The organism is Polynucleobacter sp. (assembly GCF_040400325.1).
Lineage (GTDB): Bacteria > Pseudomonadota > Gammaproteobacteria > Burkholderiales > Burkholderiaceae > Polynucleobacter.
Genome location: NZ_JBBAQK010000006.1, coordinates 54,998 through 112,668 on the forward strand (window position 1 = coordinate 54,998; position 57,671 = coordinate 112,668).

At 43.3% G+C, this 57,671-nt stretch carries 47 protein-coding genes and 2 tRNA genes (1 of these 49 cut by a window edge); 12 read left to right on the forward strand and 37 right to left on the reverse strand.

Annotated features, from left to right (window positions below; translation table 11 throughout):
- Positions 1-6 precede the first annotated feature (6 nt).
- The 4 genes from ftsB to pyrG are packed head-to-tail and all read right to left on the reverse strand — an operon-like array spanning position 7 to position 4,226.
- Positions 7-336 carry a cell division protein FtsB gene (gene ftsB / locus ABWP14_RS06320; protein ID WP_353202123.1) on the reverse strand — a complete coding sequence of 110 codons (330 nt, stop codon included), beginning with the start codon at positions 334-336 and terminating at the stop codon, positions 7-9.
- Positions 337-359: 23 nt separating this feature from the next.
- Positions 360-1,646 (reverse strand): phosphopyruvate hydratase, encoded by a 1,287-nt coding sequence (gene eno, locus ABWP14_RS06325; protein ID WP_353202124.1) that lies wholly within the window; start codon positions 1,644-1,646, stop codon positions 360-362.
- Positions 1,647-1,691: 45 nt separating this feature from the next.
- A complete protein-coding gene (kdsA, locus tag ABWP14_RS06330; protein WP_353202125.1) occupies positions 1,692-2,555 on the reverse strand; it encodes a 3-deoxy-8-phosphooctulonate synthase in 864 nt (287 codons plus the stop codon).
- Between the two features lie 9 nt (positions 2,556-2,564).
- Positions 2,565-4,226, reverse strand: coding sequence for a CTP synthase (gene pyrG, locus ABWP14_RS06335; RefSeq protein WP_353202126.1), 1,662 nt, complete (start codon positions 4,224-4,226; stop codon positions 2,565-2,567).
- Positions 4,227-4,338: 112 nt separating this feature from the next.
- On the opposite strand from pyrG, the gene ABWP14_RS06340 reads away from it, so the two are divergent.
- Positions 4,339-4,527, forward strand: a complete 189-nt coding sequence (locus tag ABWP14_RS06340) for a superinfection immunity protein (protein WP_353202127.1) — start codon at positions 4,339-4,341, stop codon at positions 4,525-4,527.
- Positions 4,528-4,702: 175 nt separating this feature from the next.
- The gene (locus ABWP14_RS06345; protein WP_353202128.1) at positions 4,703-7,288 is read left to right on the forward strand and encodes a bifunctional aconitate hydratase 2/2-methylisocitrate dehydratase; all 2,586 of its coding nucleotides are present in this window, start codon (positions 4,703-4,705) and stop codon (positions 7,286-7,288) included.
- A 74-nt stretch (positions 7,289-7,362) separates the two neighbouring features.
- On the opposite strand, the gene ABWP14_RS06350 is transcribed toward ABWP14_RS06345, so the two are convergent.
- The 3 genes from ABWP14_RS06350 to ABWP14_RS06360 are packed head-to-tail and all read right to left on the reverse strand — an operon-like array spanning position 7,363 to position 12,857.
- On the reverse strand, positions 7,363-8,118 hold the full coding sequence (locus ABWP14_RS06350; RefSeq protein ID WP_353202129.1) for a spermine/spermidine synthase domain-containing protein: 756 nt from the start codon (positions 8,116-8,118) through the stop codon (positions 7,363-7,365).
- 11 nt (positions 8,119-8,129) lie between these two features.
- Positions 8,130-12,161: a phosphoribosylformylglycinamidine synthase gene (gene purL / locus ABWP14_RS06355; protein ID WP_353202130.1), complete on the reverse strand. Its 4,032-nt coding sequence runs from the start codon at positions 12,159-12,161 to the stop codon at positions 8,130-8,132.
- A 21-nt stretch (positions 12,162-12,182) separates the two neighbouring features.
- Positions 12,183-12,857, reverse strand: coding sequence for an ABC transporter ATP-binding protein (locus tag ABWP14_RS06360; protein ID WP_353202131.1), 675 nt, complete (start codon positions 12,855-12,857; stop codon positions 12,183-12,185).
- Between the two features lie 29 nt (positions 12,858-12,886).
- Between ABWP14_RS06360 and ABWP14_RS06365 the strand changes: the two genes are divergently transcribed.
- Complete coding sequence (locus ABWP14_RS06365) at positions 12,887-13,546, forward strand: arylesterase (RefSeq protein WP_353202132.1); 660 nt, start codon at positions 12,887-12,889, stop codon at positions 13,544-13,546.
- Between the two features lie 11 nt (positions 13,547-13,557).
- Here the strand turns inward: ABWP14_RS06365 and ABWP14_RS06370 are convergent, their stop codons facing one another.
- The 9 genes from ABWP14_RS06370 to ispD form a co-directional block, all read right to left on the reverse strand.
- Positions 13,558-14,988: a peptidylprolyl isomerase gene (locus tag ABWP14_RS06370; protein ID WP_502930151.1), complete on the reverse strand. Its 1,431-nt coding sequence runs from the start codon at positions 14,986-14,988 to the stop codon at positions 13,558-13,560.
- A 133-nt stretch (positions 14,989-15,121) separates the two neighbouring features.
- Positions 15,122-15,197, reverse strand: a tRNA-Val gene (locus ABWP14_RS06375).
- Between the two features lie 105 nt (positions 15,198-15,302).
- Complete coding sequence (lon, locus tag ABWP14_RS06380; RefSeq protein ID WP_353202134.1) at positions 15,303-17,735, reverse strand: endopeptidase La; 2,433 nt, start codon at positions 17,733-17,735, stop codon at positions 15,303-15,305.
- A gap of 190 nt (positions 17,736-17,925) precedes the next feature.
- The gene (gene clpX / locus ABWP14_RS06385; protein WP_353202180.1) at positions 17,926-19,278 is read right to left on the reverse strand and encodes an ATP-dependent Clp protease ATP-binding subunit ClpX; all 1,353 of its coding nucleotides are present in this window, start codon (positions 19,276-19,278) and stop codon (positions 17,926-17,928) included.
- Between the two features lie 36 nt (positions 19,279-19,314).
- Complete coding sequence (clpP, locus tag ABWP14_RS06390; RefSeq protein ID WP_353202135.1) at positions 19,315-19,938, reverse strand: ATP-dependent Clp endopeptidase proteolytic subunit ClpP; 624 nt, start codon at positions 19,936-19,938, stop codon at positions 19,315-19,317.
- Positions 19,939-19,980: 42 nt separating this feature from the next.
- On the reverse strand, positions 19,981-21,318 hold the full coding sequence (tig, locus tag ABWP14_RS06395; RefSeq protein ID WP_353202136.1) for a trigger factor: 1,338 nt from the start codon (positions 21,316-21,318) through the stop codon (positions 19,981-19,983).
- A 57-nt stretch (positions 21,319-21,375) separates the two neighbouring features.
- Positions 21,376-21,462: transfer RNA gene (locus tag ABWP14_RS06400), tRNA-Leu, on the reverse strand.
- A gap of 132 nt (positions 21,463-21,594) precedes the next feature.
- The gene (gene ispF, locus ABWP14_RS06405) at positions 21,595-22,098 is read right to left on the reverse strand and encodes a 2-C-methyl-D-erythritol 2,4-cyclodiphosphate synthase (RefSeq protein ID WP_353202137.1); all 504 of its coding nucleotides are present in this window, start codon (positions 22,096-22,098) and stop codon (positions 21,595-21,597) included.
- A 16-nt stretch (positions 22,099-22,114) separates the two neighbouring features.
- Complete coding sequence (gene ispD, locus ABWP14_RS06410; RefSeq protein ID WP_353202138.1) at positions 22,115-22,861, reverse strand: 2-C-methyl-D-erythritol 4-phosphate cytidylyltransferase; 747 nt, start codon at positions 22,859-22,861, stop codon at positions 22,115-22,117.
- A gap of 23 nt (positions 22,862-22,884) precedes the next feature.
- On the opposite strand from ispD, the gene mfd reads away from it, so the two are divergent.
- On the forward strand, positions 22,885-26,427 hold the full coding sequence (gene mfd / locus ABWP14_RS06415; protein WP_353202139.1) for a transcription-repair coupling factor: 3,543 nt from the start codon (positions 22,885-22,887) through the stop codon (positions 26,425-26,427).
- 24 nt (positions 26,428-26,451) lie between these two features.
- Positions 26,452-27,339: a phosphoserine phosphatase SerB gene (serB, locus tag ABWP14_RS06420; RefSeq protein ID WP_353202140.1), complete on the forward strand. Its 888-nt coding sequence runs from the start codon at positions 26,452-26,454 to the stop codon at positions 27,337-27,339.
- Between the two features lie 32 nt (positions 27,340-27,371).
- Here the strand turns inward: serB and ABWP14_RS06425 are convergent, their stop codons facing one another.
- From ABWP14_RS06425 to ABWP14_RS06455, 7 genes are all read right to left on the reverse strand, one after another.
- The gene (locus ABWP14_RS06425) at positions 27,372-28,556 is read right to left on the reverse strand and encodes an acetyl-CoA C-acyltransferase family protein (RefSeq protein ID WP_353202141.1); all 1,185 of its coding nucleotides are present in this window, start codon (positions 28,554-28,556) and stop codon (positions 27,372-27,374) included.
- 79 nt (positions 28,557-28,635) lie between these two features.
- On the reverse strand, positions 28,636-29,994 hold the full coding sequence (gene rimO / locus ABWP14_RS06430) for a 30S ribosomal protein S12 methylthiotransferase RimO (RefSeq protein ID WP_353202142.1): 1,359 nt from the start codon (positions 29,992-29,994) through the stop codon (positions 28,636-28,638).
- A 2-nt stretch (positions 29,995-29,996) separates the two neighbouring features.
- Positions 29,997-30,557 carry a polyhydroxyalkanoate synthesis repressor PhaR gene (gene phaR, locus ABWP14_RS06435; RefSeq protein WP_353202143.1) on the reverse strand — a complete coding sequence of 187 codons (561 nt, stop codon included), beginning with the start codon at positions 30,555-30,557 and terminating at the stop codon, positions 29,997-29,999.
- Between the two features lie 108 nt (positions 30,558-30,665).
- Complete coding sequence (locus tag ABWP14_RS06440) at positions 30,666-31,406, reverse strand: 3-ketoacyl-ACP reductase (RefSeq protein WP_353202144.1); 741 nt, start codon at positions 31,404-31,406, stop codon at positions 30,666-30,668.
- A gap of 32 nt (positions 31,407-31,438) precedes the next feature.
- A complete protein-coding gene (gene phaC, locus ABWP14_RS06445; RefSeq protein ID WP_353202145.1) occupies positions 31,439-33,079 on the reverse strand; it encodes a class I poly(R)-hydroxyalkanoic acid synthase in 1,641 nt (546 codons plus the stop codon).
- A 117-nt stretch (positions 33,080-33,196) separates the two neighbouring features.
- The gene (gene pgeF, locus ABWP14_RS06450) at positions 33,197-33,958 is read right to left on the reverse strand and encodes a peptidoglycan editing factor PgeF (RefSeq protein ID WP_353202146.1); all 762 of its coding nucleotides are present in this window, start codon (positions 33,956-33,958) and stop codon (positions 33,197-33,199) included.
- Entirely contained in the window at positions 33,958-34,995 is a 1,038-nt protein-coding gene (locus ABWP14_RS06455; RefSeq protein ID WP_353202147.1) for an RluA family pseudouridine synthase, read from the reverse strand. The genes pgeF and ABWP14_RS06455 overlap by 1 nt, the downstream gene beginning before the upstream one ends.
- Between ABWP14_RS06455 and ABWP14_RS06460 the strand changes: the two genes are divergently transcribed.
- Entirely contained in the window at positions 34,989-35,903 is a 915-nt protein-coding gene (locus tag ABWP14_RS06460) for an outer membrane protein assembly factor BamD (RefSeq protein WP_502930152.1), read from the forward strand. The two genes, ABWP14_RS06455 and ABWP14_RS06460, sit on opposite strands and share 7 nt — an antisense overlap.
- Here ABWP14_RS06460 and alr read toward each other — a convergent pair whose 3' ends face one another.
- On the reverse strand, positions 35,904-37,028 hold the full coding sequence (alr, locus tag ABWP14_RS06465) for an alanine racemase (RefSeq protein WP_502930153.1): 1,125 nt from the start codon (positions 37,026-37,028) through the stop codon (positions 35,904-35,906). It lies immediately after the preceding gene.
- 50 nt (positions 37,029-37,078) lie between these two features.
- Between alr and lplT the strand changes: the two genes are divergently transcribed.
- A complete protein-coding gene (gene lplT / locus ABWP14_RS06470) occupies positions 37,079-38,398 on the forward strand; it encodes a lysophospholipid transporter LplT (protein WP_353202148.1) in 1,320 nt (439 codons plus the stop codon).
- A gap of 18 nt (positions 38,399-38,416) precedes the next feature.
- On the opposite strand, the gene ABWP14_RS06475 is transcribed toward lplT, so the two are convergent.
- From ABWP14_RS06475 to scpA, 8 genes are read right to left on the reverse strand one after another with little or no spacing between them, the layout of a single operon-like run.
- The gene (locus ABWP14_RS06475; RefSeq protein ID WP_353202149.1) at positions 38,417-38,947 is read right to left on the reverse strand and encodes a uracil-DNA glycosylase family protein; all 531 of its coding nucleotides are present in this window, start codon (positions 38,945-38,947) and stop codon (positions 38,417-38,419) included.
- Positions 38,944-39,480 carry a GNAT family N-acetyltransferase gene (locus ABWP14_RS06480; RefSeq protein WP_353202183.1) on the reverse strand — a complete coding sequence of 179 codons (537 nt, stop codon included), beginning with the start codon at positions 39,478-39,480 and terminating at the stop codon, positions 38,944-38,946. The genes ABWP14_RS06475 and ABWP14_RS06480 overlap by 4 nt, the downstream gene beginning before the upstream one ends.
- Positions 39,480-40,217, reverse strand: coding sequence for a tRNA (adenosine(37)-N6)-threonylcarbamoyltransferase complex dimerization subunit type 1 TsaB (gene tsaB, locus ABWP14_RS06485; protein WP_353202150.1), 738 nt, complete (start codon positions 40,215-40,217; stop codon positions 39,480-39,482). The genes ABWP14_RS06480 and tsaB overlap by 1 nt, the downstream gene beginning before the upstream one ends.
- A gap of 9 nt (positions 40,218-40,226) precedes the next feature.
- Complete coding sequence (locus ABWP14_RS06490) at positions 40,227-40,727, reverse strand: VOC family protein (RefSeq protein ID WP_353202151.1); 501 nt, start codon at positions 40,725-40,727, stop codon at positions 40,227-40,229.
- An 11-nt stretch (positions 40,728-40,738) separates the two neighbouring features.
- Positions 40,739-42,775: an acetyl-CoA carboxylase biotin carboxylase subunit gene (accC, locus tag ABWP14_RS06495; protein WP_353202152.1), complete on the reverse strand. Its 2,037-nt coding sequence runs from the start codon at positions 42,773-42,775 to the stop codon at positions 40,739-40,741.
- Positions 42,776-42,790: 15 nt separating this feature from the next.
- Positions 42,791-44,323: an acyl-CoA carboxylase subunit beta gene (locus tag ABWP14_RS06500; protein ID WP_353202153.1), complete on the reverse strand. Its 1,533-nt coding sequence runs from the start codon at positions 44,321-44,323 to the stop codon at positions 42,791-42,793.
- A gap of 9 nt (positions 44,324-44,332) precedes the next feature.
- Positions 44,333-45,358 carry a methylmalonyl Co-A mutase-associated GTPase MeaB gene (gene meaB / locus ABWP14_RS06505; protein WP_353202154.1) on the reverse strand — a complete coding sequence of 342 codons (1,026 nt, stop codon included), beginning with the start codon at positions 45,356-45,358 and terminating at the stop codon, positions 44,333-44,335.
- Positions 45,359-45,372: 14 nt separating this feature from the next.
- Positions 45,373-47,559, reverse strand: coding sequence for a methylmalonyl-CoA mutase (scpA, locus tag ABWP14_RS06510; RefSeq protein ID WP_353202155.1), 2,187 nt, complete (start codon positions 47,557-47,559; stop codon positions 45,373-45,375).
- A gap of 92 nt (positions 47,560-47,651) precedes the next feature.
- Between scpA and ABWP14_RS06515 the strand changes: the two genes are divergently transcribed.
- Positions 47,652-48,290, forward strand: a complete 639-nt coding sequence (locus ABWP14_RS06515; RefSeq protein WP_353202156.1) for a GntR family transcriptional regulator — start codon at positions 47,652-47,654, stop codon at positions 48,288-48,290.
- Positions 48,291-48,358: 68 nt separating this feature from the next.
- On the opposite strand, the gene ABWP14_RS06520 is transcribed toward ABWP14_RS06515, so the two are convergent.
- Entirely contained in the window at positions 48,359-48,712 is a 354-nt protein-coding gene (locus ABWP14_RS06520) for a c-type cytochrome (RefSeq protein ID WP_353202157.1), read from the reverse strand.
- A gap of 12 nt (positions 48,713-48,724) precedes the next feature.
- The gene (locus tag ABWP14_RS06525; protein WP_353202158.1) at positions 48,725-49,087 is read right to left on the reverse strand and encodes a c-type cytochrome; all 363 of its coding nucleotides are present in this window, start codon (positions 49,085-49,087) and stop codon (positions 48,725-48,727) included.
- 181 nt (positions 49,088-49,268) lie between these two features.
- On the opposite strand from ABWP14_RS06525, the gene ABWP14_RS06530 reads away from it, so the two are divergent.
- From ABWP14_RS06530 to ABWP14_RS06540, 3 genes are read left to right on the forward strand one after another with little or no spacing between them, the layout of a single operon-like run.
- On the forward strand, positions 49,269-50,150 hold the full coding sequence (locus tag ABWP14_RS06530; protein WP_353202159.1) for an AAA family ATPase: 882 nt from the start codon (positions 49,269-49,271) through the stop codon (positions 50,148-50,150).
- Positions 50,151-50,172: 22 nt separating this feature from the next.
- Entirely contained in the window at positions 50,173-51,348 is a 1,176-nt protein-coding gene (locus tag ABWP14_RS06535) for a vWA domain-containing protein (protein WP_353202160.1), read from the forward strand.
- 51 nt (positions 51,349-51,399) lie between these two features.
- Positions 51,400-51,852 carry a RidA family protein gene (locus ABWP14_RS06540; RefSeq protein ID WP_353202161.1) on the forward strand — a complete coding sequence of 151 codons (453 nt, stop codon included), beginning with the start codon at positions 51,400-51,402 and terminating at the stop codon, positions 51,850-51,852.
- A gap of 15 nt (positions 51,853-51,867) precedes the next feature.
- Here the strand turns inward: ABWP14_RS06540 and ABWP14_RS06545 are convergent, their stop codons facing one another.
- A complete protein-coding gene (locus ABWP14_RS06545; protein WP_353202162.1) occupies positions 51,868-52,545 on the reverse strand; it encodes a nucleotidyltransferase family protein in 678 nt (225 codons plus the stop codon).
- A 19-nt stretch (positions 52,546-52,564) separates the two neighbouring features.
- On the opposite strand from ABWP14_RS06545, the gene ABWP14_RS06550 reads away from it, so the two are divergent.
- On the forward strand, positions 52,565-53,524 hold the full coding sequence (locus ABWP14_RS06550; RefSeq protein WP_353202163.1) for an XdhC family protein: 960 nt from the start codon (positions 52,565-52,567) through the stop codon (positions 53,522-53,524).
- 24 nt (positions 53,525-53,548) lie between these two features.
- On the opposite strand, the gene parC is transcribed toward ABWP14_RS06550, so the two are convergent.
- Positions 53,549-56,008, reverse strand: coding sequence for a DNA topoisomerase IV subunit A (parC, locus tag ABWP14_RS06555; RefSeq protein WP_353202164.1), 2,460 nt, complete (start codon positions 56,006-56,008; stop codon positions 53,549-53,551).
- Positions 56,008-57,671, reverse strand: partial view of a DNA topoisomerase IV subunit B gene (locus ABWP14_RS06560; RefSeq protein WP_353202165.1) — the 3' portion only. It continues 325 nt past the right edge of the window; 1,664 of the gene's 1,989 nt are visible here — the last part of the coding sequence; the start codon falls outside the window, past its right edge; the stop codon is at positions 56,008-56,010. The genes parC and ABWP14_RS06560 overlap by 1 nt, the downstream gene beginning before the upstream one ends.

Sequence of the window (57,671 nt, forward strand, 5' to 3'; positions counted from 1 at the left end):
AGCAACTTATTGCTTGGCAGTGGTCTGCTTAGGGCTATCATCGGAATTACTTGATGAAGGCTTGTCTCCGGGCAAAATTTGCACAAAAAATTCCCCCTCCTTGATTAGCCCATGCTCAACTCGAGAACGCTCTTCAATTGCACGAGTACCATCTTTTAAGTCTTTGACGTCACCAGCCAATTTTGCATTACGCAAAGCCAAGAGGCTGTTTTTTGCCTCTTGTAACTCAACCTGCTTCTCCATCTCGAAGACCTTAATCCAGCCGCCCTTACCTAACCAAAGTGGGTATTGGATTGCGATCAACAATAACAGCATGGAGTAAATGATTATTCGCATAATCTAATAGATCGGCTTATGGATTAACGTTTGAGATTATAGAAAACGGATTTACCAGGATAGCTTACAACATCACCCAAATCTTCTTCGATACGAAGTAGTTGGTTATATTTAGCAATACGATCTGATCGTGACAATGAACCTGTTTTAATTTGTCCAGCATTGGTTCCAACCGCAATATCTGCAATTGTATTGTCTTCGGTTTCCCCAGAGCGATGCGAAATGATGGCTGTGTAATTTGCGCGTTTAGCCATTTCAATTGCAGCAAAGGTTTCAGTCAAGGTTCCAATTTGATTAATCTTAATGAGAATCGAATTTGCAACACCCTTCTCAATGCCTTCTTTCAGAATGCGAGTATTTGTAACAAATAAATCATCACCAACTAATTGGATTTTCTTGCCTAACTTTTGAGTAATATCCACCCATCCATCCCAATCAGCCTCATGCATACCATCCTCAATGGACACGATGGGGAATTGATCTGCTAGTTGGCCTAAGTAATCTGAGAACTCACTTGATGATAATTGCAGTCCCTCACCTGATAAGTGGTACTTCCCATCTTTATAAAATTCACTTGCCGCACAATCTAATGCCAATAAGACATCTTCTCCAGCTTGGTAACCAGCACCTTCAATCGCTTTTAAGATAGTTTGTAAACATTCAGTATTGCTTTTAAAGTTCGGGGCAAAACCGCCCTCGTCACCTACCGAAGTAGGCATCCCCCGAGACTCTAAGATCTTTTTTAATTCATGAAAAATTTCAGCACCACAACGCAATGCTTCGCGGAAGCTTTGTGCACCTACTGGCATCACCATAAATTCCTGAATATCCAAACTATTATTTGCGTGGGCACCACCATTCACAATGTTCATCATGGGAACGGGTAATTGCATACCGCCAGAACCACCAAAGTAACGATACAAAGGCAATCCAGCTTCCTCGGCTGCTGCTCTAGCTACTGCCATTGAGACTGCAAGAGTAGCATTGGCGCCTAGGCGAGCTTTGTTATGAGTACCATCCAATTCGTTCAAGGTATGATCTAAAAAGGCTTGTTCACTTGCATCAAGGCCTAAGATGGATTCTGCAATTTCAATATTAATATTTTGAACGGCATTTAGAACCCCCTTGCCTAGATAACGTGACTTATCTCCATCGCGCAATTCTATCGCTTCACGTGAACCTGTTGATGCACCTGATGGAACAGCTGCGCGGCCCATTACTCCTGATTCAAGTAGTACATCACATTCAACCGTTGGATTTCCACGTGAATCTAAAATTTCTCTACCGATAATATCAACAATGGCGCTCATGCACCTTCTCCTTAAAGCAATATAAAATGGGACTATTAAATTCTTTTATTTAAAGCTATCTTCTAAATAAGAATCGCTATCCTTGATGACTGAATCAATGGCTAATAGTGACTCAAGCAATTCTTTCATGCGACCCAACGGAACTGCATTAGGGCCGTCTGATAATGCTTTGGCTGGATTTGGATGTGTCTCCATGAACAGGCCACTAATACCTACAGCAACTGCTGCCCTAGCTAAAACAGGAACAAACTCACATTGACCACCACTCGAGTGTCCTTGTCCACCAGGTAGCTGAACTGAATGGGTGGCATCAAAAACAACGGGCGCTTTAGAGGCACGCATAATTGCAAGGCTGCGCATATCAGAAACTAAATTGTTATATCCAAATGAAGCGCCACGTTCACAAACCATAAATTGATCTGGCAGGTTTTCTTCTGCGGCAGCAGCTCTCGCTTTATCAATCACATTAAGCATGTCATGGGGGGACAGGAATTGCCCTTTTTTGAAATTAACGGGTTTGCCGCTTTGTGCGCAAGCGCGAATGAAGTTAGTTTGTCTACATAAAAAAGCAGGGGTTTGAAGAACATCAACAACTTTTGATACCGCATCAATCTCGCTAATATCATGAACATCAGTTAAAACAGGAACTCCCACTTGCTTCTTAACTTTTGCCAAAATTTCTAAACCCTTTTCCATTCCTAAGCCACGAAAAGAATCGCCTGAAGAGCGATTAGCTTTATCAAAAGAGGATTTATAGATAAATGGAATCTTTAGGGCACTAGTGATTTCTTTTAAGTGTCCCGCAACATCAATAGCTGATTGTTCAGATTCAATCACGCAAGTGCCAGCTATTAAAAAAAAGCGCTGGTCTAGGCCAATATCGAAACCGCATAGTTTGAATGTACTCATAGACTCCTCTTAGGCAACTTGCTTTAAAGCAGCATTTTGATGCACTAGAGCTGCGTTAATGAATGCAAAGAATAAGGGATGACCATCACGGGGTGTCGAGGTAAATTCTGGGTGAAATTGAACACCAAAAAACCATGGATGAATGGATTCTGGAAGCTCCATCATTTCAGGTAAAGATTCATTAGGTGTTCTAGCAGAGATAATTAAACCAGATTCTTCAAGTTGCGGAACATAAATATTATTGACCTCATAGCGATGGCGATGCCGCTCATTTACTTCTGAGCCATAAATAGAACTTGCTAAGGTACCTGATTTCACTGGACAACGTTGTGAGCCAAGGCGCATTGTGCCTCCAAGATCAGATGAATTATTACGCTTCTCAACCTGCCCTTCTCTGTCCATCCACTCCGTAATCAAAGCAATTACTGGATTTTTGGTCTGGGGATCAAACTCAGTACTATTGGCCCTGGCAATGTTGGCAACATGACGAGCAAATTCAATCACCGCTAACTGCATACCCAAACAGATGCCTAAATATGGAACGCGGTTCTCTCGCGCATAGCGTATAGCCGAAATCTTACCTTCCGTACCCCGTTTACCAAATCCACCAGGCACCAAGATCGCATCTAATTTCTTCAGGCAATCAATACCATCTTTTTCTATGGTTTCAGAGTCAATATAATTAATGTTTACTTTTGTATGAGTGTGAATGCCGGCATGACGCAGAGCTTCTATGAGTGATTTATAAGATTCTGTCAGTTCTACGTATTTACCAACCATTCCAATCGTCACATCATATTGTGGATTGGCCATTTGATAAACTAAGTTTGCCCAAACAGAAAGATCAGCGGGTTTAGCATCTAACTCTAATTCTCGACAAATTAAATCGTCCATCTTTTGAGCGTAAAGCATCTCAGGAATTTTATAAATCGTATCTACGTCCCAAACAGAAATAACAGCTTCTTCACGAACATTAGAGAACAAAGAAATTTTTGCGCGCTCATCCGCCGGAATAGGTCTATCAGCACGGCAAAGTAAAACAGTTGGCATGATGCCAATTTCGCGTAATTTCTGCACGGAATGCTGTGTAGGCTTAGTTTTTAACTCGCCCGCGCTACTGATAAATGGGACTAAAGTTAGGTGAACAAAGGCGCAGCAGTGAGGTGGAAGACGCAAGCTCATCTGCCTTGCAGCTTCTAAAAAAGGTAATGATTCAATATCGCCGACAGTACCGCCAATTTCGCAAATAGCAATATCAGCATTCCCATCATGACTTGCTTTAGCCCCACGCTCTACAAAAGCCTGAATCTCGTTAGTAATATGTGGAATCACTTGTACAGTTTTTCCTAAATATTCACCTCGCCGTTCTTTACTAATCACTGACTCATAGATCTGTCCAGTAGTGAAATTATTGCTCTTGCGCATCTTCGCAGATACAAAACGCTCATAGTGACCAAGATCTAAGTCAGTCTCTGCACCATCTTCAGTTACAAAAACTTCTCCATGCTGGAGCGGGCTCATAGTGCCAGGATCAACATTGATATACGGATCTAATTTTAGAAGGGTGACTTTCAGGCCGCGTGATTCAAGAATCGCGGCAAGCGAGGCAGCTGCGATTCCTTTCCCTAAAGAAGAAACCACACCACCAGTGACAAAAACGTATTTGGTCATCGCTTAAGCTCTGTTGGAAATAGTAAGTATAACTACACCTAAAAAACCCACGGAAATTAATAAATGTGTAATATTGATAGATCTTTATCAAATTCCTTGAATTTCAGCCAAAATGCGCCTTCTTTTTGCAATCTTCATCGCCCTGCTCTCCCTTTTTTACTTACTCCCCTTCGCCATCGCATTTAATAGAAAAAGGGCAAACACAGGAGCTATATTTGTTTTAAATCTATTTCTTGGTTGGTCATTGATCGGTTGGGTAGTCGCCCTAGTTTGGGCGCTTAAGGCTGAGCAAACCTTATAGGCACTAGGCCAGATTTACCTAGACAGCTTGAATTATCCCAAAAGACTCTATTTCAGGTGTTTTTAGTTGCTTAAACTCTTATATAAGACTTAATTTAGTAACTATAATCAACCTAAGCGGGAGAAAATCCCCATTTATTCTTTCTATTGATTACTTTTACCTCATAGGAAACATTATGTTTGAAGCATACAACGCCCATGTTGCTCAACGAGCAGCCCTTGGTATTCCAGCCCTCCCATTAAGCAAGGATCAAACTGCTGAATTGGTAAAAATGTTAAAAAATCCACCAGCCGGTAAGGAGTCTGAGTTAGTTGAATTAATTACTAATCGTGTGCCCGCAGGCGTTGATGAGGCGGCTAAAGTAAAAGCTGAATTTTTAGATGCAGTAGCTAAGGGTGCAGAAAAGTCACCCTTGATCTCAAAAATAAAAGCCACTGAACTACTTGGAACCATGCTGGGTGGCTACAACATCAAGCCACTGGTTGAGTTGCTGTCGGATGTTGAATGCGGCACCACAGCAGCAGAAGCCCTGAAGAAAACTCTCTTAATGTTCGACTACTTTAATGACGTACAAGAGCTCGCAGAAAAAGGGAATGTAAATGCAAAAGCAGTAATGAAGAGCTGGGCAGATGCTGAATGGTTTACAAGTCGCCCTGCAGTTCCAAAAAACATGAAACTCACAGTTTTCAAAGTTACAGGTGAAACCAATACTGATGATCTTTCTCCAGCTCCAGATGCATGGAGCCGTCCAGATATTCCACTGCATGCAACTATTATGCTCAAAAATCCGCGTACTGGAATTGATCCTGACGAGTCTGGAGTTCGTGGCCCAATGAAACAGATTGCCACTTTACAAAAAAAGGGCAATCAAATTGCTTATGTAGGCGATGTTGTGGGTACGGGTTCTTCACGCAAATCAGCAACGAATTCAGTACTTTGGTGGACCGGCCAAGATATTCCTTTTGTCCCTAATAAACGTTTTGGTGGAGTATGTTTGGGCGGAAATATTGCTCCGATCTTCTTTAACACCATGGAAGACTCCGGCGCTTTGCCAATTGAGTTAGATGTATCTCAGATGAACATGGGCGATGAAATTGAGTTACGTCCATATGAAGGCAAAGTATTTAAAAATGGCCAAGAAATCACGAGTTTTACTCTAAAGTCACCGGTGATTCTTGATGAAGTTCGTGCAGGCGGTCGTATTCCATTGATCGTCGGCCGAGGTTTAACAGCCAAAGCACGTGCAGCACTTGGTCTCCCAGCCTCTACTGATTTCAGGGTGCCTATTAGCCCACCTGATAGCAGCAAAGGTTTCAGTTTGGCCCAAAAAATGGTTGGTCGTGCCTGTGGTTTGCCCGAGGGTCAAGGGGTTCGCCCTGGCACCTATTGTGAGCCTCACATGACAACCGTTGGATCGCAAGATACAACAGGTCCAATGACTCGCGATGAATTAAAGGACTTGGCTTGTTTAGGCTTCTCATCAGATCTCGTGATGCAATCTTTTTGCCATACCTCTGCTTATCCAAAACCAGTTGATATTCGTACGCAGCATGAGCTACCTCCATTCATGACCAATCGTGGCGGCGTTGCATTACGTCCAGGTGATGGCGTTATTCATAGTTGGTTAAACCGCTTGTTACTACCTGATACCTGTGGCACTGGTGGTGACAGCCATACTCGCTTTCCAATTGGCATCTCTTTTCCTGCGGGTTCTGGCTTGGTTGCATTCGCGGCTGCTACTGGCGTAATGCCCTTAGATATGCCTGAATCAGTATTAATTCGTTTCAAAGGAAAAATGCAGCCTGGCATTACTTTACGGGATCTCGTTAATGCCATTCCGTTATATGCAATCAAAAAAGGATTACTCACTGTTGCAAAACAAGGAAAAAAGAATATCTTCTCTGGTCGTATTCTTGAAATAGAGGGCTTACCAGATCTCAAGGTTGAGCAAGCATTTGAGTTATCAGATGCCTCAGCCGAACGTTCTGCTGGTGGATGCACGGTTCATTTGAACAAAGAGCCTATCATTGAGTACATGCAGTCCAACATCACTTTGATGAAGTGGATGATTGCCAATGGCTATGAGGATGAGCGTACATTAGGTCGACGTATCAAAGCCATGCAGGCATGGATTGCTAATCCACAGTTACTCAAGGCTGATGAGAATGCAGACTACGCTGAAATCATCGAAATCAATATTGATGAGATTAAAGAACCAATCCTGGCATGCCCCAACGATCCAGATGATGTGAAAATATTGTCTGAAGTTGCTGGTGACAAGATTGATGAAGTCTTTATAGGCTCATGTATGACAAATATTGGCCACTTCCGCGCTGCTGGTCAAGTATTACAAGGTAAGAAAGATATGCCGACCCGCTTATGGGTAGCACCCCCAACCAAGATGGACGCTATGATTCTGATGGAAGAGGGTTATTACGGCATGCTAGGTGCAGCTGGTGCACGCATGGAAAGTCCAGGTTGCTCACTCTGTATGGGTAACCAGGCACAAATCCGCAAAGGCTCTACAGCGGTATCGACTTCTACACGCAACTTCCCCAACCGCTTAGGTATTGATACACGAGTGTATTTGGCTTCTGCTGAATTGGCTGCTGTAGCAGCCTTTTTAGGTCGCCTACCTACACCTGGTGAGTACTTAGAACAAGTGAAGGCTCTCGATGCAAAGGCTAGTGATGTTTATAGATACATGAGCTTTGATAAAATCAAATCATTTAGCGACGTTGCTGACACTGTATCCGTTTAATACGCTTCATCTAAAAACCTAGTAATAGTTTGAAAAAAGCGATCAATTGATCGCTTTTTTACTATCTCGAATTCTTATATACAAAGCTTATTTTCCTGCCGTGCATTTTCACGACTAATACCTAAGACCCACTTATTAGTTGGCAGGCCAGTGTTATCTAAAATAACTCTGGCGCGTTTAGAAACATCTCTCCATTCCACCTCAAGCTTAGGTCCCTTAAAAGCGATGGCAACAACATTGCAATCATGGGACTCTGGAAACAATAAAACTCGATTATCAAAAGCCTCACAAATATTCTTGAGATTGATACCAAAACTTTTATGGCGTGAGAATAGATTAACTGTCATCACGCCCGGCTCATCCAGAATGCTATAACAGCCTTTATAAAAATCTAGCGAACTTGCAGCAGGTCCGTCACAGATAGCATCATAAAGATCTACCTGAACTGCGTCAAACTGAGCTCTATTTTTACTGGCTCTCACAAATGCTTGAGCGTCTACCTGGAGGGTTTCGAGCCTGCGATCATCATCAGGTGTAAAAAACATTGATCTTGCCGCTATGATTACTGCGGGGTTGAGTTCGACAACAGTAGTTTTGACCGCCGAGCAATAACGATGCTGAAATTTAGCTAGCGCACCGGTGCCCAGACCTAGTTGAGCAACCTTCATACCTGGCTTTGTTTCTAAAAATAATAGCCATGCCATCATTTGCTGGTTATATTCGAGGAAGATTTCATCTGGGTCTCGAATTCGCATCGCCCCTTGAATTAATTCACTACCAAAATGGAGATAGCGAATACCACCGCTTTCTGAAAACGTAACTGGCTCCATTGCAAGCAAAATTATTTAGCCCAGTGACGTGCGTTTCTAAATAGGCGCAGCCAAGGACTTGCTCCATCTGGGGTATTCAGCCAATCAGGTGGGCACCAGCTCATTTGCACCATTCTAAATACTCTCTCGGGGTGAGGCATCATCACTGTAAAACGACCATCTGGAGTAGTTACACCAGTAAGGCCATCCGGAGAACCATTTGGATTCATTGGGTAGACTTCAGTGAGATTGCCTTGGTGATCAACAAAACGTAAGGTAGCCAAGCCCTGCTTTTTTAAGTTATCTAAGTTGCCTTGTTGGCTGAAATTTGCAAAGCCTTCGCCGTGTGCAATAGCAATTGGTAGCTGGCTCCCTTCCATGCCCTGGGTAAAGATGGATGGTGAGGCCAGCACTTCTGTCATGACTAAACGAGCCTCATATTGCTCAGACTGATTGCGAGTGAACTTTGGCCATGTTTGAGCGCCAGGAATGATTCCCGAAAGATTACTCATCATTTGGCAGCCATTACATACGCCTAATGCAAAGCTATCTTGACTATTAAAAAAGCTTGAAAACTGATCACGTAATTGCTGATTAAATAAAATAGTTTTAGCCCAACCTTCTCCAGCACCAAGAACGTCTCCGTAACTAAAGCCACCGCAAGCAATCAATCCGCGGAAATCCTCTAACTTTGCTTTACCACTTAATAGATCAGACATATGGACATCAAAGCTATCAAAACCAGCCATGTTTACCGCATAGGCCATTTCTATATGAGAGTTAACGCCTTGTTCCCTCAATATGGCTACTTTAGGGCGAGCACCCTTTGAAATGAAGGGTGCTGCAACATCCTTAGTAAGATCAAAAGTTAACTTAGGTGACATCCCAGGATCAGATAAATTCTCTAGTAGAGAAAATTCAGAATCAGCACATGCAGGGTTATCGCGTAAGCGTGCAATTTGGTAACTGGTATTGGTCCATAATTTTTGGAGAACTTTGCGAGGCTCTGCAAAGATATTCTTTGCATCACACCATACCTCAATGCGGCCATTAGTATTGGTTTTAGCTATGACATGACTACAAGCGCTAAGACCTAATTTACGTAGTTTAGAAAATACTGCATCTCGATCTTCTCTTCGCACTTGAATAACGGCTCCCAATTCTTCACTGAAAAGAGCCCTTATGGTTTGCTCATGGCGACGTCCAGAAACTTGCTGTGCCCAATTCTTGGCATCCCCGTAGTCTGGTTCTTGATCAACATCGACTGCAATCATGTCTACGTTGATAGATATGCCAATGTGTGAAGCAAATGCCATTTCAGCTATACAGGCCAATAGACCACCATCAGAACGATCGTGATAGGCCAATAATTTATTCTCTTTTCGCAGTTCAATCATGGCTGCAGCCATTGCTTTTAAATCTTCTGGGTTATCAAGATCGGGGACTGACTTTCCAGATTGATTCAAAACTTGAGCCAAGATACTTCCAGCCATACGGTTCTTACCACGACCTAAATCAATCAGGATTAATTCGGTTTCTAAGCTAGAGCCATCTTGATTTTTGAGCTTGAGTAATGGGGTTGATGTTTTACGAACATCTCGTACTGGGGCAAATGCAGAAATAATGAGAGAGACTGGAGCAACTACCTTCTTGGACTCATTGCCATCACGCCATTCAGTAGACATTGACAAAGAATCTTTACCAACTGGAATGGATATTCCTAATGCAGGACATAACTCCATTCCAACTGCTTTAACTGAATCATATAACTTAGCATCTTCGCCAGGTGAACCACAAGCAGCCATCCAATTGGCTGATAATTTGACATCCTGAAGATGAGCAATATCTGCAGATAATAGATTCGTGATTGCTTCGCCTACGGCCATGCGTGCAGCCGCAGGTGCATCAATAACAGCTAGAGGCGTTCGCTCACCCATTGACATTACCTCGCCCCTATAGCCTTGGTAATCCATCAATGTGACAGCACAGTCAGCTACCGGCACTTGCCAAGGGCCCACAAATTGATCACGCGCATTTAAGCCCCCAACAGTTCTATCTCCAATCGTAATAAGGAAAGATTTGCTAGCGACAGTTGGTTGTTGTAAGACCCATGCAATGGCTTGAGATAAATCGATATCAGTAACATCTAGTTCTATGAATTCTTGATCGACCCTCTTGACATCACGATGCATGCGTGGCGGTTTACCAAGTAATACCTCCATAGGCATATTAATAGGTAATGCAGCATCGCTTCCTAGTAACTGTTTAGTATCATCCAATTGAAGCTGACGCTCTGCCGTCGCCTCACCAACAACAGAAAATGGGCAACGCTCACGTTCACATAAAGACTTAAATAAATTCAAATCTTGAGCGTCTATCGCTAAAACGTATCGCTCCTGAGATTCATTACACCAAATTTCAGCGGGGCTCATACCGCTCTCTTCCAAGGGAATGTTACGCAATTTAAATTTAGCGCCTAAGCCAGCGCCGTCTGCTAGCTCAGGAAAAGCATTGGATAGCCCGCCAGCACCTACATCATGTATTGAAACAATCGGATTGTTCTTGCCTAATGCACAACAGGCGTTAATGACCTCTTGGGCACGACGCTCCATTTCTGGATTACCTCGCTGGACAGAATCAAAATCTAAATCTGCAGTATTTGTTCCTGTGGCCACCGAACTTCCTGTAGCGCCGCCCATACCAATTCGCATTCCTGGCCCACCAAGCTGTATTAGTAAATGACCCGCTTGAATTGGCTTCTTTTCAGTATGGATGGACTCAATGCTACCGATTCCACCAGCAATCATGATGGGCTTGTGATAGCCGCGCCGAATTCCACCTAAGGTTTGTTCGAATACCCTGAAATAACCACCTAAAATTGGCCTACCGAATTCATTGTTGAATGCGGCCCCGCCCAAGGGGCCATCAATCATAATTTGTAAGGGTGTTGCAATTCGCTCTGGCTTGCCATAGAGCTCTCTTTCCCATGGCATTTCTGCACCAGGAATATTGAGATTTGACACTGAGAATCCTGTTAGCCCTGCTTTAGGGCGGCCGCCAACGCCTGTGGCCCCTTCATCGCGGATTTCACCACCCGCACCTGTTGACGCACCCGGAAAAGGAGCAATAGCAGTAGGATGATTATGCGTTTCCACCTTCATCAAGGTATGCACTAGGCGGGTATCTTTTTCGTAGCAGTGCTGAGCCCCTTGAGGAGCCCAAGTTTCAGCTTCACAGCCGGCCATAACAGCCGAATTATCTGAATAAGCAACAATCGTACCTTTTGGATTGAGTTGATGAGTATTGCGAATCATGGCGAACAATGAATGTTCTTGATCATCTCCATCAATAGTCCACGTAGAATTAAAAATCTTATGGCGACAATGCTCACTATTAGCTTGCGCAAACATCATTAGTTCAACATCACTTGGATTGCGCTCTAAACGTATAAAGCTCTTGGTAAGGTAGGCAACTTCGTCATCTGAGAGCGCTAAACCTAATTCTTTATTAGCTTTCTCAAGCGCAGATCGACCTTCAGTTAATACTGCAATACGGCTTAATGGTCGATCTTCAAGAACTCGATACAGTGCATTTGCATCATCAACCGATTGAATCACTACTTCTGTCATACGATCATGTAAAAGCGCTAAAACAATTAAGCTTTGTTCGGGACTTAAGGACTTTTTACTATGCCACGTAAATTGAATACCCCGCTCTATACGCAATATGTTTAAGCCGCATTGACGAGCAATATCAGTCGCTTTACTAGCCCACGGTGAGACCGTACCCAAGCGAGGTATGACAATGGCACTCTGATCGGACGATTTAGAAAATAAACTACTACTTCCTTGCGGCCTAAAGACAAATTTTTGTCCATAGGTCAGTAAGCTATTCAGAATTCCCTCTTCTTGTGGACTAAGTTCTTTATCTGACCATATAAAGTGAAGATATTGAGCCTCAATAGACTCAAGATTCACACCCTGCTTAACTAAGGAGCCTAAAAGTCGCTGTTGACGAAACTGGGATAGCGCATCTGCGCCGGGTAAAAAGAGAAAAAAAGCCATCCTTAGATTATAAGGTTTTGCCTACAGTAATTTCCCACCCTGAAGCTGTAATTGACGCTGACACCTGCTGGCTAAGGCTGGATCATGGGTCACTAAAATGAGGGTTGAATGATTGGCCTGATTTAGGTCAAAAAGTAGGTCAATGACCCTGTTGCCGCTTGCCTCATCAAGACTACCAGTTGGCTCATCTGCAAAGAGGATAGCGGGTTGATTAATAAAGGCCCGAGCTAAAGCCACACGTTGCTGCTCCCCACCAGATAAAGTCTTTGGAAAATGCTTCAAACGATCTATCAGCCCTACTTTGTCAAGCCAGAGAGTAGCCTTGTTTTTTGCATCTAGATCCCCCTTCAGTTCAGCGGGAAGCATGACATTTTCCAAAGCATTTAAGTGAGGTAGCAATTGGAATGCTTGGAAGACAAAACCGACATGGGAAGCCCTTAGGCTTGCACGACCATCCTCATTTAATTGATTGAGATCTTGCCCCATCATTACGACATTTCCCGCTGTAGGGGTATCTAGACCCGCCAAAAGGCTCAATAAAGTACTTTTTCCTGACCCCGAGCTACCTGTAATGGCAACGCTTTCACCTTGATAGAGATCAAAACAAATGTCGTGCAAAATGTCCAGTGCGCCATCGCTAGATATAACCTGCTTGCCCAGATGGTATGCACTAAGAACTTTGATTGAATTACTCATAAACGCCGATACTATATATCTCTTAAATAATGAATCAACAATATTACTGCCGTGTTTTTGGAAGAGGATTTATTAAACTAGCTCTATTTTGCCTGTTTATGCCGATTGTTACATTGGCTCAGGCAAATTCAACTATTTTGGTTATGGGAGATAGCCTCTCTGCTGAGTATGGATTATTACGCGGAACAGGTTGGGTAAAGCTTTTAGAAGATCAATTACAAAAGCAAGCAAGCCCATGGATTATCTTTAATGCGAGCATTAGTGGCGAAACCAGCTCAGGGGGTCTGACCCGACTTCCCACACTATTAAAGCAAAAGAAGCCTGGGATTGTATTCCTTGAGTTAGGTGCCAATGATGCATTACGAGGGTTATCGATTGATCAAACTGAAAAAAATCTTCGCAAGATGATTCAAATGAGTAAGCAATCAGGAGCAAAGGTATTACTTTTTGGTATTCAGATACCGCCCAATTATGGGCAAGATTATACAAATCGATTTAAAGCAATGTATCCGAAACTAGCAAATCAAGAAGGTATTGAATTGTTACCATTCTTTTTAAAAGATATTGCCTCTCAAAAAGAATACTTTCAAACAGACAATATTCATCCTAATGAAAAGGCACAGACATTCTTGTTTAGGAATGTCTGGGATGCCATGAGCCCTTACCAGAACTTACTAAAGAGTAAGTGAATCAATTGCAGTTAACTGCCAGTGCCTGTATTGGCTGGTTTAAGAGGATTGATGATCTTCACATTAGCAGACTCACGCCAATAGGACATGAATCCCGCAAACTCTGATTGGGCTGTAAGTGACTGTATCTGTGTGGCCTGTGCTTTATATACTCTGGCATCACCACTGGGCGGCTGACGGACTTGATTAATCCGATATAAGGTAGTTCCAACACCAGGATTAGATACCGAAACTACTGCGGGCAATTTATCAGGATTAATAGACATCACATCATCTAAGGCAGGCCCTAATAGATTAGATGGTTTATTGCGTGATACCCAAATAGGGCTAGCAAAACCAGTACTGATCTTTGGGTCTTTTTGTAGCGTTGCAAAACGCTCTGAAGCTGCTGTGATAGCCAACTTTTCGGCAGAGCGTTGGCTAACTTGACGTTTAACTTCTGTAGCAACATCCTTATAGGGGAGTGTTTGCGCTGGATGAAATGTTACTACCCTGGCGGATACAAAGACGCCTGGCGTAATCTGGACTGCTTCGATATTGCGTTTATTCTTAAGGGCTTCATCAGCAAATAGAGATTGCACAACTTTGGAGCTAGCCAGAGGATGGTCTTTAGTTAAAGAACTGATTCCGCTGCGAGTCAATCCCTTCTGACTCTGAATACTTAATCTCAATTTATCTGCTGTTGGTTTAAGGCTATCTGACTGGTCATATGTCAGATTAGCAAACTGATCTGCTTTTTCACTAAAAGCTTTGGCGTCTTCCTTGGGATCTGCTCTCAAAACGATGTATTCAACATCTATTAATTCTGAGGTCACAAAGAGCTTCGCATTAGCCTCATAGAAAGATTGCAGCTCTTCTTGACTAGGATTTACCTTAGATAAGTAATCCTTCGCATCAAACTGTAAGGTTTGAACCTGACGCTCTGTTTCATAAAGCGTAGAAATAATTCCAGCTATTTTTGGGGAGGTTAACTCCGTTCTTGCAACCGAATTTAAAAGTTGATTAATCTTTAAGTCAAAAGCCTGGCTCGCATAGAACTGCTCTTCATTGAGGCCATTATTCGTTAAGAGCTGCTTGAAGCGTACATCATCAAAACTTCCATCAGGTTTGTAGAGAGCTTTGATTTGGGGAATATTTTGAAGACTTTTAATTAAGGTCTCTTTACTAACTTGAATCTGTAAATCCGTGACAGCGAAACCTAAGATTCTTTGTTGCAAAAGCTCACTCAATACTGCCTGACGAAATTGCAAACTTTGGGAAATTTGAAGGTTGCCACCAGCACGTTCAGCTTGGCGTTTTGCGCTCACCTCTACTTCTTGAGCGGTAATTGGCTTACCGTTAACCTTCACCAAGTCAGTTTCTTTATCCAAGAATCCTGAGTAACTAGAAATACCGAAAAAAGCAAAAGAAGGAACGATGACCAGCATTAGTGCAAATTGCATTAATCTTTGGTGCCTGCGGATAGTATCAAACATGTAGTGGTTCGCTAGTCAAAATAATGAATGACATTAGTTTACTAGGCACAAGAGTATCAAGGTTGGGATACCTTAAAAAGCCAAGATAAAACTAGAAATTTGGTGGGCGCTGACGGGATCGAACCGCCGACATTCTGCGTGTAAGGCAGACGCTCTACCATCTGAGCTAAGCGCCCCAATTTAATACAGCCCAAATTGTAACCTACCCACACTAAAGAGAGAGATTTCTGATCGTATTTCCACAGAAATTCACGGCAGCAGGATCAGCACCCCTCACTCTATTAGTGCTTAAGAACATCTCCTGAAGAAACCTTCTCGCAAGCTTTACTTGCCTCAGCAGCCTTTTTAGCCAATTCTTCAGGGCTTGGGTCAGGCAAAGCCTCAGGCATACGCTCCAATGAGAGCTCTAAAACTTTGTCTATCCAGCGTACCGGAATGATTTCAATTGCGTTCTTCACGTTATCCGGTATATCAATTAAATCTTTGACATTTTCTTCAGGAATTAAGGCTAATTTGATGCCACCTCGATGTGCAGCCAGGAGTTTTTCTTTTAGGCCGCCGATAGGCAATACTTCCCCACGTAGAGTAATTTCCCCGGTCATCGCTACATCTGAGCGAATGGGTATTCCAGTGAATACCGAAACAAGCGCAGTTGTAATGGCAATACCTGCTGATGGACCATCCTTGGGAGTTGCGCCATCAGGGAAGTGAATATGAATATCTTTCTTTTCAAAGGATTCATCCGAAATTCCAAGACGTCTTGCTCTAGAGCGAACTACAGTCCGAGCAGCCTCAACAGATTCTTTCATCACATCACCAATTGAGCCAGTTCGAGTAATAACACCTTTTCCTGCCATCGTAGCAGCTTCAATAGTTAAAAGATCACCACCGACCTCTGTCCAAGCAAGTCCTGTTACCTGACCCACTTGATTCTCTTTGGCAGCCAATCCAAAGTCATACATACGAACAGAGAGAAATTTTTCCAAATTATCGGCATTGACTACGATTGGCGCAGCTTCTTTCTTGAGAAGTAATAGCTTAACTACCTTCCGGCAGATTTTACTGAGCTCACGCTCTAATGAGCGGACACCTGCTTCTCGCGTGTAATAACGAATTATATTTCGAACTGCGCTTTCTTCAATTTTCAGCTCATCTTTTTTCAAACCATTATTTTTAATTTGCTTGGGGATAAGGTAATTGACTGCGATGCTTGTCTTTTCATCCTCCGTATATCCAGCTAGACGAATAATCTCCAAACGATCAAGTAGCGGCCCAGGGATGTTTAATGAATTCGATGTTGCTACGAACATGACATCGGAAAGATCAAAATCAACCTCAACATAATGATCTTGGAAAGTGTGATTCTGCTCTGGATCTAAAACCTCAAGCAATGCGCTCGCTGGATCGCCCCGAAAATCCATCCCCATTTTATCGACTTCATCTAATAGAAAAAGTGGATTACGAACCCCTACCTTGGTCAAACTAGATAAAATCTTGCCAGGCATAGAACCAATATAGGTTCGACGATGTCCACGAATCTCAGACTCATCACGGACACCACCTAAGGCCATACGAACGAACTTTCGATTAGTAGCGCGTGCAATAGATTGACCTAAAGAAGTTTTACCAACTCCTGGAGGTCCAACTAAACACAAGATCGGCGCCTTAACGCGATCAACTCTTTGTTGAACCGCAAGATATTCCAAAATACGTTCTTTCACCTTATCTAGTCCGTAGTGATCTTCATCTAATACCATTTCTGCATTAGTAAGGTCATTGTTGATTTTTGTTTTTTTCTTCCAAGGAAGATTCACTAAGGTATCGATGAAGTTACGAATTACTGTTGCTTCTGCAGACATAGGCGACATTAACTTTAGCTTTTTGAGCTCAGACTCCGCCTTCTTGTTTGCCTCTTTAGGCATACGGGCAGCTTTGATGCGTTTTTCTAATTCTTCTAGGTCGGCTCCCTCTTCACCCTCTCCTAGCTCTTTCTGAATAGCCTTCACTTGTTCATTGAGGTAGTACTCGCGTTGACTCTTTTCCATCTGGCGTTTAACACGGCCACGAATACGCTTTTCTACTTGCAGAATATCGATTTCACTTTCTAGATCTGCTAGCAGGCTTTCTAAACGCTGCACAACATCCACCATTTCTAGAAGACGTTGCTTTTGCTCAAGCTTGACAGGCAAATGTGCACAAATAGTATCGGCTAGACGACTTGGATCATCGATGCCGCCCAAGGAAGACAATATTTCTTGGGGAACTTTTTTGTTCAGCTTTACGTACTGATCAAACTGAGCCATGATGGCGCGCCGAAGTGCTTCGGTCTCGTGTGCATCAATCCCATCCATAGCTGTGGGAGTCGCTTCGCAGTTGAAGTAGCCCATGCTATCTTCAATTTGACTTACTTCAGCACGTTGTACGCCTTCAACCAGCACCTTCACAGTGCCATCTGGCAATTTAAGCATTTGCAAAATATTGGCGATGCAGCCAACTTCATACAGATCTTCAATGACGGGCTCATCTTTCGCCGCAGCTTTCTGGGCTACCAAAAGGACATTTTTGCCAGTTTCCATGGCTGCCTCTAGAGCCTTAATGGATTTTGGTCGCCCTACAAAAAGGGGAATCACCATATGGGGAAAAACAACTACATCCCTTAATGGGAGCAAAGGTAGTTGAATTGGTTCAGAGGGTAGTAATAAGTGGCCAGGCATAGGGCGAATCCTCCAAAGTAATCTATTCTCAAGTGTCTTTCTCTAGTGCTATCAGATTCAATAGCTACTAAATAGAGACATTATTCTTAAGTAGCATACTACCTATATGGGTAGCACTTTGGAAAATTCAAGGGAAAAAAGTGCAAAAAAGGGTTAAAAGTAGCAAGAAAAGAGAGAAAACCCTAAGTAACTAGGCTTTTTTGCTCAAATCTGGCTGTTCTAGATCTTGCTTGTAGACCAGTAAGAGCTTGCCACCCTCAGCAATGCTAGATTCGTCGATCACCACCTTCTGGACATTCTTCAAAGATGGCAAATCGTACATTACGTCCATTAAGGATCCCTCAAGAATAGAACGTAGACCGCGAGCACCGGTTTTGCGAGCTATCGCTTTTTTGGCGATAGCAGACAGGGCCTCGAGACGAACTTCAAGCTCAGAGCCTTCCATTGTTAGAAGTGCCTGATATTGTTTAACTAAGGCATTTTTGGGTTCAGTCAGAATCTGAATCAGGGCTGACTCATCTAATTGGACTAATGTTGCTACTACAGGTAAGCGACCAATTAATTCTGGGATCAGGCCAAACTTAATGAGATCTTCTGGTTCAACTTCTATCAAAAGGTCGCTGATACCACGATCGTCTTTACCGGGTACAGCAGCGTTAAATCCAATGCCCGTTTTTGCAGTACGTTGTTGAATCACTTTCTCGAGGCCATCAAATGCACCACCGCAAATAAATAGAATGTTGGTGGTATCCACTTGTAAGAAATCTTGATTGGGATGCTTGCGCCCACCTTGCGGAGGAACAGAGGCCATCGTACCCTCAACAAGCTTTAACAAAGCTTGTTGTACCCCTTCACCCGAGACATCTCGGGTAATTGATGGATTATCCGATTTACGAGAAATTTTATCGATCTCATCGATATACACTATGCCACGCTGTGCTTTTTCAACGTTATAGTCACAAGCTTGTAAAAGCTTTTGAATAATATTTTCAACATCCTCACCAACATAGCCAGCTTCAGTTAGCGTAGTGGCATCAGCCATTACAAAAGGGACATCCAGCATGCGAGCCAAGGTTTGCGCTAGTAATGTTTTTCCTGAGCCAGTAGGTCCGATCAATAAAATATTACTTTTAGCCAACTCAACACCATCTACCATTGCTTTAGCAGGTAATTTCGATTCTTTTTTATCGCTACCCTCTACTGGCTTGCCGTCTTTATCTAACTTTTCCTTTTTAGGCTTAGGTAAATATTGCAAACGCTTGTAGTGGTTATATACCGCAACAGCCAAAGTCTTCTTGGCATGATCTTGGCCAATCACATACTGGTCTAGATTTTCACGAATCTGATGTGGGGTTGGTAGGGATTCAGTCCCTGATTCTTTAGGAAGCTTAGCTATTTCTTCTTGGATGATATCGGTACATAAATCAATGCATTCATCGCAGATAAACACAGAGGGACCTGCAATTAACTTCTTGACCTCGTGCTGGCTTTTTCCACAAAAGGAGCAATACAACACTTTTTCTGTCGTACTAGTAGAGTTGATATCGCTCAAGTATTTTGCCTAAGTTTCTGATGTGAATTAAGGGCGCTTATCGATGACTTTATCGATCAGGCCATATTCGCGGGCTTGCTCAGCTGACATGAAATTATCGCGATCCGTATCTTTTGCAATCGTTTCAATTGTTTGACCTGTACGATCAGCCAAGATCTGATTTAATCTTTCCCGCAGATAGAGAATTTCTCTTGCTTGAATTTCAATATCGGATGCTTGACCACGAGCACCGCCCAAGGGTTGATGAATCATTACACGTGAATTAGGAAGTGCGTAACGCTTGCCTTTTTCGCCTGCACACAATAAAAATGCCCCCATACTAGCAGCCATACCCATGCATAAGGTACTGACATGAGGTTTAATAAATTGCATGGTGTCATAAATTGCTAGGCCAGCAGATACTGATCCTCCAGGAGAGTTGATGTACAAAGAAATTTCTTTATCTGGATTTTCACTCTCGAGGAATAACAACTGCGCGATCACTAGGTTAGCCGTCTGATCATTTACTTCGCCAACTAAGAAGACCACCCGCTCTCTTAATAAGCGAGAGTAAATATCATATGCACGCTCACCTCTTCCAGAGGTTTCAATCACCATCGGAACCAAACCTAAAGCCTGAGGTTCTAAATTTTCAGATTGAAAACGATTCATGATGAAAGCCCTTTAAGAGTAATGGATAGCAACTAAATAAATTTAGTTAAGTTTGCTTAATTCTTCAAAGCTTACGGCTTTATCGGTAACTTTAGCAAGTGATGTGAAGTACTTAATGACATTATCTTCAAGAACTAGATTTTCGATGTCCTTAAGACGGCTTGGGTTACTATAGAACCAACGAACAACCTCTTTAGGATCTTCATAGGTAGCAGCTTGTTCATCAATTTCAGCTTTAATCTGATCTGCAGTAGCAGATAAGTTTTGCTTCTTGACCAATTCACTCAAAATGAGGCCTAAACGAACGCGCTTTAGAGCTTGATCTGCAAATATTTCTACCGGAATTGGGGCATCTTTAGCATTCGGAACACCACGTTGCATGAGATCCTGGCGCGCGCCCTCCACTAAACGCTCTTGCTCTGAAGTGACTAAGGATCTCGGTACATCTAACTCACATAAGAAATTGAGCTTATCCATCACTTCACCTTTCAATAATGAAGTGATACGTCTATTCACTTCACGATCAAGATTTTCTTTGACTTCTGCACGCATTTTAGTAACACCACCATCGGTAACCCCCATTGATAAAGCGAATGCATCATCAACGACTGGCATATGAGGCCAATTTACTGACTTAATAGAGATTATGAACTCAGCTGTTTTTCCAGCAACATCTTTACCGTGGTAATCAGCTGGAAAACTTAACGGAAATGATTTACTGTCACCTGCTTTTAAGCCCAGGGTTGCTGACTCAAATTCTGGAAGCATTCGACCTTCACCCAAAACATACTCGAAATTTTCAGCCTTACCACCTGCAAACTCGACACCATCAATTTTGCCAACGAAGTCAATAACAACCTGATCACCAGCTTGAGCTGCCGTATTAGCACCGCCATCGCCATGGTCACCGGCTTGGCCACGTGGATGGTAATGTACATGCTGTTTACGCAAGACATCGATAGCGCGATCTATTTCAGCATCGCCAATTTCTGTAGTGTATTTGCTGACTTCTGCCTTTGAAAAATCGCCAATCTTAACCTCTGGTAATACTTCAAAGAAAGCATCAAATACAACCTTGTCAGCATTAAGCTCACTTTTGGGTTCAAGACGAGGTTGACCAGCAAGCGCTAATCCTTCTTTTTTACTTTCTTCATAGAAGAGCTCCGCGGCCTTATCAAATTGAAGTTCAAAATCAACTTGCATGCCATGCTGTTTTTCAACTATGTTCTTGGGAACTTTGCCTGGGCGAAAGCCCGCAATTTTCATGGTCTTGCCCATTTTTGATAAGCGAGTTTCACGTGCTTTTGCCAAATCGGCGCGAGCGAATTCCAAAGTCATTTTGCGTTCCAAGGAACCTAAGTTTTCTATTTGCACAGCCATTCTCGTCTCTTAATTAAAGATCAGGTTATGTGAAGTCCAGGCCAAGTAGTAATCTTTTGGTGCGAGGAGGGGGACTCGAACCCCCACACCATTTCTGGCGTCAGGACCTAAACCTGGTGCGTCTACCAATTTCGCCATCCTCGCGAATATCCGCTAACACTGCCAAGCCTAAACTTCACTCTAAAGACCGTAATTCTACATTGCTTGGGGGTTTAGAGGATCTCGTAGGCTGTGGGCTAAGCCCAATATGGATAAAAAGTCAGGTTTGCTCATTTATTAGGCTTTATAGAGTAAGGCTACGGCATGGACTGCAATGCCCTCTCCTCTGCCTAAATGACCAAGCGATTCATTAGTCTTAGCTTTGAGATTGACATGACTTGGAGTTACGCCTAAATCACCAGCAATATTACGGACCATTTCAGGCAAAAATTCGGCTAATTTAGGTTTTTGGCAAATAATAGTGGCATCCACATTTCCAATATGAAAGCCCGCAGCTTGGACCTTCTGTAAAGCGGCACGAAGTAAGATTCTGCTATCCATATCTTTAAATTGTGGATCGGTATCAGGAAATAATTGACCAATATCATTTAAACCGGCTGCACCTAATAAGGCATCAGTGAAAGCATGCAGCAATACATCTGCATCTGAGTGCCCCAACAATCCTTTGTCATAAGGAATATGTACACCGCCTAAAATAAGATTGCGACCTTCTATTAGGGCGTGTACGTCATAACCTTGGCCAATACGAAACTGTGGAATATGTTGAGCGCCTTGAGTCATATTGTGATCATCATCATTATTTGGTTGGCTGGAGTAGTAATTGCATTAAATCCCAATCTGCAGGATGGGTTACTTTGAAATTACGGGTTGCACCCTCTATTAATAAAGGCTGAAAACCTGCTAACTCCATTGCGCTCGCCTCATCTGTAATATCAGCTTCTAGTCGAATGCCATTGACTAGGGCCTCATACAAATCATTAACAGCAAACATCTGTGGAGTCTGAGCTTGCCATAAATGCTGACGTGGAATGGTCTTTTCTGAATGTGGAATATTGCCTGCAATCACAGAATCTAAATCAGCCTGCTTCAAGGTGTCAGCTAAAGGGATTGCCAGAAGGCCACCTTTGCTTCTTGCTCCCACAGCAGCAATCAACTTTTTAATTAAATCTGGGGTAATGCCAGGCCTAGCTGCATCATGGACCAATACCCAATCATTTCCATTAATACCTGACTCAAGCATAGCCGCCAATGTATTGCGGACAGTTTCTTGACGCGTTACTCCACCTGAAGGCAGGAATTGAATGGGTTTACCGCCATTAGTAAAGCTTTTTAAGATCGGATGATCTGCAAATACTGGATTGATTCCAACCCAAATTGATGCAATATTCGGACACTGCAAAAATGCCTCAACAGCGTATGCCAGCATGGGTTGACCAGCTAATTGCTGAAATTGCTTAGGGAGCTCACCCCCAAGGCGCAGGCCTGATCCCGCCGTAGGGATTAGCGCATGACATTTTCTGTATGGTTGATTTGCAGAGCTCATACCTGATTCTATAATGAGCGTAGATGTCTGATGGATTAAATCTAGCGCCCCCCATACCCGCTCCACGGGCTGGGCAGCGCTTTACCTTTTCTGGCCTCATTGGGTCAGCAGATTCAGCTCTTATTGCTCAATCTGCCCTTCAGTACCGAAGTCAATTTTCAGTAATGGTCATCTTTTGTGCTCAAGCTCAAGAGGCGCAAAGATTACTTGAGGAAATACCTGCTTTTGCCCCTCAATTAAAAACTCTGCTTTTACCTGACTGGGAAATTCTGCCTTACGATCATTTTTCACCGCACCAGGATTTAGTCTCAGAGCGTTTAGCGACCCTGTATGAGTTATTGAATGGAAGTCGCGATATTGTTTTAGTTCCAATCACTACAGCTTTACAAAGACTGGGCCCACCTCATTTTTTATCTGGCCATACCTTTTTCTTTAAACAAGGTGACAAACTGAATGAGGCTTCATTAAAACTACAGCTTCAACAAGCTGGTTATGATCCAGTAAGTGCAGTAATGCGTCCCGGAGAATATAGTATTCGCGGTGGATTAATTGACTTATACCCGATGGGCTCAAGTCTTCCTTATCGCTTGGATTTATTTGGGGATGAAATTGAACAAATTCGAGCATTTGATCCAGATACTCAACGCAGTCTCTACCCTGTCAAAGAAGTCCGTTTACTACCCGGACATGAATTTCCATTTGATGATACCTCGCGAACTTCCTTTAGAAGCAAATGGCGTGAAGTCTTTGAAGGTGACCCAACTAGATGCTCAATTTATAAAGATGCTAATTTGGGTATTCCAAGCGCAGGAATTGAATCTTATCTGCCGATGTTTTTTGAAGAGCAGTCAAATTTATTTGATTACTTTCCTCGTTCAGGAGATCCAGTATGGATATGGAATACCGGAGCTATTGAAGAAACAATCCGTAGTTTTTGGAAAGATACGCAGACACGTTATGAATTTTTAAAGCATGATCTTGATCGACCGATCCTACCCCCTAAGGAACTATTTTTAGATGTAGATGAATTCTTTGCATCTTCAAAGCCCCATGCACGAATTACTCTTGAACATCAATCAACAGATCAAGTTCAGTTCTTGCCAGTACCAGATATTGCGGTTCATCGACGTGACGCAGATCCGCTTGCAAAACTCAGAGTCTTGGTGTCATCGGAAAATGTGCGCATACTCATTTGCGCAGATAGCGCTGGACGAAAGGAGTCGATTCGTCAACTATTAGAAGAAAGCAATTTAGTTTCAGGGCCAAACGGAAATACTTTATACCCCCTAAAGCCTGAAAGCTATGAGGGCATTGCGGATTTTATTAAGAGTAATAATCCCTTCGGGCTAGTCATTGGTCCGCTGTTAAATGGATTTTCATGGCCTGAACAACATTTAATCGTTTTAACAGAAGCAGAATTATTTACCACTACCGCAAGACAAAGGCGTAAAGGCAAAGGATCTGAGCAAGTTGATCCAGATATGCTTTTTAAAGATTTATCAGAGCTCAAGATCGGTGATCCTGTGGTTCATGCCGAACATGGAATAGGTCGCTATCAAGGGCTTGTATTGCTGAACATAGCAGCCCCTAAGGATGAGCCCATTTTTGAAGAATTTTTGCATCTCCAATATGCAGGGCAAGCGACTCTATATGTTCCTGTTCAACAATTACAAATGGTTACACGTTATGCCGGTTCTGACCCAGATTCCGCGCCTTTACATCAATTAGGTTCGGGGCAATGGGATAAAGCCAAGCGTAAGGCTGCACAACAAATCCGGGATACTGCCGCTGAACTACTGAGTTTGTATGCGGCAAGAGCTATTCGCAAAGGTCATGCTTTTGAGTTTTCAGCCCATGATTACGCTGCATTTTCTGAAAGTTTTGGCTTTGAAGAGACTCCGGATCAAGCCAATGCAATTGCTGCAGTCATTGGTGATATGACTAGTGGCAGTCCAATGGACCGTCTGGTATGTGGGGATGTTGGTTTTGGCAAAACTGAAGTGGCCTTACGAGCTAGCTTTGTAGCAGTCATGGGCGGCAAGCAAGTTGCCATACTGGCGCCGACTACTTTATTGGCCGAACAACACGTAGCTACTTGGAAGGATCGCTTTGCAGATTGGCCTGTGCGCATCGTTGAGCTTTCTCGCTTTAAAACAAGCAAAGAGATTAATGCAGCATTAGAAGCTATTACTAAAGGTGAGGCTGACATCATCATTGGCACCCATAAATTACTTTCAAAAGAGACTAAATTTGCTAATTTGGGTTTAGTCATTGTCGATGAAGAACATCGCTTTGGAGTTAGACAAAAGGATGCCCTCAAAGCACTCCGGGCAGAAGTGGATATCCTAACCTTAACTGCAACGCCTATTCCACGAACGCTGGGTATGGCTATGGAAGGCCTAAGAGAATTCTCTATCATTGCAACCGCTCCACAGAAACGACTTGCGATTAAAACTTTTGTGCGTCGTGAAGGTGACAGCATCATCAGGGAAGCGGTACTGCGTGAAATTAAACGTGGCGGACAGGTTTACTTTTTACACAATGAAGTGGAAACCATTCAAAATCGTAAACTGGCCCTACAAGAACTGATTCCAGAGGCAAGTATTAGCGTTGCTCATGGTCAAATGCAGGAACGGGAGTTGGAATCGGTGATGCGTGAGTTTGTAACGCAGCGCACTAATATTTTGCTGTGCACTACCATTATTGAGACCGGCATTGATGTGCCTACTGCCAATACCATCATCATGCATCGTGCTGATAAATTTGGCTTAGCCCAATTACATCAATTAAGGGGTCGTGTTGGTCGCTCTCATCATCAAGCCTATGCCTACCTTTTAGTTCCAGATCCTGAGGCACTGAGCAAACAGGCTCAATTACGCCTCAATGCTATTCAGGCAATGGAGGAATTAGGTTCTGGATTCTATCTGGCAATGCATGACCTTGAGATCCGTGGTGCGGGCGAAGTGTTGGGTGACAAGCAATCAGGCGAAATTCATGAAATTGGTTATCAGTTGTATACCGAGATGCTGAACCGAGCCGTGAAGTCCTTGCGCAGCGGTAAAGAGCCTGATCTTCTAGCACCCCTACAAGCTACCACAGATGTTAATCTGGGCGTACCTGCCCTTCTACCGAGTGATTACTGTCCTGATGTGCATGAGCGTCTCTCCCTGTATAAACGCTTTGCAGGAACGCATGACTTTTCAGAACTAATGGGCTTACGAGAAGAGCTAGTTGATCGCTTTGGGGGCCTACCAGATCAAGCTAAATCATTCTATGAAACCCACCGTCTACGCTTAGAAATGACAGGCTTTGGTATCAAAAAGATTGACGCCTTCCCAGCCTCTATTCAGATTCAATTTATACCAAATCCACCGATTGATCCCATGAAGATTATTCAGCTAATTCAGAGCTCAAAGCATATTTTGCTAAACGGGCAGGACAAATTAAAGATACTTCCTCAAAAAGATCGTGAATTTGATAGGCTCGAGCAACGCTTAGAAGCTATTCGAAAGGTCTTGCGCCGCCTAAATGAATCAGCCATGCTCACTACTGCTCAGATTGAGTAATGAATCACCATTAATATTGATGCCATGTCCTTTCAAACACTGATCGCCATTTCCCGTGAACCAATTGCCCAAAAATTGATTTTTGAGCTAAAGGAAAAAGCTCTCATATTTGCTATAAATTTACATACTGAGGATAGCCCAATATTCAATGGTAGCTATCATTCGGAGCGGTGGTCTTGTAATCAACAACTAGATTCACAACAGCGAGAATTACTCCGCTCTATTGCCAGTCAATTTAATACCGACTTATGTTTTCTAAAGCCTGAATATTCATCTCATTCAATCCGTATTTTGGCAATGGATATGGACTCGACTTTAATTAATATTGAATGTATTGATGAAATCGCTGATTTCGCTGGTAAAAAAGGGGCTGTAGCCCAAATTACAGAAGCTACTATGCGCGGTGAAATCAAAGACTTTAAAGAAAGCTTGCGAAGGCGAGTTGCTTTATTAGAAGGTGTATCTGTAGATTGCTTAGAGGCTGTTTATCGCGAGAGATTAAGACCAAATCTTGGAGCGACAGAGCTCTTGGCCAGTGCGCATGAACGTGCTGTTCATACATTGCTGGTTTCCGGGGGTTTTACTTTCTTTACAGAAAAACTAGGCCAGCAGTTTGGGATCAAACAAACCCAAGCCAATACTCTAGAAATCATTGACGGCAAGCTGACTGGTTTGGTTCTAGGAGAGATTGTGGATGGCTTAGCCAAAGCAGCCTATTTAGACGAGGCCTGTAATGCGCTGGGTTGTACTAAGATCAATTCAATCACCATGGGAGATGGCGCTAACGATCTCATCATGATGAATGGTTCGGGTATCAGCATTGCTTACAGATCAAAACCTGTTGTCAAAGAAAAAGCCGACGCGGCTTTTGACCATGTCGGCTTAGATGCTGCTTTACTGCTGATGACTTAAGATGCTGCTCTCAATAATCAGCGTAATTTAGTTCACATACGCTCAAATATAGCGGCAATTCCTTGGCCGCCACCAATGCACATAGTTACTAAGGCGTACTTTCCTTGAACACGTTGTAACTCGTGGATGGCTTTTGTAGCGATAGCTGCACCAGAGCATCCAATTGGGTGGCCTAAAGCAATAGCGCCGCCATTGACGTTTGTTTTTGCAGGATCTAATCCTAGCCCTTTGCTTACTGCAAGTGCTTGAGCTGCAAAAGCCTCGTTCGATTCAATGACATCCATTTGATCAAGCTTGAGGCCGGCGCGCTCAAGGGCAAGCTTAGTTGCTGGAATAGGACCTTCACCCATGATGTGATTAGGAACACCTGCCACCGCATAAGACACTAAGCGAGCAATTGGCTTATGACCAGCTTTTTTAGCGGTCTCTGCATCTGCAAGCACAAAGAATGCAGCGCCATCGTTAATACCTGATGCATTTCCTGCTGTAACGCTACCGCCCTCTTTTTTGAAAACTGCTTTCATCTTGCCAAGGGTTTCCATGGTGGTTTCTGGCTTGCAATGCTCATCGGTATCGAATACGACATCACCTTTACGGGATTTAATAGTAATCGGTACAATTTGGGATTTGAAGCGACCCTCTTTAATTGCATGTGCAGCCCGGCGGTGCGATTCCATCGCAAATGCATCTTGCTCTTCACGAGTTAATTTCCATTTTTCTACCAGATTTTCAGCAGTGACTCCCATATGGCCAACGCCAAATGGATCTGTTAGAACGGCAACCATCAGGTCGAGCATTTTGGTATCACCCATGCGTGCACCACTTCGCATTGCTGGGGAGCCATACATACCGCGAGACATCACTTCAACACCGCCACCAATACCGTAATTACAATCACCCAACATAATTTGTTGGGCTGTAGTAACGATTGCCTGAAGGCCTGAGCTACAGAGACGATTTAAAGACATCGCCACAGATTCCATTGGTAAACCTGCCTGAATAGATGCTACCCGTGCCACATAGGCATAACGGCTATCAGTTGGAATGGTATTACCAACGGTGATGTAATTAATTAATGCAGGATCTACACCAGAGCGAGCAACCGCCTCTTTCATGACGATCCCACCAAGTTCTGATGGCTCAAAACTACTGAGGGAACCATTAAAAGTACCAATTGCGGAACGAACTGCGCTTAATACAACGACATCACGACTCATATCAATCCCCTTAGCTATGCCTAAAATTAGGCTTTATTACACATTTTAAATACATCAAAACAATATTAAATAGTAATCTTCAAGTTTCGGCTATTAGATCATGCCCTTGGGAGCTAATCACTGTGGCCCGAATGATTTCTCCGGCCCTATATCGCTTGGAAGGTTTACTGGGTGGTAATACCCTGACCAAGCCATCAATTTCCGGGGCATCTCCTATACTGCGACCAATTCCACCTGAATCATCTACTCGATCAATCAATACTTGGATACGTTTACCAACTTTCTTAGCAAGGCGCTGAATAGAAATTTGTTCTGCCTTAGCCATAAATCGAGCTCTACGCTCCTCACGAATTTGCTCAGGAATAGGATTGTCTAATTGATTAGCTAATGCACCATCTACGGGTGAATAAGCAAAGCATCCAGCTCTATCAATTTGAGCTTCATCTAAAAAATCCAACAAGTACACAAACTCTGACTCGGTTTCACCAGGAAAGCCTGCAATAAAGGTACTGCGAATCACTAAGTTTGGACACGCTGCTCGCCATGCCAAAATGCGCTCTAAATTCTTTTCACCACTAGCGGGACGCTTCATTCGCTTAAGAACATCGGGGTGCGCGTGCTGCAGTGGTATATCAAGGTAAGGTAGGACGCCATAACCGTGCTCTGAGAACTCTGCCATCAACGGCAAGATGTCATCTACATGAGGGTATGGATATACATAATGAAGCCTTACCCAAGCTTGGTGCTTGCGAGCTATTTGATTTAATGCATTAACCAAATCAAACATTCTGGTTTTGACTGGTTTACCATCCCAAAAACCAGTGCGATATTGAATGTCAACTCCATAAGCGCTGGTATCTTGCGAGACTACTAAGAGTTCTTTGACGCCAGATTCAAACAGGCGGGTGGCTTCTAGCAAAACTTCACCAATTGGCCTAGACACTAGATCTCCGCGCATACTCGGAATGATGCAGAATGTACAACGATGATTACAGCCCTCTGAAATTTTCAAATAGGCATAATGTTTTGGTGTGAGCTTAATACCAGTAGGCGGCACTAAATCAGTAAAAGGATCATGCGGCTGAGGCAAATGCAAGTGAATAGCGCGCATCACCTCGTTTGTAGCGTGGGGGCCTGTAACAGCCAGTACCTTAGGGTGAATACTTTTTATGAGGTCACTGCCATCTGGATTTTTACGCGCGCCCAAACAGCCCGTCACAATCACCTTGCCATTTTCAGTAAGAGCTTCACCTATTGCAGCAAGACTTTCCTCAACAGCGGAGTCAATAAAGCCACAAGTATTGACAACAACTAAGTCAGCACCAGAGTAGTCTTTAGCTGTCTCATACCCTTCAGCGCTGAGCTGAGTCAAAATCAGCTCTGAATCGACCAATGCCTTTGGACAACCCAAGGATACAAAACCAATTTTTGCAGCCACAACTATTCTTTTTCAGTTTTATCAGGCTTGGGTGTAAATGGAAAACCACCAAACATATTTTGTGAACCCTGCATTTGCTCTTGCATCTTTAGAAATAAGTCTTTGCTTTGGTCCATGTAGCTACCCATCAAATTTTGCATCAATGGATTTTGAATATTGAGCATTTGTGACCAAGCCTCAGGGGTGCTCCCTACTCCTAGACCTTTGGTCTGATCACCCAATTTGTTATGAATGTCCACAAAAGACTGCATTGTCTTCTCTAAGTAATTTCCCATCAAACCTTGCATGGAGTTTCCGTAAAAACGAATTATTTGAGAAAGCATTTGCGAGGAAAAAACAGGCGATCCACCGGCCTCCTCCTCCAAAATGATCTGCAGCAAAATATTGCGAGTCAGATCCTCTTCAGTCTTAGCATCAACCACCTTAAAGACCTCACTAGACATTACTAAGGCTTTTATGTCCGTCAAAGTAACATACGTACTTGTTTGAGTGTCATATAGACGACGGTTAGGATATTTCTTTATGAGTCGCTCTTCGCCTACTCGCTTTGCTCTTGTAGCCATCATTTTCCTTGCTTAGTATTGCAACGCAACATCGGCATAGTTTATCCCTAGTTTGGTCAAAAGGTAAATAAGCCGTGTTGCATCACTCTAAAATCTGCAAATGCAGTATTAGCCAGTATGAATACCGCCATTTAAGGAGAAATCAGCGCCTGTTGCATAGGCACCATCCTCAGAAGCGATCCAGCAGCAAATTGAACCAATTTCATCTGGAGTACCCAAACGCTTAACTGGGATTCCAGAAACGATTTTCTCTAGGACATCCTCTCGGATAGCTTTAACCATATCTGTGCCTATATACCCAGGAGAAACTGTATTCACAGTAACGCCTTTTGTCGCTACTTCCTGAGCTAGGGCCATCGTAAATCCATGCAAGCCTGCCTTAGCAGTGGAATAGTTAGCCTGTCCAAACTGACCTTTTTGACCGTTTACAGAAGAGATATTGATGATTCGACCCCAATTGTTATCGACCATTCCATCAATGACTTGCTTGGTGACGTTAAATAAGGAATTCAGATTTGTATCAATCACTGCCTTCCAAGCATCCGGTGTCATTTTGCGAAAAACACTGTCACGAGTGATACCGGCGTTATTCACTAAAACGTCTACACGACCAACTTCAGCCTTTACCTTATTAAACGCTTCAACGGTGCTATCCCAATCGGATACATTTCCTTCAGAGGCGATAAAGTCATAACCCAACACCTTTTGCTCGCCAATCCAGCGATCCTTACGTGGAGAATTAGGGCCACAGCCAGCAATAACTTTAAAACCATCTTTGGCAAGGCGCTGGCAAATAGAGGTACCGATTCCACCCATACCACCAGTAACATATGCAACTTTTTGAGACATTACTTTCCCCTTTTAAAAACCTTCGTTAATAACTATGTTTGTTGAATTGCAAGATCTGCTTTTTCTTTTACATAAATACCAGGCGCAGCTTCCATCTTTTTGTGCTTAGCATTACCAAATATTTTGCTCGCAGGCTTCTGTTGACCACCAAATTGCTCAAGCCATTTTGTATAGTTGGGCCACCAGCTACCTGTGATTTGTTTAGCGCCCTCTAGCCATTCTTGTGCCGTGGGTGAGATCTGATTATTCTCAAAGTAATAGCGTTTATTTTTTGCAGGTGGATTAATAACGCCTGCTATGTGACCTGAGGCTCCTAAAACAAAATGATTTTTACCTTTTAGTAAGTGTGTTGACTCATAAGCAGATTGCCATGGGACAATATGATCTTCTTGAGACGCATACACATATGCTGGACATTGAATCTTACCTAGATCGATTTTTTCTCCGCAAATACTGACCTTATCAGGCTTCACTAAATCATTTTGTAAATAGGTATGTCTTAAGTACCAGCAGTACATTGCGCCAGGTAAATTCGTGGAATCACCATTCCAGTAAAGAAGGTCAAATGGTGGCGGAGAATTACCCTTTAGATAATTTTCAACAACATAATTCCACACAAGATCATTTGGACGCAAGAAGGAAAAGGTATTACCCAGATCAAGCCCAGACATCATGCCGAACTTACCACCTTTACCTCCAATAGAATTTTCACGCATCTCGACCATACCTTCATCAATGAAGACATCTAAGATGCCGCTATTGGCAAAATCAAGTAAGGTAGTTAATAAAGTAAGGCTCGCAGCAGGATGTTCATTGCGAGCAGCCAGAACCGCCAAAGCTGATGCAGTTAGTGTTCCGCCAACACAAAAACCAAGAATATTAATTTGTTTGGTATCACCAATCTCTTTAACAACATCAATCGCCTTAATCACACCTTTGCCAACATAATCATCCCAACTGATTTTTGCCATTGATGCATCAGGATTTTTCCAAGACACTAAAAATACCGTGTGCCCTTGAGCAACCATATGTCGCACAACTGAGTTATCTGGCTGTAAATCTAGTATGTAATATTTATTGATGCAAGGAGGCACCATTAAATAAGGTCGTTCAAATACTTGCTTGGTCAGCGGTGTGTATTGAATGAGCTCAAATAAGTCATTACGGAAAACGACATGTCCTTCGGTAGTAGCGATATTTTTACCAACCTCAAAAGCACTCTCATCAGTTTGAGAGACCTTACCCTTTTTCATATCCCCTAATAAGTTGACAATACCTTTTTGGATTGACTGTCCTTGAGTGCTAATAATACTTTCCAAGACTTCAGGATTAGTAGCAATGAAATTAGATGGCGACAAAGCATCAATCATTTGCTCAGTGGTAAATAAAATCTTTTGCTTTGATTTTTCGTCTGTTTCAACGGCCTTAGCCAAAGACATTAAATGCTTGGAATTTAAAAGATAAGTTGCCGCAATCACCTTGCTCCATGATGAGTGCCAAGCTTTACCAGCAAAGCGCCGATCTTTAACTTCTATCGCTTCAGGATTAGTAGCAATCTGTGCTAATTCAGTGAAATACTCTTTTTGAATTTCTGCCAAACGATCTGGCGGAATGAGGGCCATATGGTGCGCTGCCAGAGATGGGGTAGCGCTTGGATTCATGCCTGCAAACATATTATTCTCGTAAATTAATAGTAGACATTTTCCATCGATCAGGAATATAGGGTTATACGCAATAACCCTAGCCCAAGGGCAAATGTAGTAATAACCCGAATGAACCCCAGGATCTGTCTATTTCGCAATCCAAATGAAGGATGCAAATCGTCCTGTTATGCCATTGCGACGGTATGAAAAAAAGCGTTCTTGATCAAGATAGGTGCACGATCCTCCCCCATCAACCCGATCAATGCCAACAAGCTTTAACCGAGCCTTTGCCAAAGAATACAAATTGACTAGATATTTTCCATTTTTATTTGGTATAGCTACAAAGTCATTTCCATTTGGTTTTATTGAGGATTCTTGAAAAGTCTTAAAAACATCCTCACCTACTTCATAGCAACTTGGCCCAATTGCTGGACCCATATACGCCAATAAATCTGCGCTGGACAAATGTGGGCTTAGTGACAGCATTGCATCAACTGTATTTTCAAGCACACCTGAAGATAAACCCCTCCAACCAGCATGGGCTGCGCCAATAACTGATCCATCATTAGCAGCAAATAGAACTGGCAAGCAATCTGCAGTCATGATGGCTAATACTTCGTCGGGCTTGGTTGTGACTACCCCATCAGCCACTATTAGCAGATTAGGATGACTTGAACGTTCGGCTGGAGTACTCACAATTGAACTGTGAATTTGTTTTAACCATAAAGGCTCAGATGGAAGATACGCTCGCAATAAATGACGATTTTGAGCAACATATTCTGGTTTATCACCCACGTGCTCTGCAAGATTGAAGGTGTCATAAGGTGGCTGACTGACACCTCCCAAACGAGTGCTCATCAAAACATGAATTTGAGGGGGCGCGTCCCAATCGAGCTTGATGAAGTTCATCAACGACGCTCATTCGCAATAGATGCCAATAGCGCATCTTTCTTAGGCAAATCTTCGCTACTCAAAGCAACGTAAGGCAAAAGCGCTAGCAAATCTTCTGGCGGCAACTGAAACCAGGTTATAACATCGTGAGTGGCAGGGTGCTCTAAGGTAAGTGCATAAGCATGTAGCGCTTGACGAATTAATGGCAGTGTTTTTGCGGCACCCGGGGTTTTTTTCCGATAAATAGGGTCTCCCAGCAGTGGAAAACCTAGTGACTCTAAATGCACCCGAATTTGATGAGTACGGCCCGTCTCCAATCGGCACTCGACTAAGGCCAATGAAGCATCACTAAACAATCCTTTAGCAAGGCGACGAAATACAGTTGCGGCCGGCTTTCCTTGGGGGCTACCAGCAGCCATCTTTAATCTATCGCGTTGATCCCGCCCAACTGTTGCTAATACTTTTCCTTGGCTCGGTAGGTTGCCCCATACCAATGCCAAATATCGCCTACCCACAGTCCTCTCTTGTAGTTGTTTAACCAGAGCAGTTTGTGCTTGAGAAGTTCTTGCTACCACCATGAGCCCAGAAGTATCTTTATCGAGTCGATGAACAATACCGGCGCGAGGAAGGCTTTGAAGTTCAGGATAGCGAAACAAAAGGCCATTTAATAGGGTACCAGTCCAATTCCCGGCAGCAGGATGAACTACTAAACCAGGGGGTTTATTGATCACAATAATTGATGGATCTTCGTAAATCACATCTAGCGCAATATTCTCGGAATTAAAGGCAAACTGCTCCGGCATATCTTGTGGAAAAACCTTAATGCTTTCTCCCCCATGAAGTAAATAGCGAGCTTTTGTTACCTTTCCATCTACCGTTACGGCCCCTGCCTCCACCCAGGTCTTTAGTCGATTACGAGAATAATCAGGCAAAAAAGTCGCCAAGACCTTATCTAGACGTTCTCCCGCCATATCATGGGAAATCTCTAGGGCAATAAAATCCTCATCATCGATATAATCAATGGGATTCGAATCAGGAGTTTGCGGCAATGCCACGCTTAAGAAGCCTTTTAGTTATATCCAACGTAGTTTCAGACGCCAGTGTAAGGCTTACTGTGAAATCTGTACCGCCAAAATCCCCCTTACCTGCTAGCTTCTCTTCTTATGCTCTATTTTTAATTAGTTTTTTAGCGATCATGCTGTTAAGTGCTTGTGCCGGTAGCGATGGTCAAAAAGACGATACTGATATTTGGTCAGAAACAAAGCTGTATTCTGAGGCGATCGATAAGCTCAATAGTGCTGACTTTGCTAAATGTGGCAAGTATTTTGAAAAATTAGAGGCCAGGTTTCCTTTTGGCCCTTATTCGCAGCAAGCACAAATTAATGGTGCTTATTGCTACTGGAAGGCACAAGAAACAGCACAAGCCTTGGTTGCAATTGATCGCTTTATCAAATTACACCAGGGTAATGAGAATTTAGATTACGCCTACTATCTTAAAGGGCTCATTACATTTAATGATGATCTAGGATGGTTGGGTAGATTTACTGGTCAAGATCTCAGTGAGCGTGATCAAAAAGCAGCAAAAGATGCATTTGAGTCCTTCAAGGTTGTAGTGGAGCGTTTCCCAAATAGCAAATATGCGCCAGACGCCTTGGATCGGATGCGCTATATCGTTAACTCTTTAGCCGAAGCTGATGTGATCGTTGCTCGCTTTTACTATCAAAGAGGCGCTTATTTAGCATCTGCTAATCGCGCTCAGCTAGCAATTCGTGATTATGATCGCGCACCCGCAGTTGAAGAGGCTCTTTATATACTTTATAAGTCGTATGAAAAACTTGGTATGGTCGAGTTAAGTAACGATACAGCGCGAGTTTTCAAACTCAATTTTCCTGACAGCCCTATGCTTCAGACTGGCATGCGTAGCAAAAAAGAGCGTAAATGGTGGCAAATTTGGAATCAATAATTATTTAATGACAACAGGCACTCGGGGTGCGACTGCGCACAGTAACTCATAACCAATCGTGCCGCTCATTTTCGCAACATCATCCACCGGCACTTTTTCACCCCATAACTCGACTACCGTTCCAATTGCTGCATTGGGTGCTTGACGAAGGTCAATCGCTAACATATCCATCGATACGCGACCAACAATCGGGCAGACTAGACCGCTACCATCATCTCTTGCATTAAAGACCCAAACAGGTGTCCCATCTTTAGCATGACGTGGATAGCCATCAGCATAGCCACAGGCTACTATTCCGACCCTCATTGCTTCTGGTGCTAAATAGCGACCACCATAACCAATTCGATCACCTTTTACCAGCTCTTGAATATCGATAATTTCACTATGTAGATGCATTACTGCATTTAATTTTGAATTCTTAATATCACTAAAATTACCAGTAGGAGATGCGCCATAAAGCATGATGCCGGGTCGTACCCAATCCCCCAGTGCATTTCGGTGCCACAAAATAGCCGCAGAATTAGCTAAGGATGTTGGAGCCTCTAGACCATCAATCGCTTGACTAAAAATCTCCATTTGATTGCCAACTGATGGTTGCTCATCAACCTGATCAGCATTGGCAAAATGGGTCATATGGTGCATGTGATATCCCGCACTGTGAAGGCGATGAAATGCAGTTCGATAGTTGGATGGTTTAAATCCCAAGCGGTTCATTCCGGAATTCATCTTCAAAAAGACATTAAAGGGCTTATGGGCTTTACCTTCAAATTGCTCCAGCCATTGAACTTGGGCCTCGCAATGAACCACAAGATCACAGCCCAATTCTTGAGCAAGTTTTAATTCATTCTCATGAAAAAGGCCTTCTAACAGCAAAATACGGCCATTCCAGCCATGTTCTCTAAGCCAGCTTGCATCTGCAATGTCAAGTAAGGCAAAGCCATCAGTAGATGCTAAACCGATAATTGCAGCATCAAAACAGTTGCCATAGGCCCTTGCCTTAATGACGGACCAAATCTTAGCTTCGGGCGCTAATTCGCGAACTCTGTTTAAATTGTGTCGGAAGGCATCGGTGTGAATAGATGCCACAATTGGTCTATTGATTAGAGAATCAGCTGGACTACCCATTTTTACCCCTCCTTTCATGCTTTAATTACTTTAATGACTAGATTGTACGAATGAACCGCAGTTTTTACACCATTATGGCGGCGCAATTTTTTTCGTCGCTTGCTGATAATGCTCTTCTAATAGCGGCTATTGCCCTCTTGGTCCAGCTGAACGCTCCGGCCTGGATGACGCCATTGCTCAAATTGTTCTTTGTATTGTCTTATGTATTACTAGCTGCGTTTGTTGGTGCCTTTGCGGATTCCCGTCCCAAAGGCAATGTGATGTTCATCACAAACACTATCAAGTTTGTTGGTTGCATCGCCATGTTATTTGGTAGTCACCCTTTACTGTCTTATGCCATTGTTGGACTTGGTGCAGCTGCCTACTCTCCTGCTAAGTATGGAATTTTGACAGAATTGCTTCCCCCTGAAAAATTAGTTGCTGCCAATGGTTGGATCGAAGGATTAACAGTGGGTTCCATTATTTTAGGTACTGTATTAGGGGGAGTCCTCATTAGTAGCAGCGTTTCTCAAAGTCTTTTGTCTTTGGATATTCCTATTTTAGAAACAGGCGTTGATACCCCTGCTGAATCTGCCGTCATGATCATCATGATGATTTATGTCATTGCAGCACTGATTAATCTTAAAATCCCTGATACTGGCGCGCGCTATGTATCTCAGAAAACGAATCCCATAGAGTTGATCAAGGATTTCTCAATCTGCTTTAAGACTCTTTGGAATGATCGCTTAGGTCAAATCTCCTTAGCTGTTACCACATTGTTTTGGGGTGCCGGCGCTACCTTACAGTTCATCGTGATTAAATGGGCTCAAGTCGCTTTGAATATGAATCTCTCTCAAGGTGCGATCTTGCAAGCTATTTCGGCGGTTGGCGTAGCAGGTGGTGCAGTTTGGGCGGCCTCGCGCATTCCTTTACGTAATTCATTAAATGTCCTGCCATGTGGTGTGATGATGGGATTGATTGTTTGTATTTTGGCCATATACAACAGCGACATGTTGCCAAATACCACCATCATGATGGTAGGCAAATTTGAAATCCCACTCAATTTATTGCCTGCCTATTTTCTTCTGATTTTAGTCGGCTGGTTAGCTGGTTACTTTGTGGTACCGATGAATGCTCTATTGCAACATCGAGGCCATGTTCTGATGTCGGCTGGGCACTCGATCGCCGTTCAGAACTTTAATGAAAATATTTCTGTTCTCTCCATGCTGCTCGTCTATTCCATACTGATTTGGCTTGATGCACCGATCCAATATGTCATCATTGGTTTTGGAATAACAGTCAGTACCATTATGTGGCTAGTCATTAAACGCCATGCTAGAAATCAGGCGGAATATGATTCAATGCATCTCATCGGTGAGCATAAGCACTGAAAGACTGCAGTCTCTCTTTTAAAGATTCAAGAGCACTGATTTAGCTAATAGTAGATCTTGCCAAAGCAAGGCCTTATCTTTTGGTCTACTCAACAGATGTGGCAAATCGAAAGTGGCTAGTACCGGAATGTCTTCAAGGCCCTCGCCATTTAAAGACAATACAGTCTCGCGTAATTGAGGTAATGAATCACGCTCTCCGGTAATCTTCTGAGCTGCTGGTCCCCCAAAAGCAATCGCAACGGTCGGCAAATTGGGGTTAATCTTACTCAAAAGGTCCGACTTGTCTGATGGATTTACCCATAGCCATTCATGAGGGGCTAATTCCAAGAGGCGCGTAATATTCTGAAAAAGTAATTGCGCATCACCTTGAACTTGATCACCAAAGAAGCACCATTGGTAACGAGCGGGAATATCTACTGCAGGTAAGTCAATTGGTTTTGATATCTGCTCAACAGGCGTTTCAGAGATCTCTAGATGACTAGATGAATCACGGCTATGCCATGCAGTGATTCCCATTTCTTTCAGAAAGCTAGCGTTTGTATTGCTCATATATCAAGCTTAATCGATTTTGCTAAAACCAGAGCATCTTCGCGAGATCCTGTAATGGCATCAGCTGGATAGTAAGCTTTGCGAAGACCAATTTGCTCGTAAGCTAATTTTTGATAAAGATTGACGGCAGCAAGATTTGAAGGCCTTACCTCCAGAATGATTCTGGGGATATTTTGTACTGCAGCTATACCCTCAATGGCGGCCATCATTCTGCTACCTAATCCTAGCTTACGCAGATTTGGTGATACGGTAATATTTAACAAATGCAACTCATCAACTGCAGGATATAAGATGCAATATGCCCAAAGTACATTGGTATCTAAAAAACTACCCTTAATCGCTTGATCTACTTGAGGACGAATGCAATAAGCCCAATGCCCAACTTTGAGTGAATCACGAAAATTTCCACTGGTCCATGGATGTAAATGTGAAACCAATTCAATTTTTAAAACAGCATCTAAATCCGCTATCTGCATTGGCATGAATGAGAGCTCAGCAACGCCATCGACTATAGAGTGGTCTTGGCTTGACATCACCGTGTTATCTCGGCTTTATAAAGTATTGAGCGCTCCTCAGTAGTGAGAGCTACCTTATTTCGTATATATAGTGGCTCTAGATCAGAGATCACAATTTGTTTGCCATCCAACAAGTCTTTTTTTCCACAATCTAATACTCCAAGAGCAGATATACCAATCTTTTTATCAAGAAATGGTGCAGATAGCTTTAATGAATTTGATGTAAAAAGCCGCTCACCATATTCATTAATAGCACTACCAGCAAGAAATTGAACACCGCTTAAATCTAATTTTTCAGGCTTTGTTAATTGAATATTACCAAGCCTGGAAGGTAATCCTAGAGCGGTCGTTTGGTATTTGACCCAGTAAATCTCATCCATACGAGCATCTACTGCAACAGAAAAAATACTGGCATGGCTTGATTTAAATTGAGGGGATAGAACAAGTTGTGAAGCAATCGCGTCTAAGCTAGCTATCGGTAGCACTGGTAATTGTGCGCTGATTGCCAGCCCTTGAGTTACGGCAAGGCCTAAACGGATGCCCGTAAATGCTCCGGGACCAACGCCAATGGCGATGGCATCTAAATCATGTAAAGATATATCTGCATCAATAAGTATCTCTTCAATCCATGGCAGCAATAATTGGCTAGCTCCAGCAGAAACTGGCTCATGCCGAAATAGCGGTTCATTGTCATCCAAACTCAAAGCCACCGAACACCAAGCAGATGAAGTATCGATAGCTAATATACGTGTCAATTCAAGCTCTTATATTTTAGAAGCAAGTGAGGATGATGAACTTAATCCCGCAATCACTTCTGGGGGTGCTTGCACTAACTCAATTAATACACCCTCACCACTAAAAGGAAATTCATCGTTAGCTTTGGGGTGTACGAAAGTGATATCAAAACCACCGGCTCCTCTACGAATACCGCCTGGAGCAAAACGTAAACCCTTAGCAGTCAGCCATTCAACTGCCTTTGGCAAATCATCAACCCATAAACCAATATGATTTAGAGGGGTCTGATGAACTGCAGGCTTTTTCTCAATATCAAGCGGTTGCATTAAATCCACTTCAATTTCATTAACGCCTGTTCCAATAGAGCAAATATCTTCATCAACATTTTCGCGCTCAGAGATAAAAGTACCTTTAAATTGGAAGCCCAAAAGATCAATCCATAATTTTTTGAGTCGTTCTTTATCCTCGCCACCAATAGCAATTTGCTGAATTCCCAAAATATTGAAGGGTTTAAGGTTTATATCTGACATACTATTCCCTGTTATTTGAAGCGAAGGATTAACTGATCGACCGCCAAGCTGTCGCCCTCGTTGGCACAAACTTCAGCGACCACTCCACCCTGACTGGCAGAAATTGTATTCTCCATTTTCATGGCTTCAATTGAGGCTAATTTCTGACCACCAGTAACAATATCGCCAACCTTGACAGCCATCTTAGTGAGAAGTCCTGGCATAGGAGAAACCACTAATTTAGATGTATCAGGCGGTAATTTTACTGGCATTCGACGTTGCAGCTCAGCACCTAATGGGCTTAAAACCATGCATTCATAATGTGCACCATCTAAAACTAGTAAAAATTTAACCCCACGACGCTCAACTTGGGCAGTTACTTTTTGAGTGCCATTAATCGTTGCGTACAAACAAATTTGTCCTGGTCGCCAATCGCTGATGATGTCATAACGGCTAATACCATCAGGCTCTTCAATATAGATTGAGTAGATACTGTCTTTGAGCTCTACCCGAATAGGAACTTCGTACGGATCTTTCATGGATCCAACTTGAGCACCAGTAACTACTACAAATTTCTTGGCAATCACCATTTCATGGCCTGCTAACTGCCCATCGATCATCTTGATATGCTCAAGATAGCGATAGCGCATAAAAGCAGCCAAGGCAGCCATCCGCTTTGGATCTGCAGGTTGTACCGAGTCCTTCTTAAAGCCCTCGGGATATTCCTCTGCAATAAAGCCCGTTGTAAAGTCACCAGAAACAAACCGAGGATGCTGCAATAAAGCGGCCTGAAATGGGATATTGGAGTGAATTCCACGAATCACAAAATCGTTCAATGCTGCACGCATTTTATCAATTGCTTCATTACGATCCTTGCCATGCACAATCAATTTAGCAATCATCGAGTCGTAATACATTGGGATTTCACCACCCTCATAAACGCCGGTATCTACGCGTACTCCATTGATCGATTCTGGAGGGCGGTATTTGACTAGGCGTCCGGTTGATGGCAAGAAATTACGAAATGGATCATCTGCATTAATACGACACTCCATAGACCAGCCATCGAGCTTAATGTCTTCCTGTTTAAATTCCAGCTTCTCACCTGCAGCGACCCGAAACATTTGCTCTACTAAATCAAGGCCAGTGATGCTCTCAGTCACTGGATGCTCTACCTGCAAGCGCGTATTCATTTCAAGAAAATAAAAAGACTTATCTTTGCCCACAACAAATTCAACAGTGCCCGCTGACTGATAGTTCACCGCCTTTGCCAAGGCTACAGCTTGTTCACCCATGGCTTTGCGAGTAGCAGGATCGATAAAAGGTGAAGGGGCTTCTTCGATGACCTTTTGGTGACGGCGCTGTAAAGAGCAATCGCGCTCATTCAAATAAACCACATTGCCATATGAATCACCCAATACCTGAATTTCAATGTGGCGCGGACCTTCAACAAACTTCTCAATGAAAATACGATCATCACCAAAACTATTCATCGCCTCTGTCTTGCAAGCAGCAAAACCTTCTGCGGTCTCTTGATCGTTAGAGGCTACACGCAGTCCTTTACCACCCCCTCCAGCTGAAGCCTTGATCATGACGGGGTAACCAATGCCTTGGGCAATCTTGACAGCTTCTTCGGTAGTAGCAATAGCTTCATTATGACCAGGAATCGTGTTTACCTTAACCTTTAAAGCAAGCTTTTTAGAGGCGATCTTGTCGCCCATTGCTGCAATAGATTGATATTTAGGCCCAATAAAGACGATGCCCTCATCTTCGCAGCGTTTAGCAAACTGTTCATTTTCAGATAAGAAACCGTAACCTGGATGGACTGCTTCAGAACCTGTATCTTTACAGGCTTGAATAATACGATCCATCACTAAGTAGGATTCACGAGAAGGCGCTGGTCCAATGAAAACAGCTTCATCTGCAAGCTGCACATGGCGTGCTTCTTTATCAGCCTCTGAGTAAATCGCAACCGTTTTAATTCCCATCTTTTTGGCTGTTTTCATTACGCGGCATGCAATTTCGCCGCGGTTAGCAATCAATATTTTCTTAAACATTTTCGTGGCCATAATATTTTGGCGCCTTTACAGAGGGATATTGCCGTGTTTACGCGCTGGATTTTTTAAATCCTTATCTTTAAGCATTGCTAAAGAGCGTGCAATGCGCTTGCGAGTCTCATGCGGCAGGATGACGTCATCGATATAGCCTCTTCGACCAGCAACAAAAGGATTAGCAAATTTAGTTTTATATTCCTGCTCACGTGCTGCAATCTTTTCTGGATTCGATTTTTCTTCTCTGAAGATGATTTCTACAGCGCCTTTAGGTCCCATTACTGCAATCTCAGCAGATGGCCAAGCAAAGTTCACATCACCACGTAAATGTTTAGAAGCCATCACATCATAGGCACCACCGTAGGCTTTTCGAGTAATCAATGTGACCTTAGGCACAGTGCAATCAGCATACGCATAGAGTAATTTGGCACCATGTTTAATGATCCCACCGTATTCTTGGGCGGTACCTGGCATAAATCCAGGCACATCTACCAAGGTCACCACAGGAATATTAAAAGCATCACAAAAACGAACGAAGCGTGCTGCTTTGATGGATGCTTTAATGTCTAAGCAGCCTGCTAGTACCAGCGGTTGATTAGCAACGACGCCTATTGAACGACCTTCCATACGAGCAAAACCAATCACAATATTTTTAGCGTAATCGGGCTGTAGCTCGAAAAATTCGCCATCATCCACAATTTTTGTAATCAACTCCTTCATATCGTAAGGCTGATTTGGATTGGAAGGCACCAATGTATCTAAGGAAAAATCAGGCTCCTCGGTACGGTTTGCACCTTTAATTAATGGTGGCTTTTCACGGTTTGAGAGTGGCAAATAGTTAAAAAAGCGACGCAGCATCATGATGGCATCGACGTCATTATCAAATGCCTGATCACAGACTCCGGATATCGTGGAGTGGGTAACTGCCCCACCCAGCTCTTCTGCAGAGACATCTTCGTGGGTTACCGTCTTGACCACTTCAGGGCCTGTAACAAACATATAGGAACTGTCTTTCACCATAAAGATAAAGTCTGTCAATGCAGGTGAATACACTGCACCACCAGCACATGGGCCCATAATTAAAGATATCTGCGGAATAACGCCAGAGGCAGTAACGTTGCGCTGGAAAATTTCGGCATACCCACCGAGAGATGCAACACCCTCTTGAATGCGTGCACCACCAGAATCATTTAATCCAATCACTGGCGCGCCTACTTTTAGGGCCTGATCCATGATCTTGCAGATCTTTTCTGCATGAGCTTCAGACAAAGAGCCTCCCAGGACTGTAAAGTCTTGTGAGAATACAAATACCAAGCGGCCATTAATCATGCCATAACCAGTAACAACACCATCGCCTGGAACAGTTTGCTCACCCATGCCGAAATCATGGCAACGATGCTCTACGAACATATCCCATTCTTCAAAAGTACCGGCATCTAACAGAAGCTCAATTCGTTCACGGGCGGTTAATTTACCCTTAGCGTGTTGTGACTGGATTCTTTTTTGACCACCACCTAGACGAGCAAGCTCACGCTTGGCCTCTAGCTGTTGAATGATTTCCTTCATATTGATTCCTTAGAAAAATTCATGGCCCATGGATTCCAAGAGCCTTCTTGCTGCTACAGACGCTGTCATTCTTCCCTGATTGACTTGAGCGGTTAAAGTAGGTAGTAACTCTTGCACCGCCACATTGTTTCGAAATGCGTTTTTTAGGCCCGCCTCAATGCGATCCCACATCCAGGCACCAGCTTGCTGTTGACGACGCACATCAAATTTGCCATTTGTTTTTTGCAAATGTTGAAAATGCAAAATCTTTTCCCACAACTCTGGAACGCCTTTACCTTCGAGTGCGCTCATTGTCATCACGGTAGGATGCCAAAACTCTTGATCGTGTGATGCATGATCAGGATTGCCCTGAAAACCTAGCAAGCGAAGAGAACTAGTGATAAATGCCTGGGCTCTCATGGCGGCATTGGGATCAAGATCAACTTTATTGATAACAATCAAATCGGCAATTTCCATTACACCTTTTTTAATTGCCTGTAAATCATCGCCCGCATTTGGAAGTTGGAGCAATACAAACATATCGGTCATACCTGAAACGGCAATTTCACTTTGACCGACCCCAACGGTTTCTACAATGACAACATCAAATCCTGCTGCTTCAGCAACTAACATCGCTTCGCGAGTTTTTTCAGCAACGCCGCCCAGAGTGAGTGATGATGGGCTAGGACGAATAAAAGCGTTCTCTAGGACAGATAAACGCTCCATGCGAGTCTTATCGCCCAAAATAGATCCACCTGATAGGCTAGATGTAGGATCAATCGCCAATACTGCGACTCGATGGCCTTTATCTATCAAATAGAGACCTAGTGTTTCAATCAGGGTGGACTTACCCACACCCGGCACACCTGAAATCCCAATACGAAAAGATTTACCTGTTTTAGGGAGCAACGCATTGAGCACTTCATCTGCACGCTTACGGTGATCTAAGCGTGTGGACTCGAGTAAGGTGATGATCTTAGCAAGAGCCCGTCGCTGTGATAGCGAAGGTACACCTACTAAGTCATGAATCAGGGCTTGATCAGCCGCATTTAGCATGGTCTTTAGATGCCTTATTGAGGCTTAGCAGATTTACGAATTAGCTCAAGTACATCTTTTGCCGAAGCAGGAATTGGGGTCCCAGGACCATAAATCCCTTTTACTCCTGCCTCATATAGAAAGTCATAATCTTGTCGGGGAATAACGCCGCCAACAAACACAATAATGTCGTCAGAACCTTGTTTTTTGAGTTCAGCAATAATGGCGGGAACTAATGTCTTATGACCTGCCGCTAAAGTAGAAATACCTAAAGCATGTACGTCATTTTCAATGGCTTGACGAGCGCACTCTTCAGGAGTCTGAAATAAAGGCCCGATATCAACGTCAAAGCCTAAGTCAGCAAATGCAGTAGCTACTACTTTTGCCCCGCGATCATGACCATCTTGACCCAATTTAGCAATCATCACTCGCGGCCGACGACCAAAGTCTTTGGCAAAATCAGCGATTTCAACTTTCAACTTTTCCCAGCCTTCAGCTGAATCATAAGCGGCTGCATACACACCGGTCACCTTTTGAGTATCAGCGCGATGGCGCCCGTAAACTTTTTCCAAAGCATCAGAGACTTCACCAACTGTAGCCCTTAAACGAATTGCATTAACCGCCAATTCCAAGAGATTTCCAGTGTCCTCTTCTGCCGCTTTTGTTAAGGCCTCTAAAGCCGCTTGAACCTTCTTCGAGTCACGTTTTGCTCTAATTTCTCTAAGGCGTGCGACCTGATTTTCACGGACTTTGTCGTTATCAATCATTAATACGTCAAGCAGATCTTCTTTTGCGAGCTTGTATTTATTAACGCCCACAATGACATCTGAACCAGAATCAATCTTTGCCTGCTTTTCAGCGGCTGCAGCTTCAATCTTTAACTTTGCCCAACCACTTTCTACAGCCTTTGTCATGCCGCCCATTACATCGACTTCTTGAATGATTTCCCAAGCTTTATCAGCCATCTCTTGAGTCAGATTTTCCATCATATAAGAGCCAGCCCATGGGTCAATTACGCTAGTGATGTGAGTCTCTTCTTGCAAAATGAGTTGGGTGTTACGTGCAATGCGACTGGATATCTCAGAAGGCAAAGCAATTGCTTCATCAAAAGAATTGGTATGTAAGGATTGGGTTCCGCCAAATACTGCTGCCATCGCCTCAACTGTGGTTCTCACTACGTTGTTATAGGGGTCTTGTTCAGTGAGCGACCAACCTGAGGTTTGGCAATGTGTACGCAACATCAAAGACTTAGAATTTTTCGGCTCAAATGACTTCATAATGCGCCACCACAAGAGTCGTGCGGCACGTAGCTTGGCTACTTCCAAGTAAAAGTTCATACCAATCGCAAAGAAGAATGAAAGTCTTCCAGCAAAACCGTCTATGTCAAGACCCTTTGCTAATGCTGTTTTGACATACTCTTTGCCATCAGCCAAAGTAAAGGCAAGTTCTAATACTTGATTCGCGCCCGCCTCTTGCATGTGATAACCCGATATTGAAATCGAATTAAATTTAGGCATGTATTTGGCGGTGTACTCAATGATGTCACCGATGATGCGCATCGAAGGCTCAGGCGGATAGATATAAGTATTTCTGACCATGAACTCTTTCAGAATATCGTTCTGAATAGTTCCTGAGAGCAACTCCTGCTTAACCCCCTGTTCCTCACCGGCTACAATGTACCCCGCTAATACCGGTAAGACTGCGCCATTCATCGTCATCGATACTGAAACTTTATCTAGCGGAATACCATCAAACAGAATCTTCATGTCTTCAATGGAATCTATTGCTACACCAGCCTTACCAACATCACCCGTTACGCGCGGATGATCGGAATCGTAGCCACGATGGGTTGCTAAATCAAAAGCAACAGAGACACCTTGCCCACCTGCATCTAATGCTTTGCGATAAAACGCATTGGATTCTTCAGCAGTAGAAAATCCTGCATATTGGCGAATTGTCCATGGGCGAACCGAATACATCGTCGCCTGGGGACCGCGAATAAAGGGTTCAAAACCTGGAAGTGAATTTTTATATTTCAAGTCCTCAGTGTCGGCAGCGGTATACAGTGCTTTTAGGAGAATTCCATCGGGGGTGTTCCAACCCAATTGATCGACATTTCCATTGGGCGCTGATTTCTCGGCAGATTCTTTCCAGCTTTCTAAATTACTTTCTGGAACGGATGGCCATTCACTATTTGTAGTATTTCTTGGATCTGTAGTCACAAACCACTCCCATTAGGTTTTGTTGCATTGCATCTAATTTTTTCTATTTTGCTTGACATTATCTGATTTGTCTACATAATGTATTCATAATTATGGATACAAAATTGAATAACAGGCCCCTATATGAAGACGTAGCGGATAAGTTGCGTGAGCAGATTTTTAGCAAAAAATTGCATCCTGGTAGCTGGTTGGACGAACAAAGTCTTGCAGATCAGTTTGGAATTAGTCGCACTCCTATGCGTGAAGCTATTAAAGTTTTGGCCTCTGAAGGGCTTGTAACTATTAAAATGAGACGTGGCGCCTATGTAACCGAGGTGTTTAGAAGTGATTTAGAGCAAATTTTCACAATTCTGTCTCTTCTTGAAGGTCAAGCAGCTAAGGAAGCTGCTACCAAGGCAACTGAAGCGCAATTAAACCTACTTGATCACCTTCATCACAGACTAGAAACAGCTGCAGCAGATCGTGATATTGAGCAATTCTTTGAAATTAACGTGAAATTTCATGAATTAATACAAGAAATTGCCGGAAATCGCTGGATGAGTGGTGTCGTAGGAGACCTCAGGAAGGTGCTAAAACTTCATCGCCGCGACTCTCTGACGAGTACAGGAAGACTCCAGAATTCTCTGCTTGAGCATCGAGAAATATTAAGAGCTCTTCTAAAGCGTGATGAAGCGGCTGCTGAAAGTGCTATGCAAAAGCATCTTGCAAATGGGCTTGAGGCTGTACGTTAAATAAGAAATCTCATAAAAAACAATAGCTTGAAGAATTAGTCTAAGCTATTGTCTTAAATAAATAAGATTTACTTTTTAATCACAAAGTTCCCTGGCAAGGATGCAATATACGCTGAGATATCTTGTAAATCTGCATCCGTATACGCCTGAACTTGAGAGCCCATTACTGCGTTATTACGACCATACTGGGCATTACTATTGCCTACCTTGTATGCCTTTAGGGAGTAATACAAATAATCAACGTATTGGCCTGCAAGCTTAGGATAAGCAGGCAGAATCGGTGCATTTAAGCCAGCGCCATGACATGCAGCGCAATTAGCCTTCTCTACAATCACCCGGCCTTTATCAATATTGCCTGCATAAGCAGGATTCAATAACCCGAAACTAGCCATTATTACTGTGCTAACTAGTACAAATTTCATAACATACCTCTATTACTTCAATTTATTGATAGGTGAGCTAGCAGTTTGCGCAGCATAGTATTCACCAAGATTAGCCATATCCTGCTCAGAAAGACTGCCAGCAATAGCTCGCATTGTTGGATGCTTTCTCTCGCCTTTCTTATAGGCGGCTAATGAACTAGCGATGTAGGCAGCACTCTGGCCACCCAACATGGGCACTTTATAGACCAAGGGATAGTCAGCACGATAATCAGGAATGGAATGGCAGCCAACACAAAGCCACACTTTGGCATTGGCAGCAGCAGCATTACCTTTGACCTCATCAGCCTGAGCCAACCCAGCTAAAGCCATGCCAGCACTAAGAAGCAAAAAAGGAAGAATGGGGAGTTTTTTCATGGAAATTATTATTGATAGGTTTGATTTTAATCAATTTGAAAATATTATAGCGGACAGCAGCCAGCCTAAGCTTTTTGCCAATTGGTCATTTCCAAAATAAGTAAAAATTTGGTAAAAATATCCAAATATTCTAGGCTTTACCTATACTTAAGTGCTTAAACAAGGACTTATTGACTGCCCTATGAATCAAACCAATACTCAAAATCCCCATCAAGCTCAAAACCGTTTTGATGGCAGCCAAAGCTATGTAGCAACTGATGATTTAAAGCTCGCTGTCAATGCAGCCATTGCTCTTGGGCGGCCTCTTTTGATCAAGGGTGAGCCAGGAACAGGCAAGACAATGCTTGCAGAAGAAGTGGCTGGTGCATTAAAGATGCCCTTATTGCAATGGCATATTAAATCGACAACCAAAGCCCAACAAGGTTTATATGAGTACGATGCCGTAAGCCGCTTGCGCGACTCACAATTAGGCGATGAAAAAGTAAACGATATTCGTAATTACATTGTGAAGGGTATTTTGTGGCAAGCGTTTGAGGCAGAAGAACAGACCGTATTACTGATTGATGAAATTGACAAAGCTGATATTGAGTTTCCAAATGATCTTTTACGCGAAATCGACCGGATGGAATTTTATGTCTACGAAACAAGAGAGTTGATTAAGGCAAAAAAACGTCCACTAGTCATCATTACGTCCAATAATGAAAAGGAATTACCAGATGCCTTTTTGCGTCGCTGTTTTTTCCATTACATCAGTTTTCCAGATGCTCAAACAATGCAAAGCATTGTTGATGTTCATCACCCCAATATCAAACAAGAATTACTCGAAGCAGCCTTAAAGGCTTTTTACCAAATCCGCTCGTTACCAGGGTTGAAAAAGAAACCCTCTACTTCGGAATTGATTGATTGGTTAAAGCTTCTTCTTGCCGAGGATATCCCCCCGCAAGCCCTTTATAGCGATGATGAAAAAATAGTTGTGCCACCCCTTCATGGCGCCTTAATCAAGAATGAGCAAGATATTCAGCTATTTGAACGCTTAGTCATGATGAATCGTAACCATCGTTAATTTGTTGAAAGAGCCTTAATCGATGCTGATTCAATTCTTTCTTCATTTGAAAGAAGCAAAGATTCCTGTTTCAGTAAGGGAATTTTTAACATTATTAGAAGCTCTCAAAGCATCCGTCATTCATCCTTCGATTGATGAGTTTTATCAATTATCCCGCATGACCTTGGTGAAAGATGAGCAATACTTTGATCGCTTCGATCAAGTTTTTGGGAGTTACTTCCAGGGCGTTGAACAAATCATCGCACTCTCACCAGAGATACCTTTGGAATGGCTAGAGAAAAAATTACAGCGGATACTGACTGATGAAGAAAAGAAGGCGCTTCAAAAATTAGGCGGTCCAGAAGCACTTCAAAAACGCCTAGAAGAACTTCTGAAGGAGCAAAAGGAATGGCACGGAGGTGGCAAGAAATGGGTTGGCGCTGGTGGCTCATCTCCATTTGGTCATAGCGGATACCATCCAGAGGGCATTCGGATTGGAGGTGAAAGTGCCGGCAATCGTAGCGCTATTAAGGTTTGGGAAGCAAGGGAATTTAAAGACTATGACAGCAATCTAGCTATCGGCACTCGCAATATCAAAGTAGCTCTACGTCGCTTACGTCGCTTTGCTCGCGAAGGCTCAAACTTAGAGTTAGATTTAGATAAAACCATCCATTCAACTGCTGCAAATGCAGGAATGCTAGACATTCAGATGCGCCCTGAGCGACATAATCAAGTCAAAGTTCTATTGCTGATGGATGTGGGCGGATCAATGGACGACCATATTCAACGAATTGCAGAGCTGTTTACCGCAGCTAAAGCCGAATTTAAACATTTAGAACACTACTACTTTCACAACTGCGTATACGAGAATTTATGGCAAAGTAATCGACGTCGTAGAGATCAGGTGACGCCAACTCAAGAAATTATGAATCTATACGGTCCTGACTACAAGCTGATTTTTGTGGGGGATGCCACGATGTCTCCCTATGAAATATTGAGCCCTAACGGATCAGTGGAGTTTAATAACAAGGAGTCTGGCGCCGCTTGGATCAATCGGCTATTAGGCCATTTTCCTCACTTTGCTTGGTTAAATCCAGAGCCAGAATCTGTGTGGCAATATAGGCAATCGATCGACATCGTGAAAAATTTAATGAAAGATCGTATGTATCCAGTCACCTTAAATGGTTTGGAAAGTGCTATGAAGCAACTTTCTAAGTAAGATCATTACAAGCCTCCCAGTTCATTTTTAATCTTTTATTTGAAAGCCAGCATGAGCAAGATTCTCGAACGTATTAAAACTTTAGGTATTGATTTACCTCCTCCTGGATCAGCAGCAGCCTATGTGATGGCCGTGACTACAGGCAATACTGTCTTTTTATCTGGTCATATTGCCAAACGAGATGGTAAGCCTTGGGTTGGAAAGCTCGGGCAGGACATGGATACGAATACCGGGAAGGCAGCAGCTCGAGCTATTGCAATTGATCTGATCGCTACATTACAAGATCACTTAGGTTCATTGGACAAAATCAAGCGCATTGTCAAAGTAATGGGTCTAGTGAACTCAACTGCACAATACACAGAACAACATTTAGTGATGAATGGCTGTTCTGAATTGCTACTCGAGATTTTTGGGGATGCTGGAAAACATGCCCGCAGTGCCTTTGGTGTTGCTCAAATACCTTTAGGTGCTTGCGTTGAGATTGAGCTCATCGCAGAAATTTGAATCCATTTTAAAAAGTTATTTAGTGAGTCCTAAAGCTTGGATGTCTAATTCGGTATCAGCATCCAAGATATAGGCTTGCTTGTCAGTATTCATGGTCAAGACTAGTTCAGGGTATTGATCCATATAAGGTCGGCACGCCATTTTTGGTATTGCTAGGATGAAGTCAATAACCTTCCTTGAAAACACAACTGGGTTGCCTCGTTGGCCATTGACCATCGGTAATACGATTTCGTGATGGGTATCACGACGCGTAAATAGCTCTAACAATGCTTCGATTTCCAAAGCGCCTATATCAGGTTGATCACATAAGGCGACGATAAGGGCATCGTAATTTGATTTAAGGGCTTCAAGCCCATATCGAACTGAAGCTGCTTGACCAGCTTCAGGATGAGGATTGCGAATCATCCTTACGGGCAATTGGCTTGTATCTATTGATGCTAGCTCACTATCAATCTCCTGAGCATGAAAACCAGTCACGATCACTATCTCAATGGGAGAAAGTGCCTGCATTGATAAACAAAAAGAATGTAGCAATGTTTGCCCATCTTTTTTTAATAAGGCCTTTGGAAAGCCCCCTAAGCGACTCCCCTCACCTGCAGCGAGCAATAAAATTGCCAGCTGTGTTTTGGTCTTATTGGTAGATTTACCGATAGTCGTCATTAGAGAGATAATAAATAGGAAATTCGATTCCATCACAAAGATCCTAGCAAGCATGAATAGTACTGATTTAAGCGTTCTCAAAGCTGCCGTTCGTTGGCTTAAAGAAGGTCATCATGTGGCAATTGCCACAGTAGTTCAAACCTGGGGATCTGCTCCACGTCCTGTTGGCTCTTGGCTTGCCGTTAGGCAAGATGGACAAGTCGCAGGCTCTGTCTCCGGGGGCTGCGTCGAAGATGACCTGATCCGCCGTGTCCAAACTGAAATTTTGACCAGAAATACACCGGAACTAGTGGTCTATGGTGTAAGCCAACAAGAAGCCGCGCGTTTTGGCCTACCTTGCGGGGGCACTCTTCGCTTACTAGTAGAGCCAAAACCTGAACTAGCCATTTTAGAGAAATTGCTCGAGTTGATCTCAGCACATCTAATCACATTGCGATCGGTAGATCTAAGTTCTGGTAAGTCGACATTGACTGCCGGAACCCGTCATGATGAATTTACTTGTACCGAGCAAGAAATGCGGACGAGCTATGGGCCTCGTTGGCGAATGGTCATCATCGGTGCAGGGCAGCTTTCTCTTTATACGGCCGACTTTGCACTCGCCTCTGACTTTGAAGTTATCGTAATTGATCCTCGTGAGGAATATGCAGAAGGAATAGATCGTTCAGATATCACCTTCTTTACAGGTATGCCAGATGATGTTCTGTTAGAGATTGGAGTTGATGCCCATACCGCGGTAGTTGCGCTGACACATGACCCCAAGTTAGATGACATGGCTCTCATGGAAGCATTAAAGTCACCCGCCTTTTACGTCGGTGCCTTAGGCAGTCGTAATAACACCCAAAAACGTAAAGAGCGACTACTAGAATTTGATTTAAGCCAAGATCAGATCAATCGTCTACATGGACCGGTTGGCATCTATATCGGCGCTCTCACTCCACCAGAAATTGCAGTTTCTATTTTAGCCGAAGTGATCGCCCTCAAATACGACGTGAGTATTCCAAAAAAACAGTAATGCTTAAAGCAAGCATTCAATCGCTTAGTTTGCTTTAAGCTTGCCATCTTTTAAACGGGGTTCAACAAAGTGCCCCTTGCGCGCACGATTACCAGCAAATGACTTCAAGGTCTTTGCATCTAAATTAAGCTCAGTAGTCTTATCGCCTCGGCCAGTTCCATAGTAGGCTGCCCCCTCTGGGCCAACTGCAATGGCAGAAGCCAAGGCCTCTTTATCATCTATACCCATTAAGATCACGCCTTTGCCTCCGGTTGGCAAACGCTTTAGCTCATTTAATGGGAATACCAGTAATTTAGAGGCTGCAGACAAACATGCAACCTGCTTCATGCCAATTTGAACTTTGGCGGCGCCTAAGGGAATATCTCCCTCAGATTTACTATCAATGCTGATAAAAGACTTACCAGCCCTATTACGTGTGCTCATATCAGCAACATTAGCCAAGAAGCCATAGCCTGCTCTTGTAGAAATGAGAACAAGATCATCAGCCTGGCCTGCGTAATAGGCAACCATTTGCGATCCTGGTGCTAAGTTCACGAAACTGGTTAAGGGTGAACCGTCGCCGCGTGCACCGGGTAATTCGCTTACAGCTACGGTGTAGACGCGACCATCACTACCAAACCCTTGAATCACATCTACTGTGCGAACCTCAAAGGTGGCGTAGAGGGCATCACCGGCTTTAAAGCTAAATTGAGTCATATCATGCTCATGGCCTTGGCGAACTCGAACCCAGCCCTTTTGAGAAACGATCACCGTTACTGGCTCATCAATTACTTTCGTCTCAGCAACTGCACGCTTATCTTCCTGAATGAGGGTGCGACGATCATCACCAAAATCCTTCATATCGGCTTCAATTTCTTTGATGATGCGTTTACGTAAAACCGTATCGCTTTGCAATAAGCCTTCTAGATCATTACGCTCAGACTTCAGTTCTTTGAGCTCTTGCTCAATCTTAATTCCTTCTAAACGCGCTAACTGCCGTAAGCGAATATCTAAAATATCTTCAGCCTGACGATCGGTCAGTTTAAATTCTTTCATCAGATCCGCTTTAGGCTCATCGCTATTACGAATGATCTTAATCACCTTATCAATATTGAGAAGGACGGTTAAGCGGCCCTCCAAAATATGCATCCGATCTTTTACTTTACCCAAGCGATATTGAGTACGTCGCGTTACTGTGCCAACTCTAAATTCAACCCATTCTGAAAGAATATCTTTGAGATTCTTTTGACGGGGACGCCCATCATTACCAATCATGACCAAATTCATTGGTGCATTGCACTCTAATGAGGTGTGGGCTAACAGCAGGTTCACAAATTCATTAACATCAATATTCTTACTTTTGGGTTCAAGTACCAAACGCACTGCAGCACCCTTACTAGATTCATCGCGCACTCCATCTAGGACATTCAAGATGGTAGATTTAAGATTATTCTGGTCGGGTGTCAGCGTCTTCTTTCCAACCTTCACCTTGGGATTGGTAATTTCTTCAATCTCTTGTAAAACCCGTTGAGATGAAGTTGCTGGCGGTAATTCATTGACTACGATTTGCCATTGCCCACGAGCCATCTCCTCCACTGACCAACGAGCACGAACTTTGACACTGCCTCGTCCCGTTTCATAAATTTGCGCAATTTCAGCTACAGAAGAAATAATTTGCGCACCGCCTGGATAATCAGGTCCTGGCATGATTTCTAAAAGTTGTGCCTCAGTCATTTTGGGCGACTTCATTAAGGCAATAGCGGCTGCCGCTACCTCCCGCAGATTATGCGAAGGTATCTCGGTAGCCATACCAACCGCAATACCAGATGCACCATTGAGCAAAACAAAAGGTAGGCGCGCCGGTAATAACTTAGGCTCTTGAAATGATCCATCATAATTTGGCGCAAAATCGACAGTACCTTGATCAATTTCATTCATTAGCAAGCTGGCAATCTTAGTAAGACGTGCCTCGGTGTAGCGCATTGCAGCTGCACCATCTCCATCTCGAGAACCAAAGTTACCTTGACCATCAATCAGGGGGTAACGTAATGAAAAACTCTGAGCCAGTCGCACTAAAGCATCATAGGCAGATTGGTCTCCATGTGGGTGAAACTTACCAAGTACATCACCAACAACTCGGGCGCTCTTAACGGGTTTGGCTTCCGCCCGTAAACCCATTTCACTCATCGAGAATAAAATTCGACGCTGCACCGGCTTCTGACCATCAGCAACATCAGGCAAAGCGCGACCCTTGACGACGCTAATGGCGTAATCCAAATAAGCACGCTCAGCATAGACAGCTAATGTCAGGCTATCTTTACTATCTTCATTTAATTCAATGGTGTTGGGATCGTGTGGATCACGTGGAGTATTAGATCCACCACTAGCAGCGACTTTTTTCGCTTGATCTTTTGACGCTACAGTAATCTCCACGTCCACTGCATCAGAGAACAAATCTGCTTGAGGATTGCCAATTCTTTTTTTAGGGGTTTTTTTCGTTGCCATTAAATATCTGCCTCTACTTCGTTACCGCGCTCTTCAAGCCAATCGCGACGCGCTCCAGATTCCGATTTACCCATCAGCATATCAATTGTCTTAAATGTCTCATCTTCGGTCCATGAACCTAAAGTCACTGGCAGTAGACGACGAGTATCGGGATTAAGAGTGGTATCCCATAATTGTTCGGCGCTCATTTCTCCTAAACCCTTAAAGCGTGAGATTTGCCAACCTGATTCTTTAACACCATCTTTACGCAACTTATCTTCAATCGCTTGCAGCTCATTAGCATCTAGGGCATAGATCTTTTGGGCAGGTTTTTTCCCACGCGCGGGTGCATCTACCCTAAAGAGAGGCGGACGAGAAATATGAATATGACCTAATTCAATCAACCTAGGAAAATGCTTATAAAAAAGAGTTAGTAGTAAGACTTGAATATGTGAACCATCAACGTCCGCATCCGACAAAATGCAAACTTTTCCATAACGTAAATTGGATAAATCGGGGTTGTCATTGGCACCATGCGGATCAACGCCAATTGCTACAGCAATATCATGTACTTCATTATTCGCAAATAGACGGTCGCGCTCCGCTTCCCAAGTATTTAATACTTTGCCGCGCAAAGGCAAAATAGCCTGATATTCCTTATTACGCCCCATCTTGGCAGAACCGCCCGCAGAATCTCCCTCTACTAAGAAGATCTCGTTTAATGCGATGTCTTGGCTTTCGCAATCAGTTAACTTGCCAGGCAGCACAGCTACACCAGATGACTTTTTCTTTTCAACTTTTTGTCCTGCACGAGTGCGTGCCTGCGCTTGCTTAATCACTAAATCGGCTAGCTTACGACCATAATCAACGTGTTGATTGAGCCAGAGCTCTAAAGCAGATTTAACGTAAGCGGAAACTAAACGCACCGCATCGCGAGAATTCAAACGCTCCTTAATCTGTCCTTGAAACTGTGGGTCAAGTACTTTGGCAGACAAAATAAATGAAGCGCGGGCAAAGACATCTTCAGGCATTAACTTAACGCCCTTAGGTTGTAAGGCATGCATTTCAATAAAGCCTTTGACAGCATTAAACAAACCTTCACGTAATCCACTCTCATGAGTGCCACCTGCAGGAGTCGGTATCAGGTTGACATAGCTCTCTCGAACTGGAGGGCCATCCTCCGTCCATGAAATCACCCAGGCAGCACCCTCACCCTCGGCAAAAGAATCTTCATCACCCACACCAGTGGCATATTGCTCACCTTCGAACGGTGGGATCACTTCAGGACCATGCCCCGCTTGCGCTATCGCTTCATTTAAATATCCGCGCAAGCCTTGTGCGTACTGCCATGTTTGCGTATCACCCGATTTTTCTTGGATAAGAGTGACTTTGACACCTGGCAATAACACTGCCTTAGAACGCAACAATCGAATGAGCTCTGGCATTGGGATGGTTGCACTATCGAAATACTTTCCATCTGGCCAGGCTCGTACACTCGTGCCGTGAGATTTATCACCCTTTAATGAGGCTTTCGTTTTGAGCTTTTCGATGACTTTACCGTCTGCAAAAGTCAAAGTTGAAACTTGGTCATCACGCCAAACAATGACCTCTAAACGTTTGGAAAGTGCATTGGTTACGGATACGCCAACACCGTGCAAACCTCCAGAGAAAGCATAAGCGCCTC

What these genes read in the sequence shown, in the direction of transcription:
- ABWP14_RS06440 (WP_353202144.1), bottom strand. Translation starts at nt 31,406, where the DNA reads ATGTCTCAAAAAGTTGCATATGTTACTGGTGGTATGGGTGGAATCGGT.
- ABWP14_RS06520 (WP_353202157.1), bottom strand. Translation starts at nt 48,712, where the DNA reads ATGAAATTTGTACTAGTTAGCACAGTAATAATGGCTAGTTTCGGGTTA.
- ABWP14_RS06545 (WP_353202162.1), bottom strand. Translation starts at nt 52,545, where the DNA reads ATGGAATCGAATTTCCTATTTATTATCTCTCTAATGACGACTATCGGT.
- clpP (WP_353202135.1), bottom strand. Translation starts at nt 19,938, where the DNA reads ATGAATCGTTTTCAATCTGAAAATTTAGAACCTCAGGCTTTAGGTTTG.
- ABWP14_RS06525 (WP_353202158.1), bottom strand. Translation starts at nt 49,087, where the DNA reads ATGAAAAAACTCCCCATTCTTCCTTTTTTGCTTCTTAGTGCTGGCATG.
- ABWP14_RS06350 (WP_353202129.1), bottom strand. Translation starts at nt 8,118, where the DNA reads ATGGAGCCAGTTACGTTTTCAGAAAGCGGTGGTATTCGCTATCTCCAT.
- tig (WP_353202136.1), bottom strand. Translation starts at nt 21,318, where the DNA reads ATGGCTGTGCAAATAGAAAACTTAGGTTCCTTGGAACGCAAAATGACT.
- phaR (WP_353202143.1), bottom strand. Translation starts at nt 30,557, where the DNA reads ATGGCTACAAGAGCAAAGCGAGTAGGCGAAGAGCGACTCATAAAGAAA.
- ABWP14_RS06550 (WP_353202163.1), top strand. Translation starts at nt 52,565, where the DNA reads ATGAATAGTACTGATTTAAGCGTTCTCAAAGCTGCCGTTCGTTGGCTT.
- accC (WP_353202152.1), bottom strand. Translation starts at nt 42,775, where the DNA reads ATGGCCACGAAAATGTTTAAGAAAATATTGATTGCTAACCGCGGCGAA.
- parC (WP_353202164.1), bottom strand. Translation starts at nt 56,008, where the DNA reads ATGGCAACGAAAAAAACCCCTAAAAAAAGAATTGGCAATCCTCAAGCA.
- ABWP14_RS06535 (WP_353202160.1), top strand. Translation starts at nt 50,173, where the DNA reads ATGCTGATTCAATTCTTTCTTCATTTGAAAGAAGCAAAGATTCCTGTT.
- meaB (WP_353202154.1), bottom strand. Translation starts at nt 45,358, where the DNA reads ATGCTAAATGCGGCTGATCAAGCCCTGATTCATGACTTAGTAGGTGTA.
- lon (WP_353202134.1), bottom strand. Translation starts at nt 17,735, where the DNA reads ATGCCTGGCCACTTATTACTACCCTCTGAACCAATTCAACTACCTTTG.
- pgeF (WP_353202146.1), bottom strand. Translation starts at nt 33,958, where the DNA reads ATGAACTTCATCAAGCTCGATTGGGACGCGCCCCCTCAAATTCATGTT.
- phaC (WP_353202145.1), bottom strand. Translation starts at nt 33,079, where the DNA reads ATGTTTGCAGGCATGAATCCAAGCGCTACCCCATCTCTGGCAGCGCAC.
- eno (WP_353202124.1), bottom strand. Translation starts at nt 1,646, where the DNA reads ATGAGCGCCATTGTTGATATTATCGGTAGAGAAATTTTAGATTCACGT.
- ABWP14_RS06360 (WP_353202131.1), bottom strand. Translation starts at nt 12,857, where the DNA reads ATGAGTAATTCAATCAAAGTTCTTAGTGCATACCATCTGGGCAAGCAG.
- ABWP14_RS06490 (WP_353202151.1), bottom strand. Translation starts at nt 40,727, where the DNA reads ATGTCAGATATAAACCTTAAACCCTTCAATATTTTGGGAATTCAGCAA.
- alr (WP_502930153.1), bottom strand. Translation starts at nt 37,028, where the DNA reads ATGGGTAGTCCAGCTGATTCTCTAATCAATAGACCAATTGTGGCATCT.
- lplT (WP_353202148.1), top strand. Translation starts at nt 37,079, where the DNA reads ATGAACCGCAGTTTTTACACCATTATGGCGGCGCAATTTTTTTCGTCG.
- ABWP14_RS06345 (WP_353202128.1), top strand. Translation starts at nt 4,703, where the DNA reads ATGTTTGAAGCATACAACGCCCATGTTGCTCAACGAGCAGCCCTTGGT.
- ABWP14_RS06370 (WP_502930151.1), bottom strand. Translation starts at nt 14,988, where the DNA reads ATGCAATTTGCACTAATGCTGGTCATCGTTCCTTCTTTTGCTTTTTTC.
- pyrG (WP_353202126.1), bottom strand. Translation starts at nt 4,226, where the DNA reads ATGACCAAATACGTTTTTGTCACTGGTGGTGTGGTTTCTTCTTTAGGG.
- kdsA (WP_353202125.1), bottom strand. Translation starts at nt 2,555, where the DNA reads ATGAGTACATTCAAACTATGCGGTTTCGATATTGGCCTAGACCAGCGC.
- ABWP14_RS06425 (WP_353202141.1), bottom strand. Translation starts at nt 28,556, where the DNA reads ATGAGTCGTGATGTCGTTGTATTAAGCGCAGTTCGTTCCGCAATTGGT.
- ABWP14_RS06530 (WP_353202159.1), top strand. Translation starts at nt 49,269, where the DNA reads ATGAATCAAACCAATACTCAAAATCCCCATCAAGCTCAAAACCGTTTT.
- ABWP14_RS06515 (WP_353202156.1), top strand. Translation starts at nt 47,652, where the DNA reads ATGGATACAAAATTGAATAACAGGCCCCTATATGAAGACGTAGCGGAT.
- ispF (WP_353202137.1), bottom strand. Translation starts at nt 22,098, where the DNA reads ATGACTCAAGGCGCTCAACATATTCCACAGTTTCGTATTGGCCAAGGT.
- ABWP14_RS06500 (WP_353202153.1), bottom strand. Translation starts at nt 44,323, where the DNA reads ATGAAGGAAATCATTCAACAGCTAGAGGCCAAGCGTGAGCTTGCTCGT.
- ispD (WP_353202138.1), bottom strand. Translation starts at nt 22,861, where the DNA reads ATGAGCTCTGCAAATCAACCATACAGAAAATGTCATGCGCTAATCCCT.
- purL (WP_353202130.1), bottom strand. Translation starts at nt 12,161, where the DNA reads ATGGCTTTTTTTCTCTTTTTACCCGGCGCAGATGCGCTATCCCAGTTT.
- ABWP14_RS06340 (WP_353202127.1), top strand. Translation starts at nt 4,339, where the DNA reads ATGCGCCTTCTTTTTGCAATCTTCATCGCCCTGCTCTCCCTTTTTTAC.
- ABWP14_RS06365 (WP_353202132.1), top strand. Translation starts at nt 12,887, where the DNA reads ATGAATCAACAATATTACTGCCGTGTTTTTGGAAGAGGATTTATTAAA.
- ABWP14_RS06540 (WP_353202161.1), top strand. Translation starts at nt 51,400, where the DNA reads ATGAGCAAGATTCTCGAACGTATTAAAACTTTAGGTATTGATTTACCT.
- ABWP14_RS06475 (WP_353202149.1), bottom strand. Translation starts at nt 38,947, where the DNA reads ATGAGCAATACAAACGCTAGCTTTCTGAAAGAAATGGGAATCACTGCA.
- mfd (WP_353202139.1), top strand. Translation starts at nt 22,885, where the DNA reads ATGTCTGATGGATTAAATCTAGCGCCCCCCATACCCGCTCCACGGGCT.
- serB (WP_353202140.1), top strand. Translation starts at nt 26,452, where the DNA reads ATGTCCTTTCAAACACTGATCGCCATTTCCCGTGAACCAATTGCCCAA.
- ABWP14_RS06480 (WP_353202183.1), bottom strand. Translation starts at nt 39,480, where the DNA reads ATGTCAAGCCAAGACCACTCTATAGTCGATGGCGTTGCTGAGCTCTCA.
- ftsB (WP_353202123.1), bottom strand. Translation starts at nt 336, where the DNA reads ATGCGAATAATCATTTACTCCATGCTGTTATTGTTGATCGCAATCCAA.
- ABWP14_RS06460 (WP_502930152.1), top strand. Translation starts at nt 34,989, where the DNA reads ATGCCACGCTTAAGAAGCCTTTTAGTTATATCCAACGTAGTTTCAGAC.